Below are 57,671 nucleotides of genomic sequence, written 5' to 3'. Positions count from 1 at the left end.
ATTTTGACTGTTGATACCAGGGTAATAAAATGATTTGCTCGTTTGCTGGGGAACTGCAATTCGGACTTGGTGGCCGATAATTTTTTCATGTAAAATGATTTTTTGAGCTTGATATAATTGATTTGGCCGCAAGCATTGCTGCATTTCTTGACCAACAATAAACTGTTCTGCTAAAACTGGCGGGACTTGAACAATTCGATAACGTGTATCACACAACAAATCAGTCTGATTGGGGTGCTGCAAAGCATATTGTAATAAATCCCGTTGCTGTTCCAGATACTCCTGCCAAAACCGATTCGCTACACTTTGAGCGATCAATTCTAATAACAGTCCTGCTTCAACAGCTGAACTATTTTCAAAAGTCGAAACATCTAAAATTCCCAAAATTTGCTGTTGTTCATCCAGAATCGGTGTCGCTGCACAACTCCAATGACGTGAAGCAGCAGCATAATGTTCAGCCAAATCAACACTGACTGCTTGCTTTGTTCGCAATGCAATCCCGATAGCGTTTGTTCCAACATCCAGTTCAGTCCAACTAGTTCCCTCACGAAAATAAATTCGATTAGCGGCTAAACGGGCATTCTCCTGACCACTGCGCCATAAGATAATTCCTTGATTATCAGTTAGAATCATTAACGGTGAACGTAACTGCAGCCGGTTTGAAAATTTTTCTATTTCTTGTTTGATCAACTTAATCAGGTCTCGATTCTGCTGTTGGCGCACTTGCAGGTTACTGCTAGTAACAATTCGGTGTGGTTTAATCATAAATGGATCAACTGCTGCTTTACGGCAGAATTCCCAAGATGCCGCAATTTCAGGTGTTAACGTCTGCAAAGGTTGTTGCTTGCCAGCCAAAAAGTTTTGCCACTGCTGCTGATTCATATTGATTTCCTTCTTCCTTTTGAGAAAACGCTTTCTTTTTTTATTATACTATACTCTGTTGGAATAGTTGTTTTTATACCCGGCATAATATCAAAAACAAAAAAACGACTTCGAATTAAATTCGAGTCGCTTTATATTGCTAAAACTTTTTATTTAAAATTAGGCTTGATTATCATTTTGTTCCAGCAGCTTTTTTATTACCGGAACTTGCCCCAATCCGGTAACTTCTTCTTTAGGAATTACGACAAGATTAGTACTTGAATTAGCTAACTGAACAAACGCTGCAATGCTTTGATCTTTAAAATAATTTTCACCAACTGTTTGCAATGCAGCAGCTGTTTTCGCAATTCGATAATTCTCAGCATCTGCTCGTTTCCGAGTTGCTTCAGCTTGAGCTTGGGCCGTTTCAACCAATGCTCGATTTCTAGCATCTGTTGTTAGTTTAATGTTCTGAGCTTCACCTTGAGCCTTGGCTATCGTTGCAATTCGTTCCCGATCAGCTGTTAACTGTTTATCCATAGCTTCTTGGATCGCAACTGAAGGTGTAAGTTCATCTATATTTACTCGATCAACATTAATTCCGTAAACATTGGTTAAATCACCAATAGCTGCTGCCAAATCTGCATTGATTTTGGAAGTGGAACCCAAAGCATCCGTCAATTCCAATCGTCCGATAATATCCCGCAAATGACCACGAACCAGCTGAGCCATTGATTCAACTGAATCAGTATTTTCATAAACATATTTTTGTGCATCGGTCACATGATAATTCAAAGTTACACTAGCTTTGATATCGGCATTATCCTTAGTAATCACTGAATATTGTGATAATTTTAGGGGGCGCATTGCCAAATTCACTGTCCGAATATGCTGAATAATCGGAACATATAAATGCATCCCAGCAGGAACATTGCGCCGATATTTTCCTAAAGTCTCAACTAAGCCTTGACAATTCTGCTGAATAATTTTTATCCCAAACATAACTGTTCCTTCCTCCCCTTACTTAACAACTGGTCGCAATGTTAAAATATTTCCGTTAGCTTCAATTACAATATACTTTTTCTTTGCTGAAAACTTTTCATTGCCTTCAATTAAATAACGGTAATAAATTCCATTAACTTGAGCTAAACCATTTTCTGGATCAATTTGGCGATTTTCAACTACTTTGCCTAAAAATTGCCGATTTTCCAATGATGTTGACTGTTTAGTCTGCAATGACTGTTCAATCAATGTGACCAGTAAACTGTTAACACTGCGATTTTCCTCTTTTGCCCGCTGCTCTAACTGTTGCTTTAGTTGCTGTGGTAGCCGCAGTAAAAAAGTTGTTGCATCTTCCATCACTGCCACCTTCTATTCTTAATCAAGCACTTGATATCGTAATAATATCATTGTTGTATCAAAAGTCAATTCTTTCAATTAAGATTTTTCCCGATGATCAAACGATACATTTTATAACTCAATGGCTGATTCAGTTGCAAATCCAGCGCAACTGCTGCTCGTTTCTTTTTGCCAGGAAACGATAATTCAACCTCATGGACCGATGCTGGTAAAATTTGACAACGACCAACATAATAAAAATCTTTGCCCTCGGCATCGCTGCGTTTTATAAATAAATAAATCGGTATTCGAAAATGACCGTGATCATCACGAGCCAATAGTTTTTGTACCTCCACTGAATCTAAGTGCCTCGGACTGCGAGTATACCAGCGAATCGTGTCCGGACTGAGAAAATAATTGACATAAGCTCCCGAACGAGCATTTTTTTCAGCATCATTTTGATACGTAACAAACATTGGACAAGCCGTATCATCTACTCGATAACCATACATTGGGGCACTAACATCCAATGGCCAATCTAACAAACGACAAACATCTTTTCGCGTATATTTTTGATATAAAGTAAACGCCTGTCCCGCTTGATATTGCTTGGCCCGCAGCAAACCGGCCGTTAAAACATCTTGCCACAAGCGCTTAAACCAAGCCCCAGATTGCAGTTGCTGCCATAAAGTTGGCGCCAATCGATAACCAGTACGATCCCAGTTGATCAGTGGTTGCCCGCCGTATTTATCAGCTTGCAATTTTTTACCGGCCTTAACTTGAAAGAAAGTCAAACTTAAAATCCCCTTAACTGAATCCAAGACAGCAGAATCCGTTTGGCATCCCTGCTGTTCTAGCAGTCGTTGATATTCAACTTGGGTTAACTGTGGCTGATGGCTTAAAGCCTGCAGCAAAATCAATTCATGCCGCCGTTTGCCATTCAATAATTCCTGGGTAACAAAAGTCAGCCAGCTTGCTTGCTGCTTGGTTAGCATTGGTTGTGGAGCTTTCATTTTATTGAGAAATTGATAGTAATTATCAATTTGATTGTTTTCTGCAAATACCTGTACATCCAACTGCTGTTGCTGGGCAAAATCCGTTAACAATGGTATTCGTCCCAACCGCTGTTGTAGTTGCTGATAAACCTGACGTAATTTAATAAAGCCATCCAACTTGACCCGCTGCAAAGAAGCATAAATCTGCTGTCGGGCAATTTCAGTAAAAGTAATCGTTGATAGACCCATAATCGGTTCCAAAGCCAAAGTACTTCGAGCCTGATCTTTATTTAATGAATGATCCTCAGTTAAAGCCAGGGGAATCAGATAATTGTTTCGATAATTGCCGATAAAATCTAAAACGGTCAAATATTTTTTCCCAGGAAACTTTCGTAACCCACGGCCTAATTGCTGCAAAAAGACAATTTGCGATTGTGTGTTACGCAGCATTACCACTTGGTTCACACAAGGAATATCGACTCCTTCATTAAACACATCGACTGTTACCAAATATTCAATTTTTCCTTGTTCCAGCTGCTTTACCAATCGTTCACGCCGCGAAATCGTCGTCGTTCCATCCAATGCTTGTGCTGGATGCCCTTGAGTTGTCAACGCTTGAGCCAACTCAACTGCTTCATCACGGCGACTGCAAAAAATTAACCCATGTACCTGAGCTCCTGAATAACTATAATATTCCAATTGCTGCAATAAATAAGTGACCCGCGCCGGAGCAGCCAATTGGCGTAAAGGCGCCTTATCTGTCAAAAGCTGGCCCTGATATTCATAATCTTGCAATCCAATATAATGAAACGGACAAAGCATCCCGGCAGCCAAAGCATCCTGCAATCGAATTTCATAGGCGATATTATAGTCAAATAACTGAAAAATACTATAATCATCAGTCCGCTCTGGAGTAGCCGTCATTCCCAAACAAAATCGTGGTTGAAAATAATCCAATAATCGCTGATAGCTGGCCGCGACACTTCGATGAGCTTCATCGATCAGCAAATAATCAAACGTCTGCGGTTCAAACTGCTGCATAACGATTGGCTGAGCCAAAGTCTGTACCGTTGCAAATAAATACTTAGCTGTTGGCTGCTGCTTTGTTCCGCTCAAAAAACCATAGTCAGTGCTGGGACCACCAAGTACCCGCTGAAAACTAGCCTTGGCTTTTCGCAAAATCTGTTCACGATGGGCAACAAACAGCATTCGCTTAGGTGCAGTCTGTTTGACATCAAAAGCTCCCAGATAAGTTTTCCCTGTTCCGGTTGCCGAAATAACCAGCCCACGCTGGGCACCGGTCTGTCGCAAAGCTGCCAATTGCTGCAAAGCCGCTTGCTGCATCTGATTAGGCGTAATTGGGGCCAGCTCCTCAGTGGCTTTAACTGTTGGTGAGTGCTGTTGTTGTGCTGCCTGCCAGCGCTGCCGATAATCATTCAGCCAAGTTGGCGTCAGCAAATGGCTTTGTTGCCACAACTGATTAATTTTTTGCCGCAGCTGTATGACTAACTTTCCTTGATTCAAAGAATTTAATTCTAAACTCCATTCATAATTTTTCAACAGTGCTGATCGGGTAAAGTTGGCACTACCGATAATCAATGTCTGATAATCAGGCTGACGGTGTTCAAACCAGTACCCTTTGGCATGAAAGCCGGCTAAAGGGGCAATTTTGGTTGTTAAATTTGGAATTTTCAATAATTCTGCCAGCGTATCCGGCTGATTGAATGAAAGATAGTCAGAAGTTATTAGTCGGCCATGGACTTTTTTAGCTGCCAAATCAGCCATTACTGCTTTAAATGGCGGCAACATATCAGCCGTAATAAATGCAACCGCAAAAACAAAATCGCTACATTGCTGCAATTGCGTCCGCAAATGCTCCCAAATGGTTTCTTGATCAGTATTACTTAGTAATTGTGGAGTATAGGCTGAAACATCTGCTTGATCTGTTCCAGCCAATCCAGCCAAAGCTGCTTGCGTGATAATTTGTTTAAATTCCATAATCTGCCACCTATTTCTGCTAATTCCTTTTCAGTATACCAAATCTTTACTTACCTACAATAACCAAAACCAATTACCAGCAGCCCAAACGCTTAACTTAATCAAGCTGCAAATCTCAAATCATAGCTTGAGCAGCAATAAATATTGCTATCCAAACAGTTTAAAATAAACTACAATAGACACAAGAATTTAGCGAGGTGACAAAATGAATGAGCAAAAGAAAATCGAAATTTTGCAAAATCTAATCAAAATTAAAACTGTTAATGATAATGAAGCTCAAGCGGCTGATTATCTTGCCAGTTTATTTGAACCATATACTGCTGTTAAAATTGAGCGGCTGACATACGCATCTGGACGAGATAATCTCATAGTTACAATTGGTGAAAGTGGCCCACTTTTAGGCTTTTCCGGGCATATGGATGTTGTTGCTCCAGGTGATCCGGCAGCTTGGGACAGTGATCCTTTTGAGCCGGTGATCCGACAGCAGCGGTTATATGGACGTGGAGCAGCAGATATGAAAAGCGGTTTAGCTGCTTTAGTAGCTGCAATGTTAGAACTGCTTGAAAGCAACCGTTCCCTGCCTGGACGAATTCGACTGTTGGCAACTGTTGGTGAAGAAACCGGTGAATATGGTGCAGCTCAGTTGACTAAAGCTGGTTACGCTGATAACTTAGCCGGACTGCTGATTGCTGAACCAACCAGCAATTTAAACAATCTAATTTATACAGCTCGTGGTGTAATCGATTATAAAATAACTTCGATCGGTAAAACCGCTCATGCTGCCCGACCACAATTTGGAATCAACGCAATTGATAATTTAATGTTGTTTTATCAACAAATTAAGCCTCGTTTGGCTGACCTGACCAAAACTGATCCTGTTCTAGGTGGAATCACACACAATATTACTAAAATTGCCGGCGGTGAGCAGGTTAACAGCATTCCATCATATGCTGAGTTAATGGGCAATATTCGGACAATCCCCGCCTACCCTAATCAGATTTTCTATGACAGAATTGCCGGGCTAGTAGCTGAACTTAATCAGCAGCCCGATGTTAAGTTAGCCGTTGAATATAGTTTCCCAGAAGAAGCGATTCCAGGAGATCCGGCATCACCAATTATCAAATGTGCCCAACGCGTTTATCAACAACTACTAGGAAAGAAAATTAAAGTCACCGGCAGCTCCGGCGCTAATGATGGCGCTGAATTTCTGCAAGCCAAGGGCAGTTTCAACAGTATTGAAATCGGACCTGGTTCTGACAGTTCACACCAGAGTAATGAGTACGTTGAACTTCCAACCTACTTACAAGCAATTGAGTTTTATGAAAAATTCGCACTTGCTTTTCTACAAGAACAGCATTAATTAACCTTTTCTAATAACAATGCCAAATCACTATTAAAAAAAGCGTTTTCGCGCTATGATTTGATTAGGATACAACTTTTAAATATGCTCAGCGAGGTGAGTTCGTTATGAAGAAAAAATGTTTTTTAGGCTTGCTGTTGGCAACAACAGCAGCCATTGCCGTTTGCCAAACTGTTAAATATATGAAAATCGGTCAAGGCGACGATTTAAACGCTTACGCCAAATACAATAGTTAACTTGTTAGTCATTGAAAGGACGTGATTTGATTGGTTAAAGAAAAAGCAGTCATGATTGGAGCCGGTTTAGCTAATTTAGCGGCAGCAGTCTACTTAATTCAAGAAGGTCATTGGGCTGGAGAAAACATCACTTTTTATTCACTCGATAACCATGGTTCAAATGACGGGTCAACAACATCCGCTGCTACTGACGATTATTGGAATCAGCAGCACCCGCTGGAAAATACTCAAGGGTACATCGCTCGTGGTGGACGAATGCTTAATTATCGGACCTATGTCGACCTGATGGATCTTTTGGAACGAATCCCATCAGCAACTGAACCAGGATTAACAGCCGCTCAGGATACTTATGAATTTGATGCTGCTCATCCGACTTTTGATAAAGCTCGTTTAATGGAAGGCGGGAAAGGGATTTTAGATGCCGGTCATCTAGGATTAAATAATACCGATCGGGTGTTATTGAGTAAGCTGATCATGCTGGCTGATGAAGATGAAGAAAAACTTGATAATATTTCAATTGCCGAGTATTTTAAACACTCCCCACACATCTTCCAAACCAACTTCTGGTATATGTGGGAAACTACCTTTGCTTTTCGAACACAGAGTTCTGCTCAGGAACTTCGCCGCTATATGCACCAAATGATTTATGAGTTTACCCAGATTGAACATTTAGTAGGTGTCAATCGGACCCGCTACAATCAGTTTGAAAGTATTATGCTGCCATTGCTCAATTATTTGCAAGATCAAGGCTGCCATTTCATTCTTAATCGGCGAGTAACCGAATTTGAATTTAAACCAACAACTATGCAAGATGAAATTACGGTCACTAAAATTAAAATGACTAATACAGAAACTAATGAACCGGAAGAAGTTGTTATCGATGACCAAACAGCGGTTATCTTTACTAATGGTTCGATTACAGATTCTGCAACATTAGGCGATTATCATACACCAGCTGCTGAAAATCCGGATTATGGTGCGGCTGCCAGTTTATGGAAACAAATCTCGCAACAGTTTTATAATCTAGGCAAACCGGATAAGTTCTTTGCAGACCGTTCAGCTAGTGAATGGGTCAGCTTTACGCTAACTACTAAAAATCACTTACTATTAGACGAGATTACCCGCATTACCACCCAAGTTCCCGGAAATGCTTTAAACTCGTTCCTATCGACCGAACCAATTACTTCATTGGGTCAAAAAGATGTCAATATGTCAATTGTTGTTCATCATCAGCCACATTTTACCACACAGAAACCAAATGAAACTGTTATCTGGGGATACTTCTTATATCCGCGTCGGCGTGGTGAATTTATCCAAAAACCGTATATTGAAATGAACGGTAAAGAAATGGCTCAAGAACTAATTGGTCAGCTCGCAAAGGTCGATCCTGGTCCTGTCAATATCAAGACCAAAGAAACGGAAATTCTTGACAGCATTATCAATAACATTCCAGTTTATATGCCTTATGCCTCAGCGCTTTTCAACAACCGGGCTAAAAGTGATCGGCCGGAAGTAATTCCTGAAAACTCAACTAATCTTGCTTTTACCGGTGAATTTGTTGAGCAGCCTTTCCAAATGATTTTTACCGAGCAAAGTGCGGTTCGCTCAGGTGAGATTGCTGCCTTTCACTTTGCAGGCATACCAATGGCTCATCTAGTCAAAACACCGCGTTATGATCGTGATCTAAAAACTTTGGTTCGTGCTACTAAGAAACTCTTTAGCTAATCAATTGCAAACTAAAAGCGAAGGTAGTGGAGTGAATCCCCTAAGTTGGACATCAAATCCAACCTAGGAAGTTCATTTCACAGTTGCCTTCGCTTTTTTGATTCTAAATTATATTTAACTCATACTAATTTTGTGGTATTTTTTCGAATCTTAATTTAATACCGCTGGGATCAGTCAACGATATCTCTTGTTTAGGCAAAACTGCAAATGGTTGCTGCAGCTTTTCTAAGTTATTTTTGATCCGCTCTAATTCTTCATCTGTTTGTGTCCAAAAAGTATAATATGCCAAGCCTAAATCATGCGAGTCACTAGCAGGCAAGTCGCGCCCAGTCCATATATTACCTGCAATATGATGATGATAACCACCGCTGGCAAAGAACTTCGCACTTTTTCCAAAACTAGTTTTTAAAGATAAACCGAGAACATCAGTATAAAACTCCTCAGTTGCTTTTAACCCTGCTACTTTCAAATGAACATGGCCAACCTTGGTTCCAGTAGGAAAGCCCTGCCACTGCCGATCAGCTGCATCAACAACTCCCTGAGCATCCATTTCGATCGTAATTCCCGGTATTTCGCCATCTGGACGAATATCCCACTGATTCCGCGGTTTATCACGATACACTTCTATTCCATTACCTTCCGGATCAGTTAAGTACAAAGCTTCACTATAGCCATGATCACTGGCACCAATTAATGGAGCCTGTTCCGTTAAATAATGAATCAGTGCATTTCCAAGGTCCTTACGAGTTGGTAATAGGAAAGCTACATGATACAATCCAGTTTTGGGTGTCAACGGCAACGGCGAAGCTACTCGCCGCAAAATCAACAATGGCAAGCGGCTGCCATGTGCTCCCAGAATACTTTGCATTGAGTTTTGTTCGTAAACTTCCAATCCAATTACATCACGATAAAATTTGGTTTGTGCGTCTAAATTATTTACTTTTAAAGCAACTGTACCCGGTTGTGTTTCAGCTGCTAATTGAAAATTCGGGATAACAACAGTCATTTTAGTCATCCTCCTTATTTGTTGATACATTTATTATAACACCTAACATCTAAAAAAGTCCAAGAAAAAATTATTTTCTTGAACTTTTTTAATATAAGGAAAAAATTATTTGGCTTTTCTCTCTGCCAGCATTTTCTTTGCTTTTTCTAAAATCGTTGGCCGCAAAAGCAAAATCATTAACACATAAATTATCATGCCCAGTAACACTTCGGCACCAATTGAGAGGATACTGGTATGTACTGTATTGTTAATCCAAAAAACGGGAATAAACATTACTAACCCGGCAAGCAAATACTTTGGTAAATTCAAAAATAGTTGCCGATATTTAATTATTTTTCTAACGACCCATAACTGATATCCGGTGACGCAAGCTTCAGAAATAACAGTTGCCAGTATTGCTCCGTTTAGTCCCCAAAAATAAATTAACGGAAAGTTAATAATAATATTAGTAACCGCACCAAAAATAACTGAGGTTGTAAACCCTTTAGTCTGATTAGTTGGCAGCAAAAATTGTGTTCCAATGGCATTACTCCAGCCAATTAACAAAATTACCGGCGTTTCTAATAGCATCGCTAAACCAACCGGCTTGAATCCGGGTCCATAAAAATACGGTCCCAAATGCAATGACAATCCAGCTAAGCCAAACATCATCGCTACCGTTAAAAAGGAAATAAAATCAAAGGAATCGTACAGCATTTGATTAACCTTTTTCTTTTCACCATTAGCAAATGCATTGGCAACGTGCGGCAACATAACTGTTCCCGTCGCCGTTGCTAAGGCTAAAACTGTTTTGATAATTGTATCAGAATTATAGTAATACCCAGCAAAAACCGTTCCTGACATTTTCCCTAGCATGGTTTTATTTAAAACTGCGTAGACATTAATAGCTACTTGCGGCACAAACAATGCCAGTGAAGGATGCAGATGACGAAATGGATGCAGCTGCCGCCAATTTACTTTGCTAACAATTCCCTTTAAGAACGGCCACAAAGTTAAATTTCCTAAGAAACCGCCCAGACCAAGAATGATAATATATAATCCTAAATCACTTTTATTTTTAACAAAAATAAAAATTGCAACTAAAGATAGAATTTTAACCAGTGTATTACGAGTAACCGTCTTTTTAAAATCTTCGACTCCCATATACAGCCAAGAAATATCTAAGATCACTGCCGCTAAATTGATTGCTTGAAATAACATAAAGGTCGGATACTTACTAAATGGCAAGTAAATAAAAAAACCAATAAAGGCAATTGCAATCGCAAAAATTCTTAATAAGACAATTTCCCAGAAAGTTTGTGACATTTCTTGCGGTTTACCACGCAAATAAGCAATCTGCCGATTACCATAAAGATTGATACCTAAACTGCCAAACAAGACAAAGTAAGAAATAATTGAATTAGTGTAAGCATTGATTCCAACACCGGTATTGGTCAAAACCCGGCTGATATAAGTAGCAGTAATTAACGGTAAGAGTACTAACAGCAATTGATAGCCAGCGTTATACAAATAATTTCGAACGACTTTCATAGTCAGATTAACTCCTTTAAAAAATCAAGCCTTGCTTTATCAGTTTACTTGAAAAAACTGATATCAGCAACAAACCCCAAGTTCGTTCCACTATCTACTACTCTCTAAATAAAATATACCTGCATTTTAAAACATCTTTTCATTATACAGTATTTTCTCAAGTAACTAGCAGTTTTAATTAAACGTTATGAAATATTTAAGTTTGACCTTTAAACGCACTAAACTGGACTGCAGCTAAAATTGCTACAATCCAGCTTAATTAAGAAGTATTTTCAAGAAGTTATGCTCTTGTCATGATCTGCAAAAATCAGAGTTACGCCTCAAGTTTTATTGTCTACCGTAAATTCAACTTTGCTCTAGGCGCTGGGCTACTTTTGACCAATTAACCAAATGCCAGAAAGCTTCGATATAAGCTGGTCGCTGATTCTGATATTTTAAATAATATGCATGCTCCCAGACATCCAAGCCCAGCAATGGTTTTTGCCCCAGCATCAGCGGGGAATCTTGGTTAGCAGTGTTGGTGATTTTCAATTGACCGTCCTCATCACGTACCAGCCAAGCCCAACCAGAACCAAAAACACCAGTTGCCGCCGCTGTAAATTGTTTTTTAAATGCGGCTAAACCACCGAAAGATTCGTCTAAAGCAGTCTGAAGTTCTAATGGTAATGCTTGATCAAATTCTGGAGTTAAGCTTTCCCAAAACAATGAATGATTTGCATGACCACCACCATTATTACGAATTGCCGTTGCAGTTGCATCTGGTAGATCTTCCCAGTCAGTCAATAATCGTTCTAAAGACCAGTCGGCAACTGTGGGATAATTTTCAATTGCCTGGTTCAAATTATTCACATACGTCTGATGATGTCGATCATGGTGCAACCTCATTGTTGTTTGATCGATATATGGTTCTAAAGCGGCATAATCATATGGTAAATCAGGAAGTTGATAAGGCATCCGAGCTGCTCCTTTCGCATTAGTGAAAAGGGTTCCACGTCTAACCTAATCGTAATAGAATCAGCGGCTGTCGTCTACTAAATTGCTTATTTTACACCTAAAAAGAACATAAACATTCCCATCGTCAATACCGACAATAAAGTGCTGACTAACTGAGTTGAAGCCATCTCATCTTCATGAACATGATTTTGAATCGCCAACATACTTGGCATGGCAGCCGTGGGAATAGCCAGTGTAACAACGACCAATTGTTGAAAATGCCAATTCGCTCCGACAGCCGCCATGATTGCCCAAACGACTAGTGGTAAACCAATATTTTTTAAACCGACATTCAACAAAACTGCACGCGAAATACTAAAATGCTGTACATACAACATTATTCCAATTGAAAATAATGCAACCCCACCAGCAGCTTGTCCCAATTCGCTGAACAGCGGCAGCCAGACAGCTGGCAGTTTAAAGCCGCTAAGATTCAGCGCAAATGCAAGAATCGGAGCCCAAACCAGCGGCTTTTTAAAGGCCGTAGCCAATCGCTGAACAGCCTGCTCGGTTCCAGTTTGATCTGCCTCTTTTTTCCCGGCTGCTAACAACAATACACTTAGTGGTACTTGAACCAAATTCAAATAAAGTCCGCAAATCGCCACCAGAATCACGCTATCCGTTGTGCCAAAAATAATTGCCAAAACAGAAGTTCCCATAAATGGAACTGATGGGCATGCCACGCTCAAGGCCCGCAAAACTGCCAAGCTCAAATTGTGAAGCCTAATTTGATAAAGCATTGTTAAAATCACAAATACACCAACCATGCCCAGTCCCAACCATAAAAACAATGGCAAATCTTGAATAATTACCTGGCGGCTGGTAGCCAGCAGCCCGCCAAATAAACTCAAAGGCAGAGCATATGACATAACTAAAGCAATAAACAGCTGACTGGCGTGTTTTTTAAATTGTTGCCGCCATCCCGCTAAAAAACCTAATGCTAAAGTAAAAATAATTGGCGCAATTGCAGTAATCAAAGTCAGTGGCATTCCTATCCATCCCCTATTAAAAGTTAATTAGAATTTTAACACAGAGACAATAAAAATAGTAATGGCCGTGTATTTTAAACTAATAGTTCTGCTAATTTTGTACTTATCTGCCAATTATTAAATACCTAATAATTTGTTTTTTTAAGTTTAACTAGTTTCTTTATCGGAAAAGAAAAGTTGTAATCGTTTGCTTAGTCGTTTTCCAAGTTATCTAAAACAAAATAAAATTATACTTATAATTGAGTTGAAAATTCCTTTAAACCTACCAATAAATGTAAAAAACAAGTCAATTAATTATTAATTAATTTTAGACTTACCAATTTATATAAACAAAAATATTAGTCCACAAGAACAAACTGTTTTAAATCCCCACCGCTTTTGTAAGCGCTATTATTATCTTTAGGCTGATTATTGTCTATTTAACTATCGAAAACCAACTTTACTTGTGCTGCAGCACAAAACTTCCAACTAAACTTTATGCTAAAGACCATTTTTAAAATTAATTTATTATGATATTATTCTGGCAATCAGATTAAAGGAGGCTCATTTTGAATCGCTAAATTATATCCAAAATATAAAAAGCCAACGTCAAACGAAAACGTTCCTCATTGGTATCCAAATCAAGCGGTAAAATTGCTTTAATTTTTTTAATTCGATAATTAATTGTGTTTCGATGCATAAATGTTTTCTCAGCAACACTCTTAATACTGCAATTTTCCCGTAAATAAAGTTGAAGGAGATGAACATAATCTGTTTGGTTTTCTCGATCATAAGTAATAAGTGGAGATAAGATGCGTTGAGCAGTCTTTTCTAAAATTTTAAAATCATTGACTGCTAGGATAAGTTCATTAATTCCATTTTTTTCAAAAAAGCAAAGTGAGTTCGAATTATTTTTCTGAATATGATTCATAACATATTTAACTTGTTTGTATGCCTGATGCAGCTTAGTAATCGATGTAACTGTTTCACTAACACTTACTTCAAAATCGTAGTTACTAAAATGTTTCTTTAGCAGCTGATTTAAACTGTTAGCAAACTGTCTTAATTTAGTAGAATTATTTATCACGATAAAAACAGCATCTTCGATCTCAAACATACTATTAATAAAGCCATAGGCATTCAGTTGAATTTCAATATCTAATTGTAGTTTGCCATAAAACTTCAGCTCACTTTGTTGAATTTTGAAATCATGTCCGCGAATCGCGATAAGTGCAAAACTACCATTTAAGTTAAAATCATTTCTTTCTAATTGCTGTTGATAAAGTTCAGGGCGTTCAGGGTGAAAAATAGCGTTCTTTATGCTTTCCATTAAGTTGAAAGAAATCTGTTCACTTAAAAAAATTCGATTGCAGTAGTCACGAATGATATCAATTAAATGAATTCGCCATGGAACTGTAAATAACGGAAAATGTTTTGCGCGACAGTATTCGATAATATCAAGTGGAACTTCATTAATAAATTTACCAGTATTAATAATCAGAGCGGTTGCCCCAGCAGCGATAACTTTTTTCACATAATCATTCAACCAGCTTGCTGAATTAATGCCAATTCCAGTAGTAATCACAATCTCACTACCATGTAAATAGTCCATTGTGTCAATGTTTTCTAAAATATGGACCCAACTGAAAAGATGATCCAATCCTGAACTGCCAGTTAGCAGTTTCATTTCATACTTCTCTCGAGTTGCGTAATAAACTGTTCTAAGTTTAATCGCCATCGAACCACCCTTTTCTTATGTTATTTAATACAATATTATAAATTTTAATTATTATTAGTCAATAAGTGAGGTGCTAGTTAAAATGTTAAATACTGAATTGCCTAGAATTATTACGCCAGCATTACCTGGTCCTAAAGCAGCTGCTGTCATTGCCAAACGAAAAGAATATGTCCCTAATAGTGTTTCCTGTGCTTATCCAGTTGTCATGGAAAAAGCCCAAGGTGCCATAATTCAAGATCCAGATGGAAACTTGTTCTTAGATTGGGTTGGCGGAGTTGGCGTCCTAAATGTGGGGCATGCCCATCCTCAAGTAGTTGCTGCGATTAAACAGCAAAGCGAAAAATACTTGCATGGAATGTTCAATATAGTTACTCATAGTGGCTATGTAAATTTAGCTGAACAATTAGCCGCAATTGCTCCCGTCAAAGGAAACGGTAAAAATAAAGTTTTCTTTGCTAATAGTGGTGCTGAAGTTAATGAAAACGCGATTAAAATTGCTAAAACTTATACTGGTCGGCCGAATATTATTGTTTTTTCGGGTGCTTTTCATGGTCGAACACTGTTAACCATGACTATGACTTCCAAAAAAGCATATACCAAGGGAGTTGGGCCATTAGCAAATGGTGTTTTCCGAGCTGACTTTCCTTACTTGTATCGGTTACCTAAAGGAATCAGCTCAGCAGATGCCTTAGATTATTACCTTGCGCGATTGCGTAAAGTCTTTGAAGAATGTTCCCCTGCTGATCAAATTGCTGCAATGGTGCTTGAACCCGTGCAAGGTGAAGGTGGCTTTATCCCTGCACCACTACCTTGGATCAAGGCTATCCGGAAAATATGTGATGAAAATGGTATTTTACTAATTGCTGATGAAGTTCAATGCGGTTTTGGACGTACTGGAAAAATGTTTGCCAGCGAGTATTGGAAATCAGTCGCGGCTGCTCCAGACATCATTACAACTGCCAAATCTATTGCTGATGGGTTACCTTTAGGTGGCGTAATTGCCAATCAAAAAATTATGGATCAGGTACCGATCGGCGTGATTGGCGGAACTTTTGGTGGGAATGCCGTTGCTTGTGCTGCCGGTTTAGCAGTTTTAAAAATTTTCAAAGATGAACAATTATTAGCAAGATCGCAAAAAATTGGGGAACGATGCATACGCGAATTTAAAAAGTGGCAAACAAAATACCCAATTATTGGTGATGTCCGTGGTCTAGGATCCATGATTGGTATTGAATTTGTAACTGATCGTACAACTAAACAGCCAGCCACTGAATTTGTTAAACAACTGATTCAACTTTGTGTCAAAAAAGGGTTAATTTTAGAAAATGCCGGTGTTTATAGTAATGTTATTCGTTTTCTGGCACCGCTCGTTATCACCGATGAACAATTGACTGTTGGACTCTCCATTCTTGAAGAAAGCATCCAAGAATTAAGTTCCCGGTAACCGTCATCTCGAAAGGAGTTGGAAAAAATGATTGAAACTGCCCCGAAAATGTTGGAAATCTCAAACCTTTCAAAAAATTATGGTCAAAACCACGTCTTAAAAGATGTTAATTTAACTGTTAGACAAGGAGAAGTAGTTTGCATCATTGGTCCTTCCGGTTCTGGGAAAAGTACCTTTTTACGCTGTATTAATCTACTTGAACAGCCAACTGCCGGTAAAATCTACTATCGAGAAAAAAATGTTTTGGATCATTCATTAAATGTCAGTGCCTACCGGCAAAAAGTTGGCATGGTTTTTCAAGGTTATTACTTATTCGCTTTTAAAAACGTTATTGACAATATTACGATGGCTCCAATCAGTTTATTAAAGAAAAGTCGAGCTGAAGCAGAAGAAGAAGCACTGACTTTATTAACCAAAGTAGGCTTGGCTAATAAAAAACTGGTTTATCCGGCTTCATTATCTGGTGGACAAAAACAACGCGTTGCGATTGCACGAGCATTAGCAATGCATCCCGATCTGCTTTTATTTGATGAGCCGACTTCTGCCTTGGATCCCGAATTAGTTGGAGAAGTTCTAAAAGTCATGAAAAACTTGGCTGATGAAGGAATGACAATGGTAGTTGTAACTCATGAAATGAGCTTTGCTCGTGAAGTTGCCGATCGAGTCATTTTCATGGAAGGCGGTTATATCGTTGAACAAGGAAAGCCTACCGAAATCTTTGAAAATCCGCAAAATGAACGCACTCAAAAATTTTTAGCACGTTATTTAAAATAAAGTTAGTGGAAGGGAAGTTAGCAAATGAATTTAAAATGGGGAGACGCCCTACACACACTTGGCCCTTCACTGATACAAGGGGTCGGAGTCGTACTGGAGGCTACAATAATTAGCTTTTTGCTAGCAAATCTAATCGGTTTGCTGGTGGCTATTTGCCGCCTCAGTAAACTCAAAATAAGCCGGGGAATTTTTGTTACCTTAGTTGAAATCATTCGCGGCACCCCTTTACTGGTTCAGCTTTTTTACATTTACTATGTGATACCGTTACTGTTAGATGGCCTTTTTGAGTCCTTAGGAATGTCAAATCCTAACATTCAATTTTCTGCTTTAGCTGCTGGGATCGCCGGATTGTCAATTAATTATGGAGCTTATATCTCCGAAGTCTTTCGCTCTGCGATTTTAACGATTGACCGTGGGCAAAAAGAATCCGGTTTGGCTTTAGGTTTTTCTGCCCGACAAGTTTTAAGAAAGATCGTCATTCCACAAGCATTGCGAAACAGTATTCCCGTTTTGGGAAATTATCTAGTAATGATGATCAAAGATACTTCTTTATTAGCCGTTATTTCTGTCAGTGAGTTGCTGCTGCGAACACAAACATATGCCTCTCAAACTTTTGAAACAATTGAATCTTATACGATTCTGGCTGTTGTCTACTTAATTCTTAGTCTGCCGCTATCTCATATTATGAAATTAATTGAAAAGAAATTCCATATTTCAAATTAGTTTGTCACGACAAGGGGGATCCTGTGATATGAAAAGAAAAAAAACTTATTTATTGTTCCTTAAATTAAGCAGCATTGCAATTGTAACATTTCTACTTTTAACTGGCTGTTCCAATGCCAAATCCAGCAGTAGTTCTAAAAATAGTTCATCAAACCAATCAACTCTAGCTAAAATCAAAAAGTCCGGTGTCTTAACAGTTGGGTCTTCAAATGATGCCCCATTTGCTTATCTTGACACTAAGACTCATAAATTCAGCGGTGTTGATGCTGACATTATCAAAGAAATTGCCAAAAGAATGGGTGTTAAGAAAGTCGTAATGAAACAAGTTCCTTTTGAGAACTTGATTATTGATCTTAACAAAGGGTCAATTGATATGGTAACTGATGCAATGTATATTCGGAAGGATCGTTTGCAAAAAGCATTATTCACTAATGTTTGGTACAAAGAAGGCGAAGCTGTTGTTGTTCCCAAGGATAGTTCAATTCATTCGATCAGCGATTTATCAGGGAAAGTTATCGGTGGTCAAAAAGGTACGGCTTTCTTAGATTTAGCTGAAAAATGGAAAAAAGAAGGCAAGGTCAAAGATGTCCAAATTTATGGTAAGCAAACTGACCTAATGCTCGCAGTTAATACGGGAAAAGTTGCTGCCAGTGTGACTGATGGAATTGTAGCTAACTATACATTACATGAAGACCCTTCGTTGAAATTGAAGCTTTTAAAACCTTATACACCTGAAGAAACTGGTAAAATCGGAGCAGCTGTTAGATTCAAAGATAAATCACTTTTAAATGAAGTTAATAAACAGCTTGATGCAATGAAAAAAGATGGTACCCTCAAAAAGATACTGGCTAAATACAACTTAGGCAGTGACTACTACGTTAATGTTAAAGACGGTATTACCAAAAATATAAATCAATAAAAAACTAAAATTAAGAACGTGATTCAACTAGACGGATACCTGTCTAATCGAATCACGTTCTTATTGTCATATTATGGATAAATTTTCAGCAACCTCACCTTGCTGTCTTAAATGGTTATTTAGTAATGTCACCATTAAAGTATTTCTTTGACAGACGTGAAAGGGTCCCGTTCTGTCGTAATTTAGCTAAAGCTTGATTAGTTTTTCCCCGCAGCTTGGTAGATTTTTTATTAAATAATGCGACTACTTGTGCTGGCTTTTCTTCAGCTGAAACATTTTTAACTTTCAATCCAGTCGTTGGATTTGATTTCTTATATGCCAACCAAGCTTCACGAGCATTAACTGTTCCAGCTACTCGTCCCTGCTTGATCAAGGCAATACTGGTCGTGAAGTCACCGGATGGAACAATTTTAGCACCAAATTTTTTGGCAACTTGTTCATTGTTTGTCCCAGTGCCTTCTGCAAATTTTTGCCCTTTAAGATCTTTAAGCGAATTAATATCTTTTCTATTTTGACTGGTAATTAAAATATAGCGTGAATAAATGTATGGTTTTGAAAAAAGATAACTTTTAGCTCGTGCCGGAGTTTTAGTAATATCATTTAAAACTATGTCATATTTGCTGCTGCCTAAGCCAGCAACTAAACCATCCCACTTAGTTGGAACAAACTTGGCTTTTAACCCCATTTGTTTGGCTAAGGCTTTCCCGAGTTCAACTTCAAATCCGGTTAATTTACCGTCTTTTCGGTAAGAATATGGAGCATAAGTTCCTTCTAGCCCAACTGTTAAAGTTCCTTTATGGTTTAAACCTAGATTATCCGCAGACGATGCTTTGCTGCCGGAACCGCAAGCACTCAAACCAACTGTCAATAATGCTGCCCCAACTAAAACTGAACCTAATTTTACTAATTTTTTGAAATTCATTTAATCAACTCCCCTAATTTTTTTAAAGCTTAGCAAATGTCATAGCTGAAATAAAATCCTTAATTCGCGGCTGCTGTTCAGCAGCAAAAAATGCCTGCTTTGAATCATCAAATAACACTTGCCCATTTTCTATAAAAACAATTTTATCAGCGGCTTTGCTGGCAAAAGCCAAATTATGTGTCACAATTACCAATGATTTTTTCTCTTCCGATAATTGCAATAAAACTTTCAAAACTTCTAATTCCAACTCTGGATCAAGCGCACTGGTCGGTTCATCCAGTAAAATGTATTTCGGCTGCATTGCCAATGAACGCGCAATCGCTACTCGCTGTGCCTGCCCGCCAGATAGTTGATTAGGATATGCATCAGCCTTATCAGCTAAACTTACTTTTGCCAATAATTGGCGCGCAAGTACTTCGGCAGCGGCTTTTTTACTGCCCAAAACTTGAATTGGTCCTTCCATGATGTTCTTCAATACTGTTAAATGCGGAAACAAATTATAACCTTGAAAAACCATTTCGGTTTGTCGGCGAATCGCTAAAGTATCTTTACTGCTGATTCCCTTCGCAAAATCAAAAATTTGTTGATCAAAATAATACTTACCGGCTTCTGGACGTTCCAACAAATTCAAGGAGCGCAATAAAGTTGATTTACCTGAACCAGAAGGCCCAAGAATTACAGTTGTTTGATGTTCAGGAAAATCAACTGTTAAATCTTTGAGAACTTGATGTCCGTTGAAACTCTTACTCAATTTTTCAACTTTTAACATTAAATCTTCCTTTCATCAATGACCTGCCACAACATAACGCGATGTAACTTTTTCTAAGTAACCCTGTAACCAAGAAAGGATCGTGCAGGCGACTGCGTACAACAATGCCACCAGACAATACATAACTAACGGCTGATAATTTTCAGCAGCAATCTGCTGGCTGACTTCAAACATTTCCACAATCGTAATGGAAGCCGCTAATGATGTATCTTTAACCAAACTAATAAAACTATTTGCCAACGGCGGCACTGATACCCGCAGCGCTTGCGGTAAAATAATTCGCCGTAATGCTTTTACTTTAGTCATTCCCAATGAATAAGCTGCTTCCCATTGTCCATTAGGAATCGATAAAATTGCGGCACGAATGGTTTCCGAACAGTATGCCCCAGTATTTAAAGAGAAAGTAATAATTCCGGCTGTCAGCGGATCCAACTTGATGCCATTAGGTGCCAAACCGCTGATCTTCAAGTACGGCAGGCCAAAATAGACAATAAATAATTGTACTAACAAGGGAGTGCTCCGAAATAACCAGACATAGAAACGAAAAATCAATTTAATCAGTTTGAAAAAACCGCCACGCGTTGAAATCCGTATCAGCGCGGTTATTAAGGCAATCACTAACCCAATTGCAAATGAGATCAAAGCGATTGGAATTGTGTATTTCAATCCGGCCGCAATCAGTTGGGGTAAAGCCGTTTTAATAATTTCCCACATTCTGCTAACTCCTTTCTCGATCAACAGTTAAAGCTACTAACTAAAAAAATCCTCTCTCGTTCGAAAACTCGAACCGAGACAGGATCTTCACTTTTTTCATTTAAACAGCGCCAATCAATTACTTAATGGTGGAATGCCAAATGAACCGTGAAATCGAGTTACTCGGTCTCAAAGTACACATACATTCACATTTTTCCATTAAGTAAGCCATTAGTGCCTCCAATATCATTAACTGTTAATCAAAAATTAATACAATTGTATCTTACTGTTAAAATATCTAGATGTCAACTGGATATTTTAGACTGAAAATATTGTTTCTTTCGGATCCAACCGCTAATGAAGATTGCCACAAAAAACAACCAAGTTAAAACACTACTGATAATAGCTATAATATCAACTTTTGAATAATGATAAGTTACCATGATTGGTCCTGTTTCTTTTGAACTAACCAACATCGTGTTTCGCTTGCTGCTGACAAGTTTCATCCGATGACCATTTCGATAAGCTACATAATTTTTGTAGTAAGCCACCGGCAAATCAACTTTTTTAGCTTGAGTTAGTGACTTATCTTTAAAAATCAGTTCACTCGGTTGTGGTGTAATCTTTTTTAAAGTTACCTTTTTCCCATTAATGATAGCAATATGTTGCTGAATTTCTGACAAATATGGCAAACTTTTTTTCGGAGTATATTGATTTGTATAAGCATCTCTATTAAAAGGTTTACTATCATTCCGATAAAAATTGCTGGATTGATTAAACCAATCACCAACTGATAACTGGTAAAGACTGCTATACCAACCAAATAACATTCCACCAACTATCACTGTCAAAAATAAAAATTTGAGCCATGGTTGCTTAATATACTCTTGCCGAATAATTCCGAATATCCCCGCACCTACTATTGCATACAAAAATGTTGGAATTACCAATAGTCTGAAAGTATATTGAATAACTGATAATGGTGTTTTCTGAAAAAAACTCCAAGGAAAGATTTTCGATGAAGCTATAAAAATCAGTAACGCCAACAAATAGCTACTTTTTTCTAATTTTGTCAGTTTTTTAAAGCAAGCAGCTCCAGCTATCAAAATAATGATCGAACTAAAACCAATACTATAAGCAGCTTCTTGTCCGCTATTAATGCTATTATTCAACGCTGCCATCAATATATTTGAAAAAGGTTGGGTTGTCTGCGACAAGCTTTGCGGACTCGGCTGAGCATATTTTTGAAAAAGTTCCTGTTCAAGAAAAGGAATCAAAAAAACGGCTGCACTGAAAAAAGAAGCTATTCCCGCATAAATAAAATACTTAAGCTGCATTATCTTATGCTTGGAAACCACTAGATTTATCAACCAAACCACTAACATAAATAAACCTAGAATAAAAGCTGTCAAAACATGCGACATAATTATCAGTGAATACCCAATTGCTAAATACGGCCAATCTTTATTTCTTCCAACTAAAATTGCATAAAAACCGTATAAACACAACGGCAAGAAAGTCATTGCCAAATACTCACCCATTGCAAACCGGCTAAAAGCATTGATTGTTCGATAAGCTGCAAAGGCATATAAAACAGCCCCTACATAGGCTTCACTACGACTTTTACCAATTTTTCGGCAAACCCAGTAAGTTAAAATGAGGGTCACTAATGTATAAAAAGCTATTCCCGCATAAATACCAGTCACTTGATGCTTAAAAAGCAGACTGATAGCCGCTGAAACAGTTAGCGTAATATGCGGATAAAAGATTCCCAACGGAAAAGCTATCTGACCAAAAGTATAAGTATACACAAATGGCAGATAAATTCCATGCTGCAAGTTTTTACGTATTTCAATAATTCGATCAATATGGTACCAAGCATCATCACCATTAAAAACTACCCCTTTAGTTAATAATGGATAGACAAAAAAATAACTTAAAACCAGAAACGAAGCAAAAATCAAGCAACGCAGAAATGCATTGCGACATTTATCGTTCTGGATAAATTTCCAGAATTTTACTGACATAACTCTTCCCTACTATCCTTATATTTTAAAACGGCTGGCTACGCAAACCAATTTTCTTTTTCAAGTAATAGCGCAGGCCAAAGACTAAAACTGCCAAAACAGCATAAACAATCGGATTAAGTCCAGCATTCAATATTCCTGGAATTGCAGCAACTCCGGTAAAGACAAGCAACCAGACAACCACTAAAATCAACGACCATAACAGCATCTTCCAAAATGGTAAGCGTTGTTTCTTGGCTTTTCGGTCGGCAGCCATTTGGTAGAAAAAGGCCATGCCGACACCAGCTAGAACTGATGTTACTAATAACGTCAATACCCCACCGTTGACTTTAACTGATTTAGGCGACACCATCCCCATAATGGCATACATAGCACAAAAAAGCATAAACATCATTAATCCATTGTCCAAGGCCATTTTCCAAAAAGTTACCGGTTGAGCTTCTTTTTTCGGCCCCGCAATGATTGAATCAGCTTTTTCACTTGGCGTACCGTACAATCTTCTAGCAGTAAATCCTTTTGATTGCTTTTCACGCAATTCAAGCGTTAATTCTTCAATAATCGCTTCTCTTTTGGCTGGATCATAGTGGCGCTCTTCCAAAATTTTATTCAAACGGAATAAATAGTCTTCACTCCGTTTAGTCAGACCAGCAAATTTGCTGACGACCACCTTAACTTCTTTGGCCTTTTTTTCTTCTAAATTTGCTGCCTGCTGCTGGGCAACTTTTTGATTACGTTGTTTATTTTCTTCAACTGTGTTTTCACCGGCTGTTGTCTTCGTTTCTTCAGCAGCTTTTTTTTCAGTCATAAAATTTCCCACTTTCTAAATTGTGCGCTGTCTAAACATTAAATCTGAATTCAATAATATCGCCATCTTGAACCAGGTAATCTTTACCTTCCAAACGCAGCTTCCCCGCCTCACGAACAGCAGCCATACTGCCAAACTTATCTAAATCCGCATAAGATACCGTTTCAGCTCGAATAAAACCACGTTCGAAGTCTGAATGAATAATACCGGCAACTTGCGGAGCCTTCATCCCTTGCTTGAAAGTCCAAGCACGGGTTTCTTTACCACCGGCAGTGAAGAAAGTTGCTAAACCTAATAGTTTATAAGAAGCTTTGATCAAACGATCCAAACCGGATTCTTCGACCCCTTCAGCTTCCAAAAACTCCTGCTTGTCATCATCATCCAACTGGGCAATTTCTTCTTCTGTTTTAGCACTGATTGCCAACATCCCTGAACCTTCCTGCTCAGCATATTGCTTAACCTGCTGCACATATTCTGATGCCATCGGATCGGCCATGTCATCTTCAGCAATATTAGCAACATACAGCACCGGTTTTGAAGTTAATAAAAAGAGTCCCTTAACGATTTTTTGTTCATCTTCATCAAACTCTAACGAACGAACTGGTTTTCCTGCTTCCAGTACCGGCTTGATCTTCTGCAAAACAGCAAATTCAGCTACTGCCTCTTTGTCTTTGGTCCGCGCAACTTTTTCAACGCGAGCATAGCGTTTATTAACACTATCCAAATCAGCAATCGTCAGTTCCAAGTTAATCGTTTCAATGTCGTCTAATGGAGCAATTTTATTGTTAACATGCGTGATATTATCATCATCAAAAGCTCGCACAACATGGACGATCGCATCAACTTGGCGAATGTTTTCTAAAAATTTATTGCCCAAACCTTCACCATGACTAGCGCCCTTGACGATTCCGGCAATATCAGTAAATTCAAAAGTCGTATGAATAATTTTCTTAGCTGGTATTAATTCATCAATTCGTGCCAGCCGTTTGTCGGGAACTTCAACCATTCCGACATTCGGATCAATTGTAGCAAATGGATAATTAGCCATCTCTGCTCCGGCTTTAGTAATTGCGTTAAATAGTGTCGATTTGCCGACATTTGGCAAACCAACAATTCCTGCTGTTAATGACATGCTTTTCTTCACTCTTTCTTAAATTTTCATTCTTGTTTAGTTGCTGGCTCAAGCACTTTCTTTAATTTACGATTAAATTCACGACGCGGCATCATTACCAAATGCTGGCAGCCGGTACATTGGATCTTGATATCCATCCCGACACGAATGATTTTCCACCGGTTGACGCCACATGGATGCTGCTTTTTCATTTCAACGATATCGTGCAGATTATAATCAACTGTCATTTAAAATCCCCCCAGTATACTTCAATCAAGTGAAATTCCTAAAATATCCATAATTCGATTAAAATCAGCGGTTGATAAATAATTAATTTCAATCCGACCATGACCAGCTTTGCTATTGCCCTTAATGGCAACTTTAGTCCCAAATTTTTCTTGCAATGCATGTTCACTTTGTCGATAAAACTTCCGATAAGAATCTTTGAGCGGCTTTTTTACTTTTTGGGCAGCTTCACCATTTATTCGCGCTACTAATTGTTCTAATTGCCGAACGGTCAAGTTTTCTTTGACAGTTTTTTGGGCAACTGCCGCAACCTGCTGCTTATCCTTCAAAGCCAACAAAGTTCTAGCCTGTCCCATTGATAATTGCTGTTGCTGTAATAATTTTTTGACCGCAGCCGGCAACCCGAGCAATCGCAGATAATTAGCAATATACGGTCGGCTTTTGCCTAATCTTTCGGAAACTTGCGCCTGCGTCAGCTTAAGATTCTTCATCAACATCTCATAAGCCTGCGCTTCTTCAAGCGGTGTTAAATCTTCCCGCTGCAGATTTTCCAACACAGCAATTTCCATCATTTGCGGCTCCTCTAATTGACGAATAATGGCTGGGATGGTTGACTTTCCAGCCAACTTTGAAGCCCGAAAACGCCGCTCTCCAGCAATGATCTCATAACCCTTGACTTGGGAGCGACGAACAATAATCGGTTGAAAAACACCAGATTTTTTTATTGATGCCGTTAATTCTGCCAGTGAAGCTTCATTAAAGTTCTTCCGCGGCTGGTATGGATTCGGGCGAATCTCAGTCAGTTTTAGTTCAGTGATAACCTCTTCTTCCTGACTAACCTGTTCCAGATCTTGAAATAATGCGTTAATGCCACGGCCCAAGCCTTTACTATTCTTATTTGTCATGATGGCTCAGCACCTCCTTAGCCAGTGCCTGATACTCTTGAGCTCCTTTTGAAGACGGATCATAATCAATGATCGGCTGACCATAACTTGGAGCTTCTGATAAACGGACATTGCGCGGGATTAAGGTCTGATAAACTTTTTTGCCAAAGAACTTGCGAACCTCTTCAACTACCTGAACGCCAAGTTTGGTTCGTGCATCCAGCATCGTCATCAAGACCCCTTCAACCTGCAAGTCAGGGTTAAAATGTTTTTGCACCAGCTTGATAGTGTTCAACAGCTGGCTTAATCCTTCTAACGCATAATATTCACTTTGGACCGGAATCAAAATCGAATCACTGGCACAAAAAGCATTGATCGTCAATAATCCCAATGATGGCGGACAATCAATCAAAATGAAATCATATTGATCGCGAATTTTTTTGACTGCTTCCAACAAGCGTGATTCACGAGCTAATTGCGAAGTCAGCTCGATTTCAGCTCCTGAAAGCTGAATGGTTGCTGGAACAATTGAAAAATTCGGATGACCCGTTGGTAAAATGGTCTTTTCAAGTGGATATTCATTGACTAAAACATCATAGATATCTTTTTCAATCTTCGTTTTATGAATTCCAACCCCGCTGGTAGCATTGCCTTGCGCATCAGAATCAATCAATAAAACCCGCTGGCCTAAATCAGCCAGACAAGCTCCTAAATTAATACTAGTGGTAGTTTTGCCAACTCCGCCTTTTTGATTAGCCAGTGCAATTACAATTCCCATTTGGTGCCTCCTATTTTTCAGTTTCAAGCGGTAGATCAATAATAATTCGATGATACCCCGGTCCCTGTTCTTCACGCATAGTTGCCTTAATACCGCTGTCACTGATTAGTTTCAATGATTGTTTGACCGTATTGACTGCTACTCGAACATCGCGGGTCTTTCCCTTAGCCGACTTACGCTGTTTAGTTTTTTTCGTCGACTTGGTTTGAGATACGGTAGTACTTTGTGCTTTAACTAACGACTCTGTTTCTTTAACCGTCAGCTGCTGATCAATTGTCTGTTTGATGATTTTAATTTGACTTTCAGGTGGTAAGCCAACCACACTGCGACCATGGCGCTCTGAAATTTCCCGCTTTAATAGTGCTTGTTTGACAAAGGGTGCCAATTTTAATAAACGTAATTTATTGGCAACAAACGATTGGCTCTTTCCAATTTCTTGGGCTAATCGGCTTTGACTTAATTGATTAAGTTCCATCAATTCTTGATAAGCCTGCGCTTCTTCGATGGCGGTCAAACCTTCACGCTGTAAATTCTCGATAACCGCAAAAGAAGCTGCCTCAGTATCGGTCATTTCTTTAACAATTGCTGGAATCTTTTCCCATTTCAATTGCTGAGCTGCCCGGAAGCGACGTTCACCAGCGATTATTTCGTATTTTTTGCTGCTGGTGTTAGGAGCCAAACGCAAGATGATTGGCTGCAGCATTCCATGTTCCTGCAAAGTAGCCGCAAGTTCGGCAATCTTTCCCTGATCGAAAACCTGACGCGGCTGATAATGATTAGCCACAATTTGAGTCAATGGAATTTGCTGAACCTGTGCAGCGGTTGCTGGTGCTTCCTGCTTGCCCTTCCAAAATGAAAATGCCATTTATCACCCCTCCTTATGCGGTACTGAATCCAACGGCTTTTTATTTGGCACTCCTGGTTTACGCGGATATTTAGTTGGCGTGGCAGCTATTTTATCAACAACAATCACATGACGCAAATCATTAGTTTCCGGTAAAACCATCGTCTGATCAGTCGCAACCCGTCCGCCTAATAATTTAATTGCCGCCGTGGCTGCTGCAATTTCCTCGGGAGCCTTTTTGGCCTTTAAAGCAACAAATTTCCCACCAACTTTAGTCAACGGCAAACATAGCTCACTTAAAACATTCAATGAAGCAACTGCCCGCGCCGTTACAACATCAAATTTCTCGCGAAATTCACTTTGACGAGCACCGAATTCCTCAGCCCGCGCATGATACAATTCAACATTGCTTAAATTCAAAGCTGACACCAACTCATGCAAAAAATTGATTCGCTTATTTAATGAATCAACAATTGTAATATGTAGTTGCGGGAAAGCAATTTTTAGCGGAATCGAGGGAAAACCTGCTCCGGCGCCAACATCACATAACATTAGTGGCTTTTGCTGAAGCTGCGGTAAAATCAAACTAGGTATGAGCGAGTCATAAAAGTGTTTTAAATAAACATCACTTTCCGCGGTTAATGCAGTTAGATTTACCTGTCGATTAGTTGTGACCAACAAACGATAATAAACGGCAAATTGTTCCTGCTGCCACCCCGAGAGAACTATCCCTTGGTCTGCCAATTTTGCTTGAAATACTGCTGGTTTCATGTTAATCCCTTCGTTTTCTGCTCCTATTTGTGAAACAAAGTTTGTTTCACACGCTATTCTTAGTTTAAAATAATTAGACTTGAAATACAAGGTTTCCCTGACTGATTATCTGAATATTTCCTAAATTTTTGCTTTTTAACAGTTAGCAAATCTAAAATGATCCAGAAACGATTTTAAATTATTTATTGTTTACTGCTTAGCAAAACAAACCAATCAAGCTGATTTATTAATGAAAATTCGAATTAACCCAGATTGCTTGCCAATAGTAAAAGAAAGCGCTATCATGTAACTAGAGTAAAGGGGGAATTGATGATGAATAAAAAAGTTAGAGTGTTCGTAGCTTTAGTGATTATCGCTTTAGTAATCGCTGCTCATTATGTAATAGCTCCTTCCGCTTTAGATATTTATTTCGATTCTGCTGCAATATTAGCAGCTCTCATCATTATGCCGCGACCTAAGTTTGCTTTTGTGCCCTGAATGAAATTTAAAATAATAAAAATGATTTGCGAAAACCTATGTATTGACCAGTGTCTAATGGCGCTGGTTTTTTTATTGGCAGCAACTTTCATGTTTGCCGACGTAAAAAAGGAACTGGCAGAAACCAGTCCCTTTTCATGATTAACTTTCCTAGCTATTTTCCAAACTCAAATGTTGTAACAATTTTCTTCAACTCACCAGCTGTCTTTTGCAGTTCAGCTACATGATTGGTAAATTCTTCCATCGTTGCTTGAACTTCTTCTGAGTTAGCCGAAACTTCTTCGGTCCCCGCTGAATTTTCCTCAGTTGAAGCTGAGATATTTTCCAAACTCTCTTCGATCTTACTTTGAACCTCAGCAATTTTACCACTGGCTTGTTCAATTTCTTGGATATCTTGAATAAGTTTCTGGTTTACACCAAAAACATCCTTAGAGGAACCGATTGCTTGGTCAAGTAATTTTGTTTGCTCTTGACCACCAGAAATAGAAGCATCCATCTTCTTGACCATCTCTTCTGAATCGATCCTAATCTTATCTAAAATATCGCTGATATCTTTGGTTGAATCTTTACTTTGATCAGACAATTTGCGAATTTCAGTTGCCACAACTGCAAAACCTTTGCCAGCTTCACCAGCACCAGCAGCTTCAATTGAAGCATTTAAAGCTAGTAAGTTGGTCTGCCGCGCAATTCCGCTAATTACATTAACAATCTTGTTAATATTTTTAACTTGCTCATTCAAATGACTGACACTGACTTCCAGCTCCTGCATCTTAGTTAATTCTTGATCCCAATTCTTAATTACTTGACCGGAAATATCAAGATTTTGCTGATTAAGTTTGCTGGCATTAGCAGAACGTTCATTCATTTGTTTAACATTCTGATGCATATTTTTGATTACACTCGACAAATTCTTAAGCTGACCAACACTGGCTGAAGTTTCTTGAGCTTGCGTAGTCGTAACCTGAGCAATCCCGGTAATTGCCTGTGCTACTTCCCCCGTTGCTTTATTAGTTTGTTGGGACAGACCTAACAACGAGTCCGTCTTTTCGGCGACATTATCACTTTGACCCTGAACTTTGCCAATCGCTTTGCCAACAGAGTCTACCATTAAGTTGTAATAATACGCAATCCGATTAAATTCTTGCCCATTTTTGTCTGGTGAACTGAATTTCTCACCCATTTTCTTTGGATTATTTAATAGGTTGAGAGTTCTGCCGCCAACAACTGGCTGAATTTTAGTAAACTTACCTTGACTAGCGGCAGCAAAATGTTTGATATACACTGAAACTGTCGCTCTAAGAATTGCAGAAGTGTAAATCGCATACAGGATAACAACTATCAACATTACAATTGCCACGACTAGTGAAATTATAATTAATGAATGCAATTCACTACTTAAATCATTACGATCAACAACGGCAAATGACCATTCACCGTTATCAGGCTTATTATAATAAACTTCACCAATATTCCGATTATTTATCTTCAAAGTACCGGTGTGCCCTTTAGCGGCAGCAACTGCTTTGAAGACCGGATCGTTTTTGATATCTTTGCCACTTTTGAAAGTATAATTTTTCGATTTGCCCTGTGAAGCAATTACTGTTCCACTCTTAGCAACTAACGTCACACTGCCAGTCCGACCAATCTTCATTGATGAAATCGCTTTTTGAATATTGTTATAGGACAGATCGATTCCTAAAACACCGATCGTTTTTCCTTGAGCATTCTTAATAGCAATCGAGGCGGTTGTCAGCATCTTACCAGTAATTGCATCTTTATAAGGTGCTGTCCATGCAACTTGATTAACTTTATTAATAACATCTTGATACCAAGGTCTGGAACGCGGATCATAACCCTTTGGCAATTTATTGAAAGTTATCATTTCGCCCTTAGTAGAAGCAAAATAAACATGCATCCACTGATTATTGCCTTTTCGGGTTACATTCAACCCTTGGCGAATCGCTTTAGCATCATATTTATCCTGTTTGAACATAGATGCAGCAGCCAATTTTTCCAATTCTTGTTCAGTTGAAGTTTGCAAACTGTTATTAGTCGCAACCAATGTGTTAACTGCACTTTGCTGACTAAGTTGATTTCGTTTTGTTAACAGATTCTTAGTGGAGATATAAGAACTGACCACTAATACGATTATTGTTAATAATGTAATTCCAAAAATTGCTTTACCAATTGTTTTCCCTAAACTTTTATTATTTTTCATCCCCATGGTCTCTTCCCCTCAGTTGAAGTATTCCTATGCTATCGGAAGTCCCCGTAAAAAATTAAGTCACTTAAGCAAAAATAAAAAATAAGTTGTTTTCCAAAAAAAATAAGCCATAAAGAATATAAAAACTCTCTTTATGACCTGATTTCGTATTTATTTAAATTGTTTTTTACTGAAGTAAGTTATTTTGAACCTATACTTTCTAGTATCGGTAGAACATAAAAATTCAATATCAGTTTTTTTATTTATATATTAAAGAACAGGGCATCCTATGATACGATTTAAGTGACCAAGTCTAAAGAACAATTTCCTAATGAAAAATCTTTAGCTAATTTCATTGGGGTTCAAGTAATAAACTATAACGAAATGAGTTTTAAAAGAATTCACTAAAGATTCGATAAAGTTAAGGATACACTTGGATCACTTTTCGATTAACAAATTAATTTTTTTCAGGAGAAAGGAATTTCCATTTACACAAACTTCTTGGCACTCTCCTCTTTAACTAATCGATTCTCGCTATGAGTTGGTTAATTTCAGATAAGCATTAATACTTGAAGTTTATGGTACCACTTGGTACCATAACAATAGAGGTGAGTATAATGACTAATCAAGTGCATTTCAGAATGGACGATAAAGAGAAAAAAGAATTTGAATTGGTACTTAAACGGATCGGTTTAACTCCAGGAGAAGCTTTTAGAATTTTTGCAAAGAAATCAATTGAGGTTGGCGGAATACCTTTTGAAATGTCTCAACCAACCCCTCGTTTAAACAAAGCTATTAAGAGTCGAGATTATGTTGAATTTGATAATCCTAAAGATGGATTGACTTGGCTAAATGACTGAATGTATTTATAAACCAGCCTTTGAACGCCAATTTAAAAAGCATTATAAAAACGTCTTGAAGGGTGGTCGCTACCATAAAGAAGACTTTGAAACTGTTTATAAAAAATTACTTTGTGATAAGCCACTGGAACCATATTATAATGATCATCCTTTAGTCAATCGTAAACCAGAGCGAGATCTTCATATAAAACCTGATTGGTTACTGATTTATAAATATGATGGTGAGTTTGTTCGATTCATTGATACTGGATCGCATTCAGACCTTTTCAAATAACTACCCACCAAAAGAGTGGTTTACTCTAGGGTCGTAAGCCCTTATATACTTGCCAGCGTTTCAAAACGCTGGTTTTTTTTCAAAACCAAACTATATTTTCCATTTTTACTACCATTCGTATTACTTAGCTTGACCCTTAAAAGTGTCTTCACACTCTCTAACACTCAATTTTGCTGTAAAAAAGGAGTGGATTTCTCCACTCCATAAAAGTCTAACTTTTTTTAGGGGTCATTTCATCCAGAGGACTTCTTGGCTCCACTAATATAATTGTTATTTTTCAAACTCAAACGTTTTAACGATCTTCTTCAACTCACCAGCTGTCTTTTGCAGCTCAGCCACATGATTAGTAAATTCTTCCATCGTTGCTTGAACTTCTTCTGAGTTAGCCGAAACTTCTTCAGCACCGGCAGAATTTTCTTCAGTCGAAGCTGAAATGTTTTCCAAACTCTCTTCGATCTTACTTTGAACCTCAGCAATTTTACCACTGGCTTGTTCGATTTCTTGGATATCTTGAATAAGTTTCTGGTTTACACCAAAGACATCCTTAGACGAACCGATTGCTTGGTCAATCAAGCCGGTTTGTGCTTTGCCCCCAGCAACTGATGCACTCATCTTCTTAACCATTTCTTCTGAGTCAACGCGGATCTTACCCAAAATATCACTGATATCTTTCGTTGAGTCTTTGCTTTGATCTGAGAGTTTGCGAATTTCAGTTGCGACAACCGCAAAGCCTTTGCCAGCTTCACCAGCACCAGCAGCCTCAATTGAAGCATTTAAAGCCAACAAGTTGGTCTGACGGGAAATTCCACTAATTACATTAATAATCTTATCAATGTTTTTAACTTGTTCATTTAAATGACTGACACTGGTTTCCAACTCCTGCATCTTAGTCAATTCTTGTTTCCAATTGTCGGCTACCTGACCCGAAAGATCAAGATTCTGTTGATTCAACTTGCCGGCATTAGCTGAACGTTTATTCATTTGCTCAACATTTTTGTGCAGCGTTGTGATGACATCTGACAAGTTTTTAAGCTGACTAACACTACTTGAGGTTTCTTGTGCTTGTGAAGTTGTAACCTGAGCAATCCCGGTAATTGCCTGTGCCACTTCCTCAGTTGCTTTGCTGGTTTGTTGAGACAAACCTAATAATGAGTCCGATTTATCGGCTACATGATTGCTCTGTCCCTGGACTTTGCCAATCGCTTTGCCAACAGAATCCACCATTTCATTGTAATAATACGTGATTCGATTAAACTCTTGCCCATTTTTATCTGGCAAACTCATTTTTTTGCCCATCTCTTTGGGATTAATCAATACACTGAAAGTATTGCCACCGGCAGCCGCCTTGATTTTAGCAAATCGTCCCTGACTAGCCTCTTCAAAAAGCTTGATATAAACTGAAACCGTTGCCCTAAGAACCTTAGAAGTGTACATAGCATACAAAATAATGATTATCAACATTATAACTGTAACCAATAGTGAAATTTTAATTAGTGAATGCAGTTCACTATTTAAATCATTACTATCAACTACCGCAAAAGACCAATTGTCACTGCCTTTATCGTAATAGATCGTCCCGACTTTAGGCATTTCCAATAGCCCTTTTTTATTTTTAGCCTGAGCAACTTTTTGATAAATAGTTGAGTTTTTAATATTCTTTCCTTGCTTAAAAGTAAAATCCTTTGATTTGCCATTCGAAGTGATTACCGTTCCACCCTTATGAACAAGTGTCACGCTCCCAGTTCGACCAATTTTCATATTTGATGATGTTCGGCTGATACTATCATAAGATAAATCAAGTTCCAAAACTCTTAGTTGACCATTATTATTTTTAAATGCTAACGAAGCCGTTGTCACGAGTTGACCGGTTCCGGCATCTTTATAAGGCGCAGTCCACATAACTTTTCCTTGATGCGCAACTGCTGATTTATACCACGGCCGGATACGCGGATCATAGTTATTTGGCATTGTTGTCAAAGTTAGATAATGACCATCAGTTGTCGCAAAACCACTGTATTTGATTTGAGCATTAGCGTCTTGTGCGCTTCGTAAAAACTGCTTAACTTGATTATCATTAGGTTTTTTATTGCTGAATGCGTTTTCAGAAGAAAGCCGAATTAACTCTTTTTGCGTCGAGTCCTTAAAGTTGTTATTACTGCTCATCACAGATTGGACTGCGCTTTGCTGACTAAGCTGATTCCTTTGCGTTAATAGTTTCCTAGTAGAATAGTAAGAACTGACTACCAGTACAATAATCGTTAACAGTGTAACTCCCAAAACTGTTTCACCGATTATTTTCCCTAAACTTTTCTTGCTTTTCATATAGTTTAACACCTTCCCTATTAATTAGACTACTGTTTATTAATATCGGAATCTTTTGTAAAAGATTAAGTCAATTAAGCAAAAATTTAAAAAATAATTTGTGAAAAAATAAGCAGCAACAGAAACAATGCTCTCTTGCTACTTATTCTGTAATAATTTAATTTACTGGTTAAACGACTTATTTATCAAACTCAAAGGTTGCAACAACCTTTTTCAACTCGTCAGCTGTCTTTTGCAATTCGGCAACATGGTTGGTAAATTCTTCCATTGTCGCTTGAACTTCTTCTGAATTAGCCGAAACTTCTTCAGCACCAGCGGAATTTTCCTCAGTTGAAGCCGAAATATTTTCCAGACTTTCTTCAATCTTGCTTTGAACTTTAGAAATTTTACCACTAGCTTGTTCGATTTCTTGAATATCCTTGATAAGTTTTTGATTTACGCCAAAGATATTTTTAGATGAACCAATTGCTTGATCGATCAAGTCAGTTTGTTCTTTGCCACCGGCAACGGAAGCATCCATCTTCTTGACCATTTCCTCGGAATCTGTTCTAATTTTGCCTAAAATATCACTGATATCTTTGGTTGAACTCTTACTTTGATCGGATAACTTGCGAATCTCAGTTGCGACAACTGCAAAGCCTTTGCCGGCTTCACCAGCACCGGCAGCTTCAATTGAAGCATTCAACGCTAATAAGTTAGTCTGCCGGGAAATCCCACTAATTACATTAACAATCTTATCAATATTTTTCACTTGTTCATTTAAATGACTAACACTGGCTTCCAATTCTTGCATTTTAGTCAGCTCTTGCTTCCAGTTATCAGCTACCTGACCAGAGAAATCAAGATTCTGTTGATTCAATTTACCGGCACTAGCCGAGCGTTTGTTCATTTGTTTAACATTTTTATGCAAGGTTTGAATGACATCTGATAAGTTCTTCAGTTGACTGACACTGCCTGAAGTTTCTTGAGCTTGTGAAGTTGTAACCTGAGCAATTCCGGTAATTGCTTGTGCTACTTCTTCGGTTGCCTTATTAGTCTGCTTGGATAATCCCAATAATGAATCCGACTTATCGGCCACAGTATCACTTTGACCTTGAACTTTCCCAATTGCTTTTCCAACAGAATCTACCATTAAATTATAATAATATGCAATCCGATTAAATTCTTGCCCATGTTTATCTGGGGAACTGAACTTTTTGCCCATTTCTCCTGGATTATTCAACAAACTAACAGTACTGCCGCCAACAAATGGTTTGATTTTGATGAATTTACCCTGACTGGCTTCTTCAAACCGTTTGATATACACGGCAACAGTTGCCTTAAGAACCGTGGAAGTATACATAGCATATAAAACAACGACTATCAACATTATAATTGTAACAATCAATGAAATTATAATTAACGAATGCAATTCACTGCTTAAATCATTACGATCAACAACAGCAAATGCCCAATTGCTATTGTTGGCTTTATTATAGTAGATTTGACCGATGTCTTTATTCTTAACTTTTAAAATGCCAGAATTACTTTTGGCTGCTGATATTGCTTTGAAAATCGCATTATTTTTAATACTTCGACCACTATTGAACGTATAATGCTTTGATTTTCCTTTGGATGCCAAAATAGTTCCATCCTTAGCAACTAACGTGACACTGCCAGTTCGACCAATTTTCATTGCCGAAATCGTCTTATCCAAATTGTTATAGGATAAATCAATTCCTAAAACTCCAATCACTTGACCTTGAGAGTTTTTCACGGTTATAGATGCCGTAGTCTGCATTTTCCCGGTATCAGTACTCTTATATGGTGTGGTCCAAAAAATTTGACCATCATTGTTTATTGCTCCGGTATACCATAAGCGGGTACGCGGATCATAACCAGTAGGCAATTTATTAAAGGTAATCATTTCACCCTTAGCAGAGCCAAAATGAATATGAATCCACTGAGTATTGCTCTTACGTGCCATGTTTAATCCTTGACGAATTGATCTTGAATTATATTTGCTCTGTTTAAATACGGATGAATCAGCTAATTGTTCTAATTCTCGTTCAGTTGAACTTTGCAAACTGCTATTAGTTGACACTAACGTATTAACTGCACTTTGCTGACTAAGCTGGTTCCTTTGCGTCAATAACTTTTTAGTCGATAGATAGGAACTGGTTACCAATACAATAATTGTTAGTAGCGTAATCCCTAATACTGCTTTGCCAATTATTTTTCCCAAACTTTTGCTATTTTTCATACGCCTTAGCACCTTTCTTTTAATTAGCTCACCATTTATTAATATCGGAATTTTTTATAAAAAATTAAGTGATTTAAATAAAAGAACCAAAATAAATTGACAAAAAAAACAGCTAAGAAGATGAAATTCCTCTTGCTGTTTGTTCCATAATAATTTAATTCATTAACTGAAATCGTTTATTTTTCAAATTCGAAAGCTGCCACAACTTTTTTCAACTCATCAGCTGTCTTTTGCAACTCTGATACATGGTTAGTAAATTCTTCCATCGTTGCCTGAACTTCTTCTGAGTTAGCTGAAACTTCTTCAGCACCGGCTGAGTTTTCTTCAGTAGAAGCTGAAATGTTTTCCAGACTTTCTTCGATCTTACCCTGAACTTCAGCAATTTTACCACTGGCTTGTTCGATTTCATGAATATCTTCAATAAGTTTCTTATTTACACCAAAAACTGTCTTAGACGAACCGATTGCCTGATCAATCAAATCTGTTTGCTCTTTACCACCAGCAACCGACGCACTCATCTTTTTGACCATTTCTTCGGAATCAATACGAATCTTACCTAAAATATCGCTGATGTTTTTGGTTGAATCTTTACTTTGATCGGATAACTTGCGGATTTCAGTCGCCACAACTGCGAATCCCTTGCCAGCTTCACCAGCACCGGCAGCTTCAATTGAAGCATTCAAAGCTAGTAAGTTGGTCTGCCGTGAAATCCCATCAATTACATTAACGATCTTGTCGATATTTTTAACTTGTTCATTTAAATGACTAACACTGTTTTCCAACTCTTGCATCTTAGTCAATTCTTGGTTCCATTTGTCAGCTACTTGACTGGTAACATCAAGATTCTGCTTATTCATCTTACCAGCATCAACTGACTTTTCATTCATTTGCTCCACATTCTTGTGTAAAGTTGTGATGACATCTGACAGGTTCTTCAACTGGCTGACACTATCTGACGTTTCTTGAGCTTGCGACGTAGTAACTTGGGCAATTCCGGTAATCGCTTGTGCTACTTCTTCGGTTGCCTTATTAGTTTGTTTGGATAAACCTAACAGTGAATCAGATTTATTAGCGACATTCTCGCTTTCTCCTTGAACCTTGTTAAATGATTTACTAATTTCACCAACCATTTGGTTATAATAATAAGCAATTCGATTAAATTCTTGCCCGTCCTTATCCGGTGCACTGAATTTTTGTCCCAATTTTTCAGAATTATTCAAGAGGCTGAGAGTACTGCCGCCGTCAAATGCTTTGATTTTAGTAAATTTACCTTTTTCAGCCGCTTTGAAACGATCAATGAAGACAGCTGCCATCCTCTTAAGAACTTTAGTTACATATAAACCGTATAGTCCAACGAGCAGTATCATAATGATGGCTACCACAATTGAAATAATAACTAATGAGTGTAATTCAGTACTCAAATCACTGCGATCCACCACCGCAAATGCATAGCTATTAGTGTCACCATCACCGCCGCGATCGTAATAAACCTTTCTGATTCGGTTATCATTCAGTTGCAACGTTCCCTGAGAATTCGGAGCAGCCGCAATTTTTCGGAAAATAGCCCGGTTGCTAATGTTTTGGCCTGCTTTAAAAGTGTAGTTTTTAGACTTCCCATTGGAAGTAATAACTGTCCCATCTTTGGCAACTAATGTAACACTGCCGGTGCGGCTGATTTTAAGATTAGAAATTGTTTTAGCAACACTGCTGTAAGAAACATCAATACCTAAAACTGCCTTTTGTCCGCTGGCATTCTTAACCATAATTGATGCTGTTGTAACCATCTGACCTGAAGTTGCATCTTTATACGGGTTCGTCCATACTATCTGATTAGGTTTAGCAATTGCATCTTTGTACCATGGCCGCGTCCGTGGATCAAATCCAGCTGGTAATTGTGTAAAGGTAACCGTCTTGCCTTGATCGGTGCCAAACTCAATTTGCTTAATTTGTGAGTTGCCATTTTTTACTGCATGCAGCGTATGGCGAATCTGCGATAAATTATAAGTCTTTCCTTGAAGTTCTCTAAGACCTAATAATCCCTTTAACTCTTTTTCGGTTACATGCCTCAAATTGGTTTTATCAGCTACTAAGGCTGTTGCTGCCCCTTGTTGACTGAGTATATTACGTTTATCTAATAACTTGCTTGTAGTAACATACGAACAAATCAGCATTGCAATAACTGCTACTAAGGCTGCAATTATCAGCATCCCGCCAAAATAATTACCAACACTACGTTCTCTCTTTCTCATGTCGCACTCTCCCTGCCTAATTATTTAAATTAACCGTTCCTTAAAACAGCATTACCTTTCATATCGTCTAATTTTTAGTTTATTTAAGGTTTATCAAGCAAAAAGTTAATTTAATTTTTTAAACATAGGCTGTACTTGGAGATTGAGAATGAGATTTGCTGTATAGGTATACCAAAAACTCGCTGGTAGCTTTTTTAACATTAGCTTTAACTATACTCTTGCCAAGAATTACTAGAAATCTTGATTAAAAGTGATTTTCGTTAAAATCTTCACTTTCTTTTATTTCTTGTTTAACACATTTAAGTTTCTCCTGACAAATATTAAATAAGCTGTCCTTTTCGCCCAAGCTCAATCGGTATTTAATTAATGCTTCTTTCAATTCATTTAAATATTGTTTTAAATTGACACTAATTAACTGGTTGTAAATCGCTATTACTAAATCTTCAGTTCGATTAACTGCATTGATTAGAGCATCCAACTCAGGATTTGTTAGTTGATTTAATTTAGTAATTAAATCTGTTATAGCAACTAAATTATCACTAATTTTCTGCTTAATTTTGGTAAATTGTACTCGGAACAGCTGATCAATTAAGCTATCCTTATCTTTAGCAGATAATTTTTTTGTCCAGATCGTCGCAGTTTTACTAAGAGCATATGATACTGAAGATTTTAATTTTTTCATATAAACTTGATCAATATCCGGTCGCTGATCAGCAATTCCATATAAGGTCCCTTGATTTCGCAAAACTAATGCTGCCTGTTGAAAAACCTGTTTTGTCTGTTTAAATTCAGTTGTTCCATTAATAATCACTAAATCAAAGTAATTTTCTGCAAATGGTAACTCAGTAAAATCACCAATATAACGTGAGACAATGTCGGCCGCCGGAGAGGTTGACATTAGTTGCAGCCATCGATCCTGTTCAGTGTTGACCTGTTCTTCGCTCACGCAAATCAAACGATTAGTTGAATTGAAGTCTTTCAATATTTCCGCAATTAAAACACTCAGTGCCCCAGTATCACAACCAATTTCTAAAATGCGAAAATTTCGCTGCTTACTAATTAATTGTTGTATTATTAACAAGCTAGTTAATAAATAATCAATTCCATTTCCGTTCAATTGACCATTTTCTTGCCATTGAGCAACCCTCTTAAAAATTTGAGCTAGCCAAGGAATATAATTATTTTCTAGATGCCCCCGTTGATTTCGTGTATATGTAGAATTATTACTATGATTTTTTAAAGGTGCATAATCTAGAATGAGTTGCTGCTGACCATTAAAGTCATTAAAAAGCATTCGAGTATCTTTAAATTCAAATAGTTTCATTCAGTTACATCTCCAAATAGCAAATAGTGTAATCGTTGAATTATTTGATTGAAATCATAATTTCTTCTTGCAAACGCTATAGCTGCTTCTTGTCCCTTTAACAAACATTCTGAATCCTGGCACAAATTCAACAGTTGTTGAGCTAAATCAGTTTGGTCTTTAACCACTACTCCACAATTTCCTTGATCAATTGCTTCGCTAGCTGCATCGAAATTAGTTAATACCTGGTAACATCCGCCAAATAAAGATTCGGCAATAACATTAGGAGTGCCTCCTTCAACTTGCGAAGTTAGAGTGAAAATTTTTGCCTGCTGATACTCTTTCATAAGATCAGCCTTGCTATTAAGTTCCCCTACCATAACTATTCGCTTTTTTAAAGCTGGAAATTTCATGAAGTATTGTCGCAAATAATTTTCAAATTCTGGTTGAATCGGCCCAACTAATCTTACATTCCAAGTCGGCAGTTGATCAGCTATTGTTGCAAATGTATCTAAAAGTAGTTGATTATTCTTTTGTATGGTACCAATTCGACCAACCGTCAAAATTGTATTATACTTCTTTTTAAAATCCACGTGCAAATCTATATCTGCAAAATTGTAGAAGCCATTAGGAATGTACTCTATTTTAAATGGCCATTTAATACTCAAATAATGTTGCATTACCCGACTACTGGTTGCTATCACATCACATTGGCTTAGAAAAAGCTGAAAATCCGCAGCTTGCCAATCTATTCGATCCATCCACAGAGAATTAGCATCTAACGCAATGTATACTTTTCCGTCCGGACGTAATTTTCTATATAATCTTAGAAAACCAAAATAAGCTGTGTAAGGTCCACGTAAGAGCAATAAATCTATTTTTGCATAATTTTCCTTTAGGTATCTCATTTGAGCTTCTATAAAATTTTTACTATCAGCTAGATAGTCTATTTGTATACCTGGAACTTTTTCAATCAAGCTCGAATAGGTTTCATTGTCATCTTTAGTAGTTACCATTACTGCCTGATAACCATATTTTTTATGCAACAAATAAGGTATAACACCACAGTCTTTTGTTAATTCTACATCTTTCCAATGCCCAGATGTTCCATTAAACGCATATACACCGATTGACATAAATTACACCACTTTAATTTGAATTGTATTTACTGCCTAATACCGCTAAACTTGTCATAAGTTACGTTAGAATGTTCACGGATTCTTATCCATAATACTTGAAATTACATCAAATGATGACTTATATGTAATTCTCAAAATATTATCTGATCATTAACCAGCTCACAACATTTAATAAAATTAAATTATTTATTTTCAGACAATTTTTAATACGCTTATAATAATCCTAGTTGAAGCTCCTTAAAATCTTGGTTACTATTTTTTTTGAATAATCTATCTTCAATTGATTTAAGTAATTATCATTAAATAAAATAAGCAAAATCTGATTATAAATTTCTGATTCTCTGCGAAAATAGAGTTTTCCATCTTTAATAGTCAAACAAACAATTTTACAGCACTCAGTCCTTCTGATGTTAATTGTTTTTATTCCTGATAGAACTTTTCAACAAATTTTTCAGGTTGATAAAATAACTCTAAATTGGCATTAATTTTTTCAAGGCTCCAATCCCACCATTTAATTTTCAAAAATTTTGCAATTATTTCATCGCTGAAGCGTTTGCGAATCTCTTTTGCTGGAACCCCACCAACAATTGTGTAGGGAGTCACATCTTTTGTAACCACTGCCCCAGCCCCTATAATAGCACCATCTCCAATAGTGACACCTGGACAGATTATTGCTCGACAACCAATCCATACATCATTTCCAATAATAATTGAAGGATTTTTTGTAACCGGAAATTTGTCAAAAGGTGCCGCGTTTAGCAAATTCTTACCATATTTCAAATTATATTTTTCATGATTATTAAATGCTATGTTTTCTCCCACGTATAACACATTTGAAGTTGTTACTAAATTTGTCGGATGATTGGCTACAATTCTAGCAGTTTCATTAATTGAGCAAAATCTTCCAATCCTTTTACAAGGCCCTCCTAATTGAAGGAATTCTTCATATCCTGTAGTTCCTCTACCAATTAAACACCTCTTATAATTTACATCATCTCTATAATAGCCCATTGAGTCACAAATATATATATAGTCATTAATCTTAAAACCAAGATTTTTAATTTTATTCAATATTACTCTATTTTTTCCCAACAAAGAAATAATTACAAAATGATGTTCTGGATTTAATATCTCTGGTTTACGAACTAACAAATTATGAAAACTGTACTTTCTTGCGTCTGCTTTTTTATCCACAAAAAAATCTATTTGTTTTTTTAAACATTCATATACAAATTCCCCACCTTCTCCTGTTCCCCAAACAACTATATTTCTTCCTTTAATTATTTTTTCTCTTTTCTTTATTTCATTCATAAGAACTAATTTATGACGCTCTTTATCTATCAAATTTAATATACTTCCTTTCTTTTTTATATACTATAGTTAATATAAAATTTACCACTTTTGTGAAAGTGTAAAATTATTTTTTAATTAAGAAGGGATTGTTTCATAATGTTAAAACGCTATCCTACCGAATTCAAGCAAAATATTATTGATTTATATCAACACAAAATTAAGTCAGCTCCTGAATTAGCTAAAGAATATGGTGTTGGTTACTCCACTATTTTAAAATGGGTTTCTGGTAGTCAAAAGTCGCCTGTTAACGGCTTAACTGCTGATGAAGCTAAGGCTCAATCCAAACGAATTAAACGATTGGAAGAGGAAAACCTGATTCTAAAAAAGCGCTGGGGATGTTGGCAAAAGATTGATTTATCCATTGATCAAATAAAAAAGTGATGTTGGAAACCATACTATTTCGATGATGTGCTAAGTATTATCTGTCAGCCACCCCGACTATTACCGTTGGTTACATCACGAACCAACCAAGTGGGAGCGTGAAACCAAAGATTTAAAAGAACGCATCAGTCGCATTGGGCTGACTAGTGAGAAGCGCTATGGCGCTGGTAAGATTCTTAGAAAAATCCTACAAGAACTAGTTCTGCTGAATCGACCTTGTAGTATAAAACGTCTTCAGCTTTAGTGCTACACACCTTGGACCAAGCAATTAGTAATCAAACGATCAATGAGCAACTGATTTTGCATACTGATCAGGGCACTCAGTATACGAGTAAAAGTTATCAAAATCGCTTGACTGAATTGGATATTCGACACTTTTTTAGCTGGTTCAGACAAATATTGACTTCTTTCCAAATTGTATATGTTACATAGCTTTATTATTTTCTTGCTTTAATTGATACCCATTCAGACTCCATTAATAAAGGATTGATTTTTTCACTTTTATCCATTATCACCTTTTAAGTGACAGATACTGTCCACTTAGAAAAATATAATTTCAAAATAATTATCAAAGTGAAATTCTTTAGTATTATCGGCTAAAATTTTCTTGTTTAAAGCCATTAAAAAACAACTAACATTAAATTAAACAAATTTTGATGTTAGTTGTTTTTATTCATGAATAGAACCTTTTAACAAATTTCTCAGGTTGATAAAACAACTCTAAATTGTCATTAATTTTTTCAAGACTCCAATCCCACCATTTAATTCTCAAAAATTTCGCAATTATTTCATCACTGAAGCGATTGCTAATCTCTTTTGCAGGAACACCGCCAACAATTGTATACGGAGCCACATCTTTTGTAACCACTGCCCCAGCCCCTATAATGGCACCATCTCCAATAGTTACCCCTTGACAAATAATTACCCGATAACCAATCCAGACGTCATTACCGATAGTTACTTTCGAATTAATTCTTTTAGAATTAGGTAAGCATCGATTCTTATTTTTAGAAAAATTACTTAATGGAATAATTTCATTTTCTATAATTGGCGATGTCGTTACTGCACTAAGCAGATGGTTTTCAACAATTCGAGCTGTTTCATTAATTGAGCAATAACGCCCTATTTTATCACAAAATATTCCTCGCTCCATCAAACGTTCATATCCATAGGTTCCTCGCCCTACAAAACATTCATGATAATTTACATCTTCTCTGTAATATCCACCTTCTGCTTCAATATACAAATAATCATCAGATTTAAATCCCATATCACGCAATTTTTTTAAAGCATTTAAATCTTTTTTCAAGAATGATACTATTAGAAAATTTTTTTCTGCTGATACAGTATTTAGATCATAAACTGGTAAATTATGAAAATAATATTTACCTGTTTTAGCTTTCTTATCTACAAACGCATTTATATTTTTTTTATGTTTTATTAAGATTTTATAAACAAGTTCTCCTCCATCACCCGTGCCCCATACTATTATGTTTCTGTTTCGTATAACTTTTTCCTTCTTTTTTAATTCAGTTTCTAACACTAAGCTATGACGCTTTTCATCCCACATAATAATCCTTCTTTTATAAATGTTATTTGTAAAGATAAATTATAAATATCATTTTGAATATAGCTAACCAAAGCACTAGTAAATTAAGTTAAATTATTAAAATTAGTATAAAATTACTTCTCAATTAAGAAACAATTATCTAATAATACCAAAAATTTATCCTGCCAAACTTTTAAAAAATATTATTGACTTACATCGCACAAGATCAATTCCGTACCCGAATAGTAAAAAATATAATATTAGTTATCCCCACCGTTTTAAAAAGGGGGTATTGTTTTCCTCAAGCACTATAATGACAAGCACTTTACGAGCTTCAACCTTCTTAACTACTTGAGCAACAATGCTAGAAACAGCTGTAGGTGAATGAATAATAAGAACCAAACATCCTCTCAACATGCCATATTCGGAATCAGTTAAACAAAAGTACTGAATATTATAGTAATTACTAGTATTAAAAGCCACTACGTTCATAAATGTCATTAACCTAGCAAGTTAACTTAGCTTGCAAGATACGATTAACGATTAATAGCTATTTTGAATTATTGGCGAAAAATTATTTAATATTGATTTTTGTAGTTTTAATCATAAATTTTTCAATAGGTTTTTTATTCATTTACACAAATTATTTGTAATCTCGTGACATTTTAACGAGCTTTATTTTATTAAATACGTTTTAAATATTATTTTGTTTTTATATCTAACGTTTTCACTCAATAACTTCTTTTTTATTTCAAATGCGTCTTTAGTAGAGAATACTGCTAAAACAATAAAATCAAAATCCCATTTTTTTATATATTTAGGATCTTTTACAAAACTTTTATTAATTTCTCTCCAATTTTTATCAACCACACCAATCAATTGACAATAACCACTTTTTTTTATTTGATTAACATAATTAATACCAACATGGCCATACCCATAAATTATTACTCTAGCTTTTTTAGGAACTTCAGCAAAAGGAAACAAATAATATGCCGGTTGCATAGTATTTTGAGCGCTTGCAATATCCAGTAGCAAGTCATTAAAAATTTGACCTTGAGTTACAGAATCAACCGCAAAATTTTTACCAAAAGCATAAGAAGAAAATTTACAATTTTGACCAATTAATCCTATATGTTGGACAAGACTTTTTTCAACACTAAAAATTCTAATCCCCCTACTTTTTAAATACTCACACCATTTAATATCAAACATAGGCACTCTGCCATGAATAGATTTTATTGTAAACTTATTTATTATTTCGTTTACACAATTTCTTGACAATAGCATCCCTGCTGCCCCACTACTTTCAATTTCTTTGATAATAGGCGTGTTTATATCTATACTCTTCGTTTTAAGTTCGTTAAAAAGAGTCAAAACACCATCAGTTTTTTTTATTAATTTCATTCCTACTATAAGCCAATCTTTTCTAAAAATTAAATCTGAATCAGCATTAAAAAAATATTGATCACTGGTTTTTAAAAAATCTTGATACATTAAATAACTGTTTTTATCTGCTTTAATTGTTTTTGGGTTTCTATGAATTGATGTTGCATCTGGAAATAACTTTTTTAAGGTACTTACACCATATTCTGTTGATGCATCATCATATATTCTAATATGATAAGGCACATCCAGATCTGATTCATATAAAGAACTCGCCATCTTTTTTAATATAGGTAAACGGTTATGTGTTGTAATTCCAATTGTTAACATTCTTACTCCCCTCCTTGCAATTTTATTGAATTAAGATAAAGTAATTGGCATTTTAATTCTACATCAAATAATTTATCATGAATTAAAATAATAATTTCTCTTGGCTCCAAATTTCCACAAAAAACATCTTTATGATATATAATTATTTAAGATTAGTTTATATTTCTATCCATTCTGTCTTTAAATTTTAAAAAATTAGCATCCTTATCGGAATTATACTTAATTCTTGCTGTTATATCTTTCTAAGCAAACCAAAATTTCTTTAAGAATGACTTATTGCTTATCAAAATATTTGCTTAATACTTCTTTTTCAATTTCACTAAACAAAAAAAAGTCTTGATTTTTTTTAAGCCCTAAATCAATCAGTTTACCAGATATCTCATCCTCATAATCTACTGTCGTAATTAAAATCGGCAGACCCTTTATCAAACCAAATTGTTGAAAATTTGTATACAATACACCATCTATCATCTTAGTATATGTAAAAGCATTATCATAAACACATGATATTCTTATTCCTACTAAGTTAAACAAATTCTGGCACCGATTACCATTAGTTCCCAAGCCCCAAATTGACACATTTTTCAAAGGAAATACTGTTTTAAAAGTCCTTTTTATTTTTGTTAAATTTGGAGACTGATATAACTTATACTCCCAAAAGCAAAGCTGCATTTGCTCAACGCCTCTTTTAAAAGCTTGAATTTCACTTGTAGCAACTTGGGGTAATTTAAAACCTAAATCGAAAATTCTTTTTTTCCATGGAGAAGAAACAAAATTAAACTTATGAATAGCAAATGGAATATTTTTTTCATTTTTTATTTCAAAGCACGCATCGATTGCAAACCTAACTGCTACTTCAATATCTGACACTTTAAAACTCAATTCTGGTCTATTTCCACAATAAGAAAAAAATTGATCTTCCATCATTTCTAAACTTGTTTGCCAAGGATTATTGAGATATATTCTATCTCTCATTTTTAGCATTCTAATACAACTAGTAACTTTTCGAAGTGAAAATCCGCCATTTCCTACATTTGAACCAAATGGAAAATACATCGGTGCACCAATATAGTCATAATTTAAATTACAAAATTCATTCAAACGATTTGAGAACACGAATACATCTAATTGACAAATTAGTAAGTACTCATATTCTTTGAATGACTCATAGAAAGCGGTAGAGAGCAATAGCTGACTATAAGTTCTACGATTTTTAAAAAAATAATTCGGATAACGAAACACTTTATAATTTGAAAGTACCTTAGTAAAATCAAATTCTAGATTGACTGGAGCAATGAATACAATAGCTTCATTTTTAAAGCATTGATTTATTCGTTGCAATGAAACCTTTTCTGTATTATTTAAATTATGTTTATAAATTGGTATACCAATAACACGTTTTTTCATCAATATCACCTAAATCAATTGATTTAATAGTTTTTTCAAAAAAAAACCTGAATGCAGTTTTTCTCCCATTTTTTGGGCTCGCCTCTTCATTAACAAATAATTTTCATTGGAAACTGAATTTATTATACTTTGAATATTTGTTAGTGAATCAATAATCAATCCACAGCCGTTTTTCCTAACAAAATCAGCTTGGGCTGCACCTTTCCAAATAATAACTGGCAAACCAGCCACTAAATAAAGTGAAAGTTTGTGCGGATCATTAATCCTCAGATACTTTCCATAAATTCCTGTACATGAATAAATACTGTCACCATCCCAGACTAGTCCATAACTTCCATCAAGCCGATATGGTAATTCTTCAGGAGAAAATGCTCCATTATAATTCACATTTGATTGTTGAATTTTTTCATCATAACCAACACCATATAAATTAAATTTTACGTTTGATGGTAAGTGATAAATATAACTAGCTTTATGGTAACGTAGGGTACCCGCAATAATGATAGGTTGATTTTTAGCTATTTTACGACTTTCAAATTTGTTTTTATCAAAATTAGAAATTAAATAGTCAAAAATTTCTATTGATATTAGCTTTTGTTTTTCAAATCCCTGTTTAATTAAGTATCTTTTCATAGTAGAGTTGTGAACAATAATTTTGAAAGCATATTTCAAAAATAGTTTTTCCTCTTTATTTAAAATAAATTGTTTTATAATAGAAATATCCTGCCTTTTAGTAACTCTCAATGATTCAAGGTCATGAATAATCAAAATTATTTTTATTTTTTTTCTAGTCAAACTCTTTAGTACACGTTTTAAAAAAATAGAATGTTGAATAATTAAAGGAAATTGAATTACTAAATTATCCCCTTCTTTTAAAAAAGCTATTCTCTTTTGCCATAAACGCATGACCCGGTAATGATTTAATAAACTGACAGAAATATAATCAATATTACCTAACCGCGGTATATTAGGTATAGCTATTGCAGTAAAATTCTGTTTACTCAAGATTTTTTCAACATCTTGTCTTATTTTTGCTCCACCGGTTTTATTTGAACGACTGTTAAGCGGTTTAATTTCTTTTAAATAATAATTCATCTTTACCCCAACTTAATTTTTTTGACCGTAATATGCATTTTCCCCATGTTTACGTAAATAGTGCTTGTTCAACAAATTAGGACTCATTGATTTTACAGTTGGATTCAAAATCATTGTATGGTAGTCTGTTTCCGCCACAACTTCTAAAACCTTAGCGTTATAAACTGCTTCTTTTGCATCCATTCCCCAAGTAAATGGTCCATGTTGATTAACTAAAATTCCCTTCATTTCAAATGGTGATAAATGCTGTTTATTAAAAGTATCGACAATTACCTTACCAGTATTTTCTTCATAATCATCATTGATTTCTGTAGCCGTTAATCCTCGAGAAACTGGTATTTCACCATAAAAAGTATCAGCATGGGTTGTATTAAGAATCGGAATTGGTCGGCCTGCAGCCGCAAAACTTACCGCCCAAGGAGAGTGGGTATGAGCAATGCCTCTAATTCCCGGAAATTGACGATACAAAACTGCATGTGTCGGTGTATCTGAGGATGGTCGTAACTTTCCTTCAATAACATTTTCTTTTAAATCAACTACTACCAAATCAGCTGGTTTTAGCTGTTCATAAGGAACTCCCGAAGGTTTAATAACAAATAGCCCCTGTTCACGATCAATTCCTGAAACATTTCCCCAAGTAAAATTAACTAGTCCCAACTGTGACAGTTGCATATTAGCTTCATAAACTTGCTGTTTTAATTTCTCGAGCACTTTCTTCCAACTCCTCTTGCTGCATAATACTTAAGGTATGTTGCAATCCTAAAACTAAATCATACTTTCCTTGCCAACCAAGTTTTTCAAGTCGAGCAGCACTCAAAACCTGGTGTTGAATCGGCGAATCATTTCTAGTCTGTTCTAATTTGCAATATTCAATTTTTTTACCAGCTAGTTTAGCTATTGTTTCGGCTAAATTTTTCAACGTAGTAACCGAACTAGAATTGGCAATATTATAAGCATAATTAGTTTGTCCTTTTAATAAAGTAGTTATAATTCCGGCTGCGCAATCAGCAACATAACAATATGAGCGTAATTGTTTTCCCTGGCTTTTAAGTGTTATTTCAGCATCTTGTAAGGCTGCTTTTAAGAACTGCACGTGCGCCCGATTATCATTATCGGTTATCCTTGGCCCATAGGTATGGCATGGGCGAACAACAACTATATCCAAATGATATTGTTCAGCAAAAGATGCACATAGTGTCTCACACACTCGTTTACTATTGGGATAACATGATCGACTGCTTAATGGTTCAACATGTCCTGTGTAGTCTTCATTAAATCCAGTTGTCAAGTCTGCTTCTTGACCATAAATTTCTCCCGAAGATACATACAAAAAACGTTTAATTTTATTTTGGTGAGCATATTGCAACAGATTATAGGTTCCCATGGTATTACCCATAATGGTTCCAACCGGATCTTGTTTAAAAGCACTCGGATAGGCGTTACCCGCATTATGAATAATATAATCGACCTGAAAATCAAATTTTATTGGTTGCTGATTATTAAATTCAATAAAATGCAATTCCGCTGATTGTTCTTGAAAAACATTCTGCAAATGCTCTAAACTACGGCTAGTAGCAAAAATCTCTATCTTGTTTTGATGCAGCTTGTTATACTCTAAAAATTCATCAACTAAAAAAGAGCCAATCGTACCAGTCGCCCCGGTAACCAAGATTGATTTTCCTGCGAGTTGTTCGATTTGTAATGAATTTGCAAGTGCTGTTTTGAGATCGCCTTGATATATTTTGTTTAAATTTTTCATAAATTAATTCTCCATCAATGCTTTAACCATTGGGATTTTTTTACCGATAATAGTGCTTTAAAGATTTCTAAGTCATCAGTTGTTGTTAATTTAATATTCTTTTCTGAACCCAATGAAAAATGCACTTTCTCTCCCAATTCAGCAAACATTGTACATGATGCAACAGAATTAGTGATTCCCTTTGCTAAAGCTTTTCGATGCATCGAACATAATTTTCCTAAACGGAACCCTTGTGGCGTTTGTGCTCGTAACAATTTTTCCCGAGGATAGCTGCCAATCGAAACTTGACCATTTTCCGTTTCCATCATTGCTTCTGCACAAGGAATCGTTGCAATTGCTGAACCAAACTTTTGCACGGTAACAATACAATCAGAAATAATATCTTCTGAAATCATTGGTCGAATTGCATCGTGGATTAAAACCACCGTCTGTTTGTCATAATGTTTCTCTAATTCAAATAACCCATTACGAATTGAATCCTGACCATTTTCTCCACCGGGTACAATGAACTTTAATTTAGTAATATTAAACTGTTTAGCATAAGCTCGTAAAACTTTCTCCCAACCAGCAACACAAGCAACTGCAATTGCATCAATACTTGGATGCTTTTGAAAAGCTTCCAATGTATGAATAATTACCGGACGATTATCAACAGTTAAAAATTGTTTAGGTATATCTTGATGCATTCGCCGACCAACTCCACCAGCAATAATTAGTGCTAAATTCATTTAAGTTCACCCGTCATCTTCAAAATAGTTTCTTTTTTAATCTCTTGATAAATTGTTTTACCGCTTGTGCCATCTGTATAGCTATATATCTGACTAGTTAAATTGTGACGCAACTTTTTTTTAGGATCTTTTCCATTGACCAGATTTTTGGCAATCTTGTACCATGGATAATTCGGATCATAAAAATGATAAAAAGCCTCATCTGATAATAAAATACTATTCCCCAATTTCCCTGCAGAAATAATGATTGGTTGGTCAGTTAATGTATAAGCTGCCATTAACGAATTAGTTGCGGAAATGTAGGCATCTGAAGCTTTAAAAAAAGACAAGTAATCTGAACTATCATCCAATATGATGTTTGGATATCTGCTAGATTCAGATTTAATTTCTGTTATACAATTATCATACATACTTAACATTTGTGGAATATAATGAGCTATCGAAATCCTAGTTAAAGGATGTGGTCGCCAGATTACAGCGCAATTGGGAATCATTCTGGTAGCATCAAAGACTTGCTCAATATAAGCAAATTCATAAAACTGATTATTAACAAAATCCATACAATTTGTATCCAAAGCGAATACGTATTTATTTATTAATTTTTTTTGCCATTTTTTTGGTATCTTTTTCTTATCCTTAATAGCTTGACGGACTGCATCCATCTTTGGAGAACCTAGTACTAAAACTTTTTCCTCAGGTATTCCATATTTTATTGCTGCATCTTTAACAAATTGTCCAGCAACAATAATTTTATCAATATTTACCATCGTTGGTATTGCATACGTAATATATGGTCTATTTGGAGCCATTTTACTAAAACTAGTAATATGATACGGAACATATACCAACATATCAGTATATTGTTTTAAATTAGATGTAAAAAATCGCTTATTTACTTGTGTAAAATCATTATATTGATCATACGCATTATGAATAAAAATAATATCCGGTTCTTCTTTTGCTAAGTCATATTCATTATATGGAACGATTGGAATATCATTTGGGAAAAGATCTCCTTCATAAACTGATGTCGTCTTATCAGCTGCAATTTCATAGTACGGTATCGGTATAATCTTAGCAGTACAATCAGGATCCTGCTTAGCCGCTTCATAGATTGACGCCAAACTATCCCACATGGTTACTTTATACGGCATAAAAGCAATATTTAGTTTAACCGGAATAAGTTTATCTAATTTATCGACAATCAGGACCAGCAGTTGTTTCATTTTAAAGATCAGTTCCGAAGTAAGATCAACTTGTTGCTGATCAATTAGTGTTAAGAGGTCATACATAGTTTGCAAATCATTAAAAACAGTTTCACCCTCTGCCAGTTCACCTTCAAGGCTATCAGCAATTGTTTTAACCGCTTCTTGGCAATTATTAATTACTTCAGATTGATTTTTGTTTTTTATTAGATCAATCATCTGAACCGTTGTTTTTAAAAGGTCCAATAATCGTCGTTTCTTTTTTAGAAAAATCATTATTTTATCTTCCTTAATCAATTATTCTGTCCTGTTTTTATTTATCGTCTATTATTAAGGAACTTTAAGCTTAGAATTGCCGGATATCTTCTAATACTGTTTAAATTCTCATCTTTTTATCCGATATCAACTGTATTAGCTTAATTAAAATCGAACTTAAGGAGTAATTAATAAATGACCGATTTCACACGACAACAAAAAATTAATGATTTTGTTCGTCAAAATCAAAGGGCTTATACAACTACCCTGACAATTTCTTTATTAGTTTCAAATAGTATTAAAACCATTCGCAATTGTATGGAATCACTACAGCCACTTTTAGCCCAAGTGCCTAGTGAATTAATTATTGTTGATACAGTTGGACCAGAAAATAGTGACGGTTCTCTAGCTATAGCTGAAAAATATGCTGATAAAGTGGTTCATTTCAAGTGGTGTGATGACTTTGCAGCTGCTCGAAATGCTGGTTTGAAAGAAGCTCATGGTAAATGGTTCATGTTTTTAGATGATGATGAGTGGTTTGATGATGTCGAAGAATTAGTTGCATTTTTTAATGATAAAAATGAACAAAAAAACTTTTTTGCACTAGCATATAATCAGTATAATTATGCAGACACCGCTGGTTCCAGTTATAAAATTAATGAAGTTACTCGCTGTTCCCGCATCTGGAAAAATCTTGAATTTATTGATACCGTCCATGAACGACTTTCACCAATTTACTCGCCTATCAAATATGTTAATTCTTTTGTTCACCATTATGGTTATGCGAGAAACTTAAATAATCATAAAAGCGAACGAAATGAAAAATTGTTAAAAAATTTATTAGCTCAAAATCCTCAGGATATGCATGCCTGGGCTCAATTAATTGCTGGTTTTGATAAACACACACGTGCAGAACGTGACAAAGTAATTTATTACTCACGATTAGCTCTTGAAAATTGGAAAACTATCCCTGTCAAAAATAATAAAGATAATGTTTTTGCAATATCTTCTTTAGGCTATATGTTGATGTGCTATACGTTAGAGAAAAACTGGGATGAAGTTCTCAAACTATGTAAACAATATATTCCAACTATTAAGTTAAGAAACTATGATTTATGTATCCTAGACTCCTACGCTTTCACGGCACTTTATCAAAAAAACTCCTTGAATAATCTATTTCCAATCTTTGATGAGTATTTAACTAACTTCATGCATATACAACAAGAAAAACAGGCTCTTGTCCGACAATATACACCTTTTTTAGCCGAGCGTGTGAGCTATGCGATTCTTTTCTCAATGGCTAACATCATTATCAAGTTATACCTTGATAATGAAAATTGGTCATCGATCGAGCAACTTGCCAGCCGATTACCCTTAAATGATGGTATTATGAGCTCTCCAGAAACGACTACATTATTATTGACAGCTTGTACTAAAACTAACTCTTCAAGAATACTGCAAATACTTTTTGATCAGTTCAGTCAGGATAATGATCTTAGCAAAATGAATAAACTAGCTAAATTCATTAACAACTTTAAAAACAAATTGTCTATTGCTGATTTAAACAATCTCAATCAGCAACTGACCTTAATTAATAGCTCGAGAAATCCATATTTACTGTTACAACAAGCTGAAATAAATCAAGAAACACCAGCAGGCAAATTAGCTTGGAGAAAGTTGCAAAAACATTCCTTGACTTGTCAGCCACCGTTTGAAGATTTATTGCTAATTTATATTGATAGACAATTAAATCCTAATGAGCTTGTTGCTGGATTGAATTATGATGAACTATTAGAACTGGTTTCTTCAATTAGTGATAAATACTCTCGAAAAGTTAATCAAATTCCTGATTTTATTACTAAAATTGAAAAATGTTGGAAAAAATGTCCACAACGTGAATTACTATTAATGACCTTACGACGAAACTATATTCTAAGTAATCAAATTCTTTTAGAAAATGTAAAGAACCAATTGAAACCGTATATTCAAAATACCTTATCTTTTGCACATACCATTTATAGGAATGAATTATTCACTGATAAACCATCCATCTTTTTACCAGCTGAATTTCAATTTGCTTTATACCTTGATAAAGCCTTGAAAGCGTTAGATAATGAAAAGCAGGCTGCTTACTTTGCTTTATTAAAAGCTGCATTAGAAATTTATCACCCTGCTAATCATTTAATTAAACGCTTAATCGCTAACTTTGATCTCCAACAAAAAAAGGACATCCAAAACCAGCAAGAATTTCAACAATTAGCTGCCAATATAAAAATTAAAATTCGGGCATTAATTGCCGGTAAGCAACAACAAGCTGCCTTGCCTCTGCTCAAAACATTAGCCGATATTATTCCTAATGATCCTGAAGTAACCAAGTTACTGCAACAAATCGATAAATAATATCTTCAAAAAAAGCTCTAACTGATTCATTAATCATGAATCAATTAGAGCTTTTTTAAGAACTAATCCTTTTTTTGTTCCAATTGTTTCCAAGAATCCAGTAACTCCGTCATCGTATTGATCGCGCTATCAACCAATGAACTATCTTTTTGAAGATTAGCTTGAAACAGTTGTTCATTGCAAAAATCATATAAGTTTACTAGATTTTGTGAAATTGTTACATCAACTTCTGGATTAACAGAATTTTTTAATTCAGCAATAATTTTTTGTGCTTTAACTAACTGAGTATGCGCTTGAACGACATCTTGTTTTTCAATTGCTGCTTTAGCAATCTTCATACTCCGAATCGCACCCTCATAAAGCATAATCACCAATCTGATTGGTGAAGCCCCCATCACCTGATTTTTCAAATAGCTATTGTTAACCTCTTGATATCCCATTCTTTCCAACTCCTAAAAATCAAAATCAATTAGTGAACGCCGCCGTTCTCGATCTAAATACGCCTTCATCGCTCCGCGAGAATAGGTTAACTCCAATACTTGGCGCTTGGTTTCAGCCTTATCATGTTGAATTTTAGTCAACATCTGCTGATAAATAGCAATAATTTGCTTTACCAATTTACGATCTGTTTGACCAAGCTTATTCACCGAAAAACCCATTTTTTCTAATTCAGCAATTTGCAACTTATTTTCCTTAAAAATAAGTTCTGCTTGTGAAAGAGTCTCATCCCATGAATTAAGTCGTTGCAACATTCCCTCTAGAATTTGAATTCTCTGTTTATTTAATTTTTCATGATAATAGTTATTCATAACTCTCCTGTTTTAGCTAAGCTAACTCTGATTTGCAGATGAATTAAGCGTTGAACTACTGCTGGTGAAGTAACTTAGTTGTGACTGTCCTTCCATCATGGCTTGATCTAAGCGCGTAAATGTATCAATGTACTGCTGTTTTTGCATTTCAAGTGTATTTTCAAAATCGCTGATTTGACTATTCAAATCTTTAATTTGGCTTTGGTAACCATCTGTCTTGATTTGAATAATACTTTTATTCGCTGTCAGGGCACCAGTAACACCTGAAAGATATTTATTAACTAAATCTAAGATACCTTGACTATATCCCGAACTGGAAATAGTTACTAATCCACTAGCCGTTGTTTTAGCCGAGTAAAAGAAATTCTTAACGGCTGTCGGATCATTGTTAATGGCTGCCTGCAATTTGTCAGTATCTACTCCTAAAGTACCATTCTTATCAACAAAAGAAATTCCCACTGAACTAGCATTCATTGTTGATCCAGCTACCTTAGGATTAGTGATTAAGCTGCTCAGACTTGACTGCAATTGAATTAAATCATTGTCGCCAGCTAAAGGCCCAGTAGTATTGTTAGTCTGAGTTGGATCACCAACACTCAAATCACTTGAAATCGTACTCATCAAAGTATTATAGGAATTGACCATATCTTGAACAGCAGATGTTATTTTTGAAGTATCATTAGTTAGCGAAAGCGTAACGTGCGAATCACTAACTTTATTGAGGTTAAAAGTTGTTCCATCAACAACGTCAGTAATCGTGTTACTGTCACGCTCAATTGACATTCCATCTAGTTCAAACTTAGCATTCTGACCGCTAGTCGTTGTTGCACCACTACCCAGACCTAAACCGTCAACAACACTGCTATCACCACCAGCACTAATTGTTTTGGCACCTGAAGTTGTGCTAGTCAAAACTAAATGATTATCAACAACTGATGCACGAATATGCGAACCTTGAGTAGTCTGACCGTCAGCATCAGTTGAATCAGATGTTAGCGCATTAATTTTAGTTGCTACCGTATTCAGTGTATCCGAACTGTCTAATTTAATATCAAAAGTTAATGCTTTACCACTGCTATCGGTATCCGGACTAGTTAAAGTCAAAGTTCCGTCCAAACCGAGCTTGGTTTTACTACTGGTCGAAATTCGGGTCCCAGTAATCGATGTTGCTGTTGCCAATTGATCAACTTTTAAATCATACGTATCCTGTGAAGCAGCGGTGGTCCCAGAAATTGTTGCAATAGAAGAGTCTGTGGTTGTAGCCGCCTTAGTGAGATACGTATCATCTGACTGCAAAGCTTTAACCTTTGTCGAAAACAATGTTAACTGCGTGCTGATTGCATTCCAAGCATTTTCCTGAGTTTGAATTGAAGAAATTTTATTTTGTGCGTTAGTTTCATTTTGGTAAGCTGCACTTGACTGTAGCAAAGTGATAATATCGTTTGCCGTTATCCCAGAATACTGTCCCAAGGTCGAACTAATGCCAT

General features: G+C 36.3%; 51 protein-coding genes and 1 pseudogene (2 of these 52 cut by a window edge). 13 read left to right on the top strand and 39 right to left on the bottom strand.

Annotated elements, in window-relative coordinates; genetic code table 11:
- The 4 genes from FC89_RS06065 to FC89_RS06050 form a co-directional block, all read right to left on the bottom strand.
- A protein-coding gene (locus tag FC89_RS06065) for a sigma-54-dependent Fis family transcriptional regulator (RefSeq protein WP_057871660.1) crosses the window boundary here: on the bottom strand, positions 1–882 show its start. 906 nt of this gene lie to the left of the window's left edge; 882 of the gene's 1,788 nt are visible here — the first part of the coding sequence; it begins with the start codon at positions 880–882; its stop codon lies off the left edge, out of view.
- A 159-nt stretch (positions 883–1,041) separates the two neighbouring features.
- A complete protein-coding gene (locus FC89_RS06060) occupies positions 1,042–1,863 on the bottom strand; it encodes an SPFH domain-containing protein (protein WP_057871659.1) in 822 nt (273 codons plus the stop codon).
- 18 nt (positions 1,864–1,881) lie between these two features.
- Positions 1,882–2,220 (bottom strand): Arc family DNA-binding protein, encoded by a 339-nt coding sequence (locus FC89_RS06055; protein WP_057871658.1) that lies wholly within the window; start codon positions 2,218–2,220, stop codon positions 1,882–1,884.
- Positions 2,221–2,294: 74 nt separating this feature from the next.
- Positions 2,295–5,192 (bottom strand): DEAD/DEAH box helicase, encoded by a 2,898-nt coding sequence (locus tag FC89_RS06050; RefSeq protein ID WP_057871657.1) that lies wholly within the window; start codon positions 5,190–5,192, stop codon positions 2,295–2,297.
- A gap of 205 nt (positions 5,193–5,397) precedes the next feature.
- On the opposite strand from FC89_RS06050, the gene FC89_RS06045 reads away from it, so the two are divergent.
- From FC89_RS06045 to FC89_RS06040, 3 genes are all read left to right on the top strand, one after another.
- Entirely contained in the window at positions 5,398–6,552 is a 1,155-nt protein-coding gene (locus FC89_RS06045; RefSeq protein ID WP_057871656.1) for an ArgE/DapE family deacylase, read from the top strand.
- Positions 6,553–6,659: 107 nt separating this feature from the next.
- The gene (locus tag FC89_RS12895; protein WP_268872021.1) at positions 6,660–6,788 is read left to right on the top strand and encodes a hypothetical protein; all 129 of its coding nucleotides are present in this window, start codon (positions 6,660–6,662) and stop codon (positions 6,786–6,788) included.
- A gap of 30 nt (positions 6,789–6,818) precedes the next feature.
- Positions 6,819–8,513, top strand: a complete 1,695-nt coding sequence (locus FC89_RS06040) for an oleate hydratase (protein WP_057871655.1) — start codon at positions 6,819–6,821, stop codon at positions 8,511–8,513.
- A gap of 124 nt (positions 8,514–8,637) precedes the next feature.
- Here FC89_RS06040 and FC89_RS06035 read toward each other — a convergent pair whose 3' ends face one another.
- From FC89_RS06035 to FC89_RS06015, 5 genes are all read right to left on the bottom strand, one after another.
- Positions 8,638–9,519, bottom strand: coding sequence for a VOC family protein (locus FC89_RS06035; RefSeq protein WP_057871654.1), 882 nt, complete (start codon positions 9,517–9,519; stop codon positions 8,638–8,640).
- A gap of 105 nt (positions 9,520–9,624) precedes the next feature.
- On the bottom strand, positions 9,625–11,049 hold the full coding sequence (locus FC89_RS06030; protein ID WP_057871653.1) for an oligosaccharide flippase family protein: 1,425 nt from the start codon (positions 11,047–11,049) through the stop codon (positions 9,625–9,627).
- 345 nt (positions 11,050–11,394) lie between these two features.
- Positions 11,395–12,003 carry a superoxide dismutase gene (locus FC89_RS06025; RefSeq protein ID WP_057871652.1) on the bottom strand — a complete coding sequence of 203 codons (609 nt, stop codon included), beginning with the start codon at positions 12,001–12,003 and terminating at the stop codon, positions 11,395–11,397.
- Positions 12,004–12,089: 86 nt separating this feature from the next.
- On the bottom strand, positions 12,090–13,031 hold the full coding sequence (locus tag FC89_RS06020) for an AEC family transporter (protein WP_083485427.1): 942 nt from the start codon (positions 13,029–13,031) through the stop codon (positions 12,090–12,092).
- Between the two features lie 556 nt (positions 13,032–13,587).
- A complete protein-coding gene (locus FC89_RS06015; RefSeq protein WP_057871651.1) occupies positions 13,588–14,748 on the bottom strand; it encodes a PucR family transcriptional regulator in 1,161 nt (386 codons plus the stop codon).
- An 82-nt stretch (positions 14,749–14,830) separates the two neighbouring features.
- Between FC89_RS06015 and FC89_RS06010 the strand changes: the two genes are divergently transcribed.
- Genes FC89_RS06010 through FC89_RS05995 form a run of 4 tightly spaced genes read left to right on the top strand, consistent with a single transcriptional unit; the run spans position 14,831 to position 18,608 of the window.
- Positions 14,831–16,192, top strand: a complete 1,362-nt coding sequence (locus FC89_RS06010) for an aspartate aminotransferase family protein (RefSeq protein WP_057871650.1) — start codon at positions 14,831–14,833, stop codon at positions 16,190–16,192.
- Between the two features lie 48 nt (positions 16,193–16,240).
- Complete coding sequence (locus FC89_RS06005; protein WP_057871932.1) at positions 16,241–16,966, top strand: amino acid ABC transporter ATP-binding protein; 726 nt, start codon at positions 16,241–16,243, stop codon at positions 16,964–16,966.
- Positions 16,967–16,990: 24 nt separating this feature from the next.
- Positions 16,991–17,689, top strand: coding sequence for an amino acid ABC transporter permease (locus FC89_RS06000; RefSeq protein ID WP_057871649.1), 699 nt, complete (start codon positions 16,991–16,993; stop codon positions 17,687–17,689).
- Positions 17,690–17,717: 28 nt separating this feature from the next.
- Positions 17,718–18,608 (top strand): substrate-binding periplasmic protein, encoded by an 891-nt coding sequence (locus FC89_RS05995; RefSeq protein WP_057871648.1) that lies wholly within the window; start codon positions 17,718–17,720, stop codon positions 18,606–18,608.
- Positions 18,609–18,723: 115 nt separating this feature from the next.
- Here the strand turns inward: FC89_RS05995 and FC89_RS05990 are convergent, their stop codons facing one another.
- The 11 genes from FC89_RS05990 to rsmG all read right to left on the bottom strand — a co-directional run bounded on the left by FC89_RS05990 (position 18,724) and on the right by rsmG (position 28,458).
- Positions 18,724–19,530, bottom strand: coding sequence for a transporter substrate-binding domain-containing protein (locus FC89_RS05990; protein ID WP_057871647.1), 807 nt, complete (start codon positions 19,528–19,530; stop codon positions 18,724–18,726).
- Positions 19,531–19,552: 22 nt separating this feature from the next.
- Positions 19,553–20,299 (bottom strand): amino acid ABC transporter ATP-binding protein, encoded by a 747-nt coding sequence (locus FC89_RS05985; protein WP_057871646.1) that lies wholly within the window; start codon positions 20,297–20,299, stop codon positions 19,553–19,555.
- Between the two features lie 15 nt (positions 20,300–20,314).
- Positions 20,315–21,013, bottom strand: coding sequence for an amino acid ABC transporter permease (locus FC89_RS05980; RefSeq protein WP_057871645.1), 699 nt, complete (start codon positions 21,011–21,013; stop codon positions 20,315–20,317).
- A gap of 284 nt (positions 21,014–21,297) precedes the next feature.
- Complete coding sequence (locus FC89_RS05975; RefSeq protein WP_057871644.1) at positions 21,298–23,019, bottom strand: 6-pyruvoyl-tetrahydropterin synthase-related protein; 1,722 nt, start codon at positions 23,017–23,019, stop codon at positions 21,298–21,300.
- A 25-nt stretch (positions 23,020–23,044) separates the two neighbouring features.
- A complete protein-coding gene (locus FC89_RS05970; RefSeq protein WP_083485426.1) occupies positions 23,045–23,824 on the bottom strand; it encodes a DUF1129 domain-containing protein in 780 nt (259 codons plus the stop codon).
- A 31-nt stretch (positions 23,825–23,855) separates the two neighbouring features.
- Positions 23,856–24,956, bottom strand: coding sequence for a redox-regulated ATPase YchF (ychF, locus tag FC89_RS05965; RefSeq protein ID WP_057871643.1), 1,101 nt, complete (start codon positions 24,954–24,956; stop codon positions 23,856–23,858).
- Between the two features lie 26 nt (positions 24,957–24,982).
- Positions 24,983–25,183, bottom strand: coding sequence for a DUF951 domain-containing protein (locus FC89_RS05960; RefSeq protein WP_057871642.1), 201 nt, complete (start codon positions 25,181–25,183; stop codon positions 24,983–24,985).
- Positions 25,184–25,204: 21 nt separating this feature from the next.
- Entirely contained in the window at positions 25,205–26,086 is an 882-nt protein-coding gene (locus FC89_RS05955; protein ID WP_057871641.1) for a ParB/RepB/Spo0J family partition protein, read from the bottom strand.
- Entirely contained in the window at positions 26,076–26,843 is a 768-nt protein-coding gene (locus FC89_RS05950) for a ParA family protein (protein WP_057871640.1), read from the bottom strand. The genes FC89_RS05955 and FC89_RS05950 overlap by 11 nt, the downstream gene beginning before the upstream one ends.
- 10 nt (positions 26,844–26,853) lie before the next feature.
- Entirely contained in the window at positions 26,854–27,708 is an 855-nt protein-coding gene (noc, locus tag FC89_RS05945; RefSeq protein WP_057871639.1) for a nucleoid occlusion protein, read from the bottom strand.
- A gap of 3 nt (positions 27,709–27,711) precedes the next feature.
- A complete protein-coding gene (gene rsmG, locus FC89_RS05940; RefSeq protein WP_057871638.1) occupies positions 27,712–28,458 on the bottom strand; it encodes a 16S rRNA (guanine(527)-N(7))-methyltransferase RsmG in 747 nt (248 codons plus the stop codon).
- Positions 28,459–28,770: 312 nt separating this feature from the next.
- Here rsmG and FC89_RS12560 point away from each other — a divergent pair, with 312 nt between their 5' ends.
- A complete protein-coding gene (locus tag FC89_RS12560; RefSeq protein WP_157060672.1) occupies positions 28,771–28,935 on the top strand; it encodes a hypothetical protein in 165 nt (54 codons plus the stop codon).
- Between the two features lie 154 nt (positions 28,936–29,089).
- Here FC89_RS12560 and FC89_RS05935 read toward each other — a convergent pair whose 3' ends face one another.
- Positions 29,090–31,153, bottom strand: a complete 2,064-nt coding sequence (locus FC89_RS05935) for a methyl-accepting chemotaxis protein (protein ID WP_057871931.1) — start codon at positions 31,151–31,153, stop codon at positions 29,090–29,092.
- 602 nt (positions 31,154–31,755) lie between these two features.
- Between FC89_RS05935 and FC89_RS05930 the strand changes: the two genes are divergently transcribed.
- Entirely contained in the window at positions 31,756–31,998 is a 243-nt protein-coding gene (locus FC89_RS05930) for a type II toxin-antitoxin system RelB/DinJ family antitoxin (RefSeq protein ID WP_057871637.1), read from the top strand.
- On the top strand, positions 31,991–32,272 hold the full coding sequence (locus FC89_RS05925) for a type II toxin-antitoxin system YafQ family toxin (RefSeq protein WP_057871636.1): 282 nt from the start codon (positions 31,991–31,993) through the stop codon (positions 32,270–32,272). Before FC89_RS05930 ends, FC89_RS05925 begins: the two co-directional genes overlap by 8 nt.
- A 270-nt stretch (positions 32,273–32,542) precedes the next feature.
- Here the strand turns inward: FC89_RS05925 and FC89_RS05920 are convergent, their stop codons facing one another.
- The 6 genes and pseudogenes from FC89_RS05920 to FC89_RS12840 form a co-directional block, all read right to left on the bottom strand.
- On the bottom strand, positions 32,543–34,594 hold the full coding sequence (locus FC89_RS05920) for a methyl-accepting chemotaxis protein (protein WP_057871635.1): 2,052 nt from the start codon (positions 34,592–34,594) through the stop codon (positions 32,543–32,545).
- A 178-nt stretch (positions 34,595–34,772) separates the two neighbouring features.
- A complete protein-coding gene (locus tag FC89_RS05915) occupies positions 34,773–36,836 on the bottom strand; it encodes a methyl-accepting chemotaxis protein (RefSeq protein WP_057871634.1) in 2,064 nt (687 codons plus the stop codon).
- 176 nt (positions 36,837–37,012) lie between these two features.
- The gene (locus FC89_RS05910; RefSeq protein ID WP_057871633.1) at positions 37,013–39,085 is read right to left on the bottom strand and encodes a methyl-accepting chemotaxis protein; all 2,073 of its coding nucleotides are present in this window, start codon (positions 39,083–39,085) and stop codon (positions 37,013–37,015) included.
- A 244-nt stretch (positions 39,086–39,329) separates the two neighbouring features.
- A complete protein-coding gene (locus tag FC89_RS05905) occupies positions 39,330–40,409 on the bottom strand; it encodes a class I SAM-dependent methyltransferase (protein WP_057871632.1) in 1,080 nt (359 codons plus the stop codon).
- Positions 40,406–41,524: a glycosyltransferase family 4 protein gene (locus tag FC89_RS05900; protein ID WP_057871631.1), complete on the bottom strand. Its 1,119-nt coding sequence runs from the start codon at positions 41,522–41,524 to the stop codon at positions 40,406–40,408. The genes FC89_RS05905 and FC89_RS05900 overlap by 4 nt, the downstream gene beginning before the upstream one ends.
- A 423-nt stretch (positions 41,525–41,947) precedes the next feature.
- A pseudogene (locus FC89_RS12840) lies at positions 41,948–42,232 on the bottom strand (CatB-related O-acetyltransferase); the annotation flags it as partial.
- A 744-nt stretch (positions 42,233–42,976) separates the two neighbouring features.
- Here FC89_RS12840 and FC89_RS05890 point away from each other — a divergent pair.
- Together FC89_RS05890 and FC89_RS13020 are read left to right on the top strand one after the other, a co-directional pair.
- Entirely contained in the window at positions 42,977–43,261 is a 285-nt protein-coding gene (locus FC89_RS05890) for an IS3 family transposase (RefSeq protein WP_057871629.1), read from the top strand.
- A 243-nt stretch (positions 43,262–43,504) separates the two neighbouring features.
- Positions 43,505–43,693 (top strand): DDE-type integrase/transposase/recombinase, encoded by a 189-nt coding sequence (locus FC89_RS13020; protein ID WP_083485425.1) that lies wholly within the window; start codon positions 43,505–43,507, stop codon positions 43,691–43,693.
- Positions 43,694–43,934: 241 nt separating this feature from the next.
- Here the strand turns inward: FC89_RS13020 and FC89_RS12925 are convergent, their stop codons facing one another.
- The 9 genes from FC89_RS12925 to FC89_RS05845 all read right to left on the bottom strand — a co-directional run bounded on the left by FC89_RS12925 (position 43,935) and on the right by FC89_RS05845 (position 52,996).
- Entirely contained in the window at positions 43,935–44,831 is an 897-nt protein-coding gene (locus FC89_RS12925) for a CatB-related O-acetyltransferase (RefSeq protein WP_057871628.1), read from the bottom strand.
- Between the two features lie 243 nt (positions 44,832–45,074).
- On the bottom strand, positions 45,075–45,302 hold the full coding sequence (locus FC89_RS12830) for a hypothetical protein (RefSeq protein ID WP_057871627.1): 228 nt from the start codon (positions 45,300–45,302) through the stop codon (positions 45,075–45,077).
- Between the two features lie 183 nt (positions 45,303–45,485).
- On the bottom strand, positions 45,486–46,526 hold the full coding sequence (locus FC89_RS05875) for a glycosyltransferase (protein ID WP_057871626.1): 1,041 nt from the start codon (positions 46,524–46,526) through the stop codon (positions 45,486–45,488).
- Positions 46,527–46,799: 273 nt separating this feature from the next.
- Positions 46,800–47,933 carry a DUF5672 family protein gene (locus FC89_RS05870; RefSeq protein ID WP_057871625.1) on the bottom strand — a complete coding sequence of 378 codons (1,134 nt, stop codon included), beginning with the start codon at positions 47,931–47,933 and terminating at the stop codon, positions 46,800–46,802.
- A gap of 9 nt (positions 47,934–47,942) precedes the next feature.
- Positions 47,943–49,028: a glycosyltransferase gene (locus FC89_RS05865; RefSeq protein WP_057871624.1), complete on the bottom strand. Its 1,086-nt coding sequence runs from the start codon at positions 49,026–49,028 to the stop codon at positions 47,943–47,945.
- A 12-nt stretch (positions 49,029–49,040) separates the two neighbouring features.
- Positions 49,041–49,739, bottom strand: a complete 699-nt coding sequence (locus FC89_RS05860; RefSeq protein WP_057871623.1) for an L-ribulose-5-phosphate 4-epimerase — start codon at positions 49,737–49,739, stop codon at positions 49,041–49,043.
- Positions 49,708–50,787, bottom strand: coding sequence for an NAD-dependent epimerase/dehydratase family protein (locus FC89_RS05855; protein ID WP_057871622.1), 1,080 nt, complete (start codon positions 50,785–50,787; stop codon positions 49,708–49,710). Before FC89_RS05855 ends, FC89_RS05860 begins: the two co-directional genes overlap by 32 nt.
- Before the next feature lie 14 nt (positions 50,788–50,801).
- The gene (locus tag FC89_RS05850; protein WP_057871621.1) at positions 50,802–51,515 is read right to left on the bottom strand and encodes an IspD/TarI family cytidylyltransferase; all 714 of its coding nucleotides are present in this window, start codon (positions 51,513–51,515) and stop codon (positions 50,802–50,804) included.
- Positions 51,512–52,996: a glycosyltransferase family protein gene (locus FC89_RS05845; protein ID WP_057871620.1), complete on the bottom strand. Its 1,485-nt coding sequence runs from the start codon at positions 52,994–52,996 to the stop codon at positions 51,512–51,514. The genes FC89_RS05850 and FC89_RS05845 overlap by 4 nt, the downstream gene beginning before the upstream one ends.
- 174 nt (positions 52,997–53,170) lie before the next feature.
- Between FC89_RS05845 and FC89_RS05840 the strand changes: the two genes are divergently transcribed.
- A complete protein-coding gene (locus tag FC89_RS05840; protein WP_057871619.1) occupies positions 53,171–55,375 on the top strand; it encodes a glycosyltransferase in 2,205 nt (734 codons plus the stop codon).
- A gap of 62 nt (positions 55,376–55,437) precedes the next feature.
- Here the strand turns inward: FC89_RS05840 and fliS are convergent, their stop codons facing one another.
- The 3 genes in view from fliS to fliD are tightly spaced (at most 21 nt apart) and all read right to left on the bottom strand, a layout consistent with a single transcriptional unit that may run on beyond the window.
- On the bottom strand, positions 55,438–55,815 hold the full coding sequence (gene fliS, locus FC89_RS05835; RefSeq protein WP_057871618.1) for a flagellar export chaperone FliS: 378 nt from the start codon (positions 55,813–55,815) through the stop codon (positions 55,438–55,440).
- A 12-nt stretch (positions 55,816–55,827) separates the two neighbouring features.
- Complete coding sequence (locus FC89_RS05830; RefSeq protein ID WP_057871617.1) at positions 55,828–56,184, bottom strand: hypothetical protein; 357 nt, start codon at positions 56,182–56,184, stop codon at positions 55,828–55,830.
- A gap of 21 nt (positions 56,185–56,205) precedes the next feature.
- Positions 56,206–57,671: the 3' portion of a flagellar filament capping protein FliD gene (fliD, locus tag FC89_RS05825; protein ID WP_057871616.1), read on the bottom strand. Its footprint extends 19 nt past the window's final position; the window shows 1,466 of its 1,485 coding nt (coding positions 20–1,485); the start codon falls outside the window, past its right edge — the gene reads right to left on this strand; the stop codon is at positions 56,206–56,208.

This window comes from Liquorilactobacillus ghanensis DSM 18630, from assembly GCF_001435235.1.
Taxonomy (GTDB): Bacteria; Bacillota; Bacilli; order Lactobacillales; family Lactobacillaceae; genus Liquorilactobacillus; species Liquorilactobacillus ghanensis.
This window is presented reverse-complemented; position numbering and strand designations above follow the sequence as displayed.

Coding starts and splice junctions, on each gene's coding strand:
- FC89_RS06060 (WP_057871659.1), bottom strand. CDS start 1,863: ATGTTTGGGATAAAAATTATTCAGCAGAATTGTCAAGGCTTAGTTGAG.
- FC89_RS06055 (WP_057871658.1), bottom strand. CDS start 2,220: ATGGAAGATGCAACAACTTTTTTACTGCGGCTACCACAGCAACTAAAG.
- FC89_RS06050 (WP_057871657.1), bottom strand. CDS start 5,192: ATGGAATTTAAACAAATTATCACGCAAGCAGCTTTGGCTGGATTGGCT.
- FC89_RS06045 (WP_057871656.1), top strand. CDS start 5,398: ATGAATGAGCAAAAGAAAATCGAAATTTTGCAAAATCTAATCAAAATT.
- FC89_RS12895 (WP_268872021.1), top strand. CDS start 6,660: ATGAAGAAAAAATGTTTTTTAGGCTTGCTGTTGGCAACAACAGCAGCC.
- FC89_RS06035 (WP_057871654.1), bottom strand. CDS start 9,519: ATGACTGTTGTTATCCCGAATTTTCAATTAGCAGCTGAAACACAACCG.
- FC89_RS06030 (WP_057871653.1), bottom strand. CDS start 11,049: ATGAAAGTCGTTCGAAATTATTTGTATAACGCTGGCTATCAATTGCTG.
- FC89_RS06025 (WP_057871652.1), bottom strand. CDS start 12,003: ATGCCTTATCAACTTCCTGATTTACCATATGATTATGCCGCTTTAGAA.
- FC89_RS06020 (WP_083485427.1), bottom strand. CDS start 13,031: ATGCCACTGACTTTGATTACTGCAATTGCGCCAATTATTTTTACTTTA.
- FC89_RS06015 (WP_057871651.1), bottom strand. CDS start 14,748: ATGGCGATTAAACTTAGAACAGTTTATTACGCAACTCGAGAGAAGTAT.
- FC89_RS06010 (WP_057871650.1), top strand. CDS start 14,831: ATGTTAAATACTGAATTGCCTAGAATTATTACGCCAGCATTACCTGGT.
- FC89_RS06005 (WP_057871932.1), top strand. CDS start 16,241: ATGTTGGAAATCTCAAACCTTTCAAAAAATTATGGTCAAAACCACGTC.
- FC89_RS06000 (WP_057871649.1), top strand. CDS start 16,991: ATGAATTTAAAATGGGGAGACGCCCTACACACACTTGGCCCTTCACTG.
- FC89_RS05995 (WP_057871648.1), top strand. CDS start 17,718: ATGAAAAGAAAAAAAACTTATTTATTGTTCCTTAAATTAAGCAGCATT.
- FC89_RS05990 (WP_057871647.1), bottom strand. CDS start 19,530: ATGAATTTCAAAAAATTAGTAAAATTAGGTTCAGTTTTAGTTGGGGCA.
- FC89_RS05985 (WP_057871646.1), bottom strand. CDS start 20,299: ATGTTAAAAGTTGAAAAATTGAGTAAGAGTTTCAACGGACATCAAGTT.
- FC89_RS05980 (WP_057871645.1), bottom strand. CDS start 21,013: ATGTGGGAAATTATTAAAACGGCTTTACCCCAACTGATTGCGGCCGGA.
- FC89_RS05975 (WP_057871644.1), bottom strand. CDS start 23,019: ATGTCAGTAAAATTCTGGAAATTTATCCAGAACGATAAATGTCGCAAT.
- FC89_RS05970 (WP_083485426.1), bottom strand. CDS start 23,824: ATGACTGAAAAAAAAGCTGCTGAAGAAACGAAGACAACAGCCGGTGAA.
- ychF (WP_057871643.1), bottom strand. CDS start 24,956: ATGTCATTAACAGCAGGAATTGTTGGTTTGCCAAATGTCGGCAAATCG.
- FC89_RS05960 (WP_057871642.1), bottom strand. CDS start 25,183: ATGACAGTTGATTATAATCTGCACGATATCGTTGAAATGAAAAAGCAG.
- FC89_RS05955 (WP_057871641.1), bottom strand. CDS start 26,086: ATGACAAATAAGAATAGTAAAGGCTTGGGCCGTGGCATTAACGCATTA.
- FC89_RS05950 (WP_057871640.1), bottom strand. CDS start 26,843: ATGGGAATTGTAATTGCACTGGCTAATCAAAAAGGCGGAGTTGGCAAA.
- noc (WP_057871639.1), bottom strand. CDS start 27,708: ATGGCATTTTCATTTTGGAAGGGCAAGCAGGAAGCACCAGCAACCGCT.
- rsmG (WP_057871638.1), bottom strand. CDS start 28,458: ATGAAACCAGCAGTATTTCAAGCAAAATTGGCAGACCAAGGGATAGTT.
- FC89_RS12560 (WP_157060672.1), top strand. CDS start 28,771: ATGAATAAAAAAGTTAGAGTGTTCGTAGCTTTAGTGATTATCGCTTTA.
- FC89_RS05935 (WP_057871931.1), bottom strand. CDS start 31,153: ATGAAAAATAATAAAAGTTTAGGGAAAACAATTGGTAAAGCAATTTTT.
- FC89_RS05930 (WP_057871637.1), top strand. CDS start 31,756: ATGACTAATCAAGTGCATTTCAGAATGGACGATAAAGAGAAAAAAGAA.
- FC89_RS05925 (WP_057871636.1), top strand. CDS start 31,991: ATGACTGAATGTATTTATAAACCAGCCTTTGAACGCCAATTTAAAAAG.
- FC89_RS05920 (WP_057871635.1), bottom strand. CDS start 34,594: ATGAAAAGCAAGAAAAGTTTAGGGAAAATAATCGGTGAAACAGTTTTG.
- FC89_RS05915 (WP_057871634.1), bottom strand. CDS start 36,836: ATGAAAAATAGCAAAAGTTTGGGAAAAATAATTGGCAAAGCAGTATTA.
- FC89_RS05910 (WP_057871633.1), bottom strand. CDS start 39,085: ATGAGAAAGAGAGAACGTAGTGTTGGTAATTATTTTGGCGGGATGCTG.
- FC89_RS05905 (WP_057871632.1), bottom strand. CDS start 40,409: ATGAAACTATTTGAATTTAAAGATACTCGAATGCTTTTTAATGACTTT.
- FC89_RS05900 (WP_057871631.1), bottom strand. CDS start 41,524: ATGTCAATCGGTGTATATGCGTTTAATGGAACATCTGGGCATTGGAAA.
- FC89_RS05890 (WP_057871629.1), top strand. CDS start 42,977: ATGTTAAAACGCTATCCTACCGAATTCAAGCAAAATATTATTGATTTA.
- FC89_RS12925 (WP_057871628.1), bottom strand. CDS start 44,831: ATGTGGGATGAAAAGCGTCATAGCTTAGTGTTAGAAACTGAATTAAAA.
- FC89_RS12830 (WP_057871627.1), bottom strand. CDS start 45,302: ATGAACGTAGTGGCTTTTAATACTAGTAATTACTATAATATTCAGTAC.
- FC89_RS05875 (WP_057871626.1), bottom strand. CDS start 46,526: ATGTTAACAATTGGAATTACAACACATAACCGTTTACCTATATTAAAA.
- FC89_RS05870 (WP_057871625.1), bottom strand. CDS start 47,933: ATGAAAAAACGTGTTATTGGTATACCAATTTATAAACATAATTTAAAT.
- FC89_RS05865 (WP_057871624.1), bottom strand. CDS start 49,028: ATGAATTATTATTTAAAAGAAATTAAACCGCTTAACAGTCGTTCAAAT.
- FC89_RS05855 (WP_057871622.1), bottom strand. CDS start 50,787: ATGAAAAATTTAAACAAAATATATCAAGGCGATCTCAAAACAGCACTT.
- FC89_RS05850 (WP_057871621.1), bottom strand. CDS start 51,515: ATGAATTTAGCACTAATTATTGCTGGTGGAGTTGGTCGGCGAATGCAT.
- FC89_RS05845 (WP_057871620.1), bottom strand. CDS start 52,996: ATGATTTTTCTAAAAAAGAAACGACGATTATTGGACCTTTTAAAAACA.
- FC89_RS05840 (WP_057871619.1), top strand. CDS start 53,171: ATGACCGATTTCACACGACAACAAAAAATTAATGATTTTGTTCGTCAA.
- fliS (WP_057871618.1), bottom strand. CDS start 55,815: ATGGGATATCAAGAGGTTAACAATAGCTATTTGAAAAATCAGGTGATG.
- FC89_RS05830 (WP_057871617.1), bottom strand. CDS start 56,184: ATGAATAACTATTATCATGAAAAATTAAATAAACAGAGAATTCAAATT.